The organism is Serratia sp. SM04, from assembly GCF_040280225.1.
Lineage (GTDB): Bacteria > Pseudomonadota > Gammaproteobacteria > Enterobacterales > Enterobacteriaceae > Serratia > Serratia sarumanii.
Genome location: NZ_JBEOQT010000007.1, coordinates 115,344 through 173,014, shown reverse-complemented (window position 1 = coordinate 173,014; position 57,671 = coordinate 115,344). Strand labels below are relative to the sequence as shown.

49 protein-coding genes (1 of these 49 only partly in view) are annotated in these 57,671 nt (G+C 61.0%); 25 read left to right on the top strand and 24 right to left on the bottom strand.

From position 1 onward, the window contains the following. From ABTW55_RS12360 to ABTW55_RS12330, 7 genes are all read left to right on the top strand, one after another. Positions 1-1,434, top strand: the 3' portion of a protein-coding gene (locus ABTW55_RS12360) for an intracellular growth attenuator family protein (RefSeq protein ID WP_033649328.1). The gene continues 702 nt to the left of window position 1, outside the view; the window shows 1,434 of its 2,136 coding nt (coding positions 703-2,136); its start codon lies beyond the left edge, outside the window; the stop codon is at positions 1,432-1,434. Between the two features lie 98 nt (positions 1,435-1,532). Then, a complete protein-coding gene (gene yrfG, locus ABTW55_RS12355) occupies positions 1,533-2,213 on the top strand; it encodes a GMP/IMP nucleotidase (RefSeq protein ID WP_033636308.1) in 681 nt (226 codons plus the stop codon). After that, positions 2,210-2,617: a ribosome-associated heat shock protein Hsp15 gene (gene hslR / locus ABTW55_RS12350; RefSeq protein WP_033636309.1), complete on the top strand. Its 408-nt coding sequence runs from the start codon at positions 2,210-2,212 to the stop codon at positions 2,615-2,617. The genes yrfG and hslR overlap by 4 nt, the downstream gene beginning before the upstream one ends. A 25-nt stretch (positions 2,618-2,642) precedes the next feature. Beyond that, on the top strand, positions 2,643-3,521 hold the full coding sequence (gene hslO / locus ABTW55_RS12345; protein WP_060423648.1) for an Hsp33 family molecular chaperone HslO: 879 nt from the start codon (positions 2,643-2,645) through the stop codon (positions 3,519-3,521). A gap of 195 nt (positions 3,522-3,716) precedes the next feature. Then, the gene (gene pckA / locus ABTW55_RS12340) at positions 3,717-5,336 is read left to right on the top strand and encodes a phosphoenolpyruvate carboxykinase (ATP) (RefSeq protein WP_015379308.1); all 1,620 of its coding nucleotides are present in this window, start codon (positions 3,717-3,719) and stop codon (positions 5,334-5,336) included. A 126-nt stretch (positions 5,337-5,462) separates the two neighbouring features. Continuing rightward, a complete protein-coding gene (locus ABTW55_RS12335) occupies positions 5,463-5,726 on the top strand; it encodes a plasmid stability protein (protein ID WP_004930730.1) in 264 nt (87 codons plus the stop codon). Then, complete coding sequence (locus ABTW55_RS12330; protein ID WP_033636311.1) at positions 5,723-6,202, top strand: type II toxin-antitoxin system VapC family toxin; 480 nt, start codon at positions 5,723-5,725, stop codon at positions 6,200-6,202. The genes ABTW55_RS12335 and ABTW55_RS12330 overlap by 4 nt, the downstream gene beginning before the upstream one ends. A 34-nt stretch (positions 6,203-6,236) precedes the next feature. On the opposite strand, the gene envZ is transcribed toward ABTW55_RS12330, so the two are convergent. From envZ to cbpA, 4 genes are all read right to left on the bottom strand, one after another. Continuing rightward, on the bottom strand, positions 6,237-7,607 hold the full coding sequence (gene envZ, locus ABTW55_RS12325; RefSeq protein ID WP_033636312.1) for a two-component system sensor histidine kinase EnvZ: 1,371 nt from the start codon (positions 7,605-7,607) through the stop codon (positions 6,237-6,239). Continuing rightward, positions 7,604-8,323, bottom strand: a complete 720-nt coding sequence (gene ompR / locus ABTW55_RS12320; RefSeq protein ID WP_004709363.1) for a two-component system response regulator OmpR — start codon at positions 8,321-8,323, stop codon at positions 7,604-7,606. The genes envZ and ompR overlap by 4 nt, the downstream gene beginning before the upstream one ends. Positions 8,324-8,580: 257 nt before the next feature. Further along, a complete protein-coding gene (locus tag ABTW55_RS12315) occupies positions 8,581-8,886 on the bottom strand; it encodes a chaperone modulator CbpM (protein WP_033636313.1) in 306 nt (101 codons plus the stop codon). 5 nt (positions 8,887-8,891) lie between these two features. Next, entirely contained in the window at positions 8,892-9,854 is a 963-nt protein-coding gene (gene cbpA / locus ABTW55_RS12310; protein WP_060423645.1) for a curved DNA-binding protein, read from the bottom strand. Between the two features lie 230 nt (positions 9,855-10,084). Between cbpA and greB the strand changes: the two genes are divergently transcribed. From greB to ABTW55_RS12285, 5 genes are all read left to right on the top strand, one after another. Next, on the top strand, positions 10,085-10,558 hold the full coding sequence (gene greB, locus ABTW55_RS12305; RefSeq protein ID WP_033636315.1) for a transcription elongation factor GreB: 474 nt from the start codon (positions 10,085-10,087) through the stop codon (positions 10,556-10,558). Between the two features lie 157 nt (positions 10,559-10,715). Continuing rightward, positions 10,716-13,049, top strand: a complete 2,334-nt coding sequence (locus ABTW55_RS12300; RefSeq protein ID WP_033649332.1) for a Tex family protein — start codon at positions 10,716-10,718, stop codon at positions 13,047-13,049. 609 nt (positions 13,050-13,658) lie between these two features. Next, positions 13,659-13,883 (top strand): ferrous iron transporter A, encoded by a 225-nt coding sequence (gene feoA / locus ABTW55_RS12295; protein ID WP_025304553.1) that lies wholly within the window; start codon positions 13,659-13,661, stop codon positions 13,881-13,883. A gap of 72 nt (positions 13,884-13,955) precedes the next feature. Further along, positions 13,956-16,271 (top strand): Fe(2+) transporter permease subunit FeoB, encoded by a 2,316-nt coding sequence (gene feoB, locus ABTW55_RS12290; RefSeq protein ID WP_033655250.1) that lies wholly within the window; start codon positions 13,956-13,958, stop codon positions 16,269-16,271. After that, positions 16,271-16,510: a FeoC-like transcriptional regulator gene (locus ABTW55_RS12285; protein ID WP_060423643.1), complete on the top strand. Its 240-nt coding sequence runs from the start codon at positions 16,271-16,273 to the stop codon at positions 16,508-16,510. The genes feoB and ABTW55_RS12285 overlap by 1 nt, the downstream gene beginning before the upstream one ends. 43 nt (positions 16,511-16,553) lie before the next feature. Here ABTW55_RS12285 and ABTW55_RS12280 read toward each other — a convergent pair whose 3' ends face one another. Next, entirely contained in the window at positions 16,554-16,838 is a 285-nt protein-coding gene (locus tag ABTW55_RS12280; RefSeq protein ID WP_004930765.1) for a YdgH/BhsA/McbA-like domain containing protein, read from the bottom strand. Positions 16,839-17,108: 270 nt separating this feature from the next. After that, positions 17,109-17,879, bottom strand: coding sequence for a pimeloyl-ACP methyl ester esterase BioH (bioH, locus tag ABTW55_RS12275; RefSeq protein ID WP_060423640.1), 771 nt, complete (start codon positions 17,877-17,879; stop codon positions 17,109-17,111). 40 nt (positions 17,880-17,919) lie between these two features. Between bioH and gntX the strand changes: the two genes are divergently transcribed. Both gntX and nfuA read left to right on the top strand, forming a co-directional pair. Next, the gene (gene gntX, locus ABTW55_RS12270) at positions 17,920-18,603 is read left to right on the top strand and encodes a DNA utilization protein GntX (RefSeq protein WP_060423637.1); all 684 of its coding nucleotides are present in this window, start codon (positions 17,920-17,922) and stop codon (positions 18,601-18,603) included. Positions 18,604-18,661: 58 nt separating this feature from the next. Continuing rightward, positions 18,662-19,237 (top strand): Fe-S biogenesis protein NfuA, encoded by a 576-nt coding sequence (nfuA, locus tag ABTW55_RS12265; RefSeq protein WP_060423634.1) that lies wholly within the window; start codon positions 18,662-18,664, stop codon positions 19,235-19,237. A gap of 69 nt (positions 19,238-19,306) precedes the next feature. On the opposite strand, the gene malQ is transcribed toward nfuA, so the two are convergent. Further along, entirely contained in the window at positions 19,307-21,397 is a 2,091-nt protein-coding gene (malQ, locus tag ABTW55_RS12260) for a 4-alpha-glucanotransferase (RefSeq protein ID WP_047570214.1), read from the bottom strand. 9 nt (positions 21,398-21,406) lie between these two features. Further along, entirely contained in the window at positions 21,407-23,812 is a 2,406-nt protein-coding gene (malP, locus tag ABTW55_RS12255) for a maltodextrin phosphorylase (RefSeq protein WP_060423631.1), read from the bottom strand. A 460-nt stretch (positions 23,813-24,272) separates the two neighbouring features. Between malP and malT the strand changes: the two genes are divergently transcribed. Then, positions 24,273-26,987: an HTH-type transcriptional regulator MalT gene (gene malT, locus ABTW55_RS12250; protein ID WP_060423627.1), complete on the top strand. Its 2,715-nt coding sequence runs from the start codon at positions 24,273-24,275 to the stop codon at positions 26,985-26,987. A 3-nt stretch (positions 26,988-26,990) separates the two neighbouring features. Here the strand turns inward: malT and ABTW55_RS12245 are convergent, their stop codons facing one another. The 6 genes from ABTW55_RS12245 to ulaA are packed head-to-tail and all read right to left on the bottom strand — an operon-like array spanning position 26,991 to position 31,417. Beyond that, positions 26,991-27,677 carry an L-ribulose-5-phosphate 4-epimerase gene (locus ABTW55_RS12245; RefSeq protein ID WP_033649394.1) on the bottom strand — a complete coding sequence of 229 codons (687 nt, stop codon included), beginning with the start codon at positions 27,675-27,677 and terminating at the stop codon, positions 26,991-26,993. Then, the gene (locus ABTW55_RS12240; protein ID WP_060423624.1) at positions 27,628-28,536 is read right to left on the bottom strand and encodes an L-ribulose-5-phosphate 3-epimerase; all 909 of its coding nucleotides are present in this window, start codon (positions 28,534-28,536) and stop codon (positions 27,628-27,630) included. The genes ABTW55_RS12245 and ABTW55_RS12240 overlap by 50 nt, the downstream gene beginning before the upstream one ends. 9 nt (positions 28,537-28,545) lie before the next feature. After that, the gene (locus ABTW55_RS12235; RefSeq protein ID WP_033649343.1) at positions 28,546-29,202 is read right to left on the bottom strand and encodes a 3-keto-L-gulonate-6-phosphate decarboxylase UlaD; all 657 of its coding nucleotides are present in this window, start codon (positions 29,200-29,202) and stop codon (positions 28,546-28,548) included. A gap of 16 nt (positions 29,203-29,218) precedes the next feature. Then, positions 29,219-29,686 carry a PTS ascorbate transporter subunit IIA gene (ulaC, locus tag ABTW55_RS12230; RefSeq protein WP_033649344.1) on the bottom strand — a complete coding sequence of 156 codons (468 nt, stop codon included), beginning with the start codon at positions 29,684-29,686 and terminating at the stop codon, positions 29,219-29,221. 10 nt (positions 29,687-29,696) lie between these two features. Further along, the gene (gene ulaB / locus ABTW55_RS12225) at positions 29,697-30,005 is read right to left on the bottom strand and encodes a PTS ascorbate transporter subunit IIB (protein WP_060423621.1); all 309 of its coding nucleotides are present in this window, start codon (positions 30,003-30,005) and stop codon (positions 29,697-29,699) included. Positions 30,006-30,019: 14 nt separating this feature from the next. Next, positions 30,020-31,417, bottom strand: coding sequence for a PTS ascorbate transporter subunit IIC (ulaA, locus tag ABTW55_RS12220; protein WP_033636328.1), 1,398 nt, complete (start codon positions 31,415-31,417; stop codon positions 30,020-30,022). Positions 31,418-31,771: 354 nt separating this feature from the next. Here ulaA and ulaG point away from each other — a divergent pair, with 354 nt between their 5' ends. From ulaG to glpD, 6 genes are all read left to right on the top strand, one after another. Further along, complete coding sequence (ulaG, locus tag ABTW55_RS12215) at positions 31,772-32,836, top strand: L-ascorbate 6-phosphate lactonase (protein WP_049195640.1); 1,065 nt, start codon at positions 31,772-31,774, stop codon at positions 32,834-32,836. A gap of 112 nt (positions 32,837-32,948) precedes the next feature. Continuing rightward, entirely contained in the window at positions 32,949-33,704 is a 756-nt protein-coding gene (ulaR, locus tag ABTW55_RS12210) for an HTH-type transcriptional regulator UlaR (protein WP_033636329.1), read from the top strand. Positions 33,705-33,788: 84 nt separating this feature from the next. Next, entirely contained in the window at positions 33,789-34,115 is a 327-nt protein-coding gene (gene glpE / locus ABTW55_RS12205) for a thiosulfate sulfurtransferase GlpE (RefSeq protein ID WP_019455180.1), read from the top strand. 171 nt (positions 34,116-34,286) lie between these two features. Next, positions 34,287-35,123, top strand: a complete 837-nt coding sequence (gene glpG / locus ABTW55_RS12200; protein ID WP_041037039.1) for a rhomboid family intramembrane serine protease GlpG — start codon at positions 34,287-34,289, stop codon at positions 35,121-35,123. A gap of 50 nt (positions 35,124-35,173) precedes the next feature. Then, positions 35,174-35,932, top strand: coding sequence for a DeoR/GlpR family transcriptional regulator (locus ABTW55_RS12195; protein ID WP_004930797.1), 759 nt, complete (start codon positions 35,174-35,176; stop codon positions 35,930-35,932). 244 nt (positions 35,933-36,176) lie between these two features. Next, positions 36,177-37,685, top strand: coding sequence for a glycerol-3-phosphate dehydrogenase (gene glpD, locus ABTW55_RS12190; protein WP_060423619.1), 1,509 nt, complete (start codon positions 36,177-36,179; stop codon positions 37,683-37,685). Positions 37,686-37,755: 70 nt separating this feature from the next. Here the strand turns inward: glpD and ABTW55_RS12185 are convergent, their stop codons facing one another. Beyond that, positions 37,756-38,673: a LysR family transcriptional regulator gene (locus ABTW55_RS12185; RefSeq protein WP_060423616.1), complete on the bottom strand. Its 918-nt coding sequence runs from the start codon at positions 38,671-38,673 to the stop codon at positions 37,756-37,758. 111 nt (positions 38,674-38,784) lie between these two features. Between ABTW55_RS12185 and ABTW55_RS12180 the strand changes: the two genes are divergently transcribed. The 3 genes from ABTW55_RS12180 (at position 38,785) to ABTW55_RS12170 (ending at position 42,295) form a co-directional block, all read left to right on the top strand. Then, the gene (locus tag ABTW55_RS12180; protein WP_047570203.1) at positions 38,785-39,597 is read left to right on the top strand and encodes a phytanoyl-CoA dioxygenase family protein; all 813 of its coding nucleotides are present in this window, start codon (positions 38,785-38,787) and stop codon (positions 39,595-39,597) included. 84 nt (positions 39,598-39,681) lie between these two features. Next, complete coding sequence (locus ABTW55_RS12175) at positions 39,682-40,869, top strand: M20 aminoacylase family protein (RefSeq protein WP_060423613.1); 1,188 nt, start codon at positions 39,682-39,684, stop codon at positions 40,867-40,869. Positions 40,870-40,954: 85 nt separating this feature from the next. Next, complete coding sequence (locus tag ABTW55_RS12170; RefSeq protein WP_047570201.1) at positions 40,955-42,295, top strand: MFS transporter; 1,341 nt, start codon at positions 40,955-40,957, stop codon at positions 42,293-42,295. Positions 42,296-42,365: 70 nt separating this feature from the next. Here the strand turns inward: ABTW55_RS12170 and glgP are convergent, their stop codons facing one another. From glgP to asd, 6 genes are all read right to left on the bottom strand, one after another. Beyond that, positions 42,366-44,813 carry a glycogen phosphorylase gene (gene glgP, locus ABTW55_RS12165; RefSeq protein WP_033636332.1) on the bottom strand — a complete coding sequence of 816 codons (2,448 nt, stop codon included), beginning with the start codon at positions 44,811-44,813 and terminating at the stop codon, positions 42,366-42,368. A gap of 141 nt (positions 44,814-44,954) precedes the next feature. Then, a complete protein-coding gene (gene glgA, locus ABTW55_RS12160; protein ID WP_033636333.1) occupies positions 44,955-46,385 on the bottom strand; it encodes a glycogen synthase GlgA in 1,431 nt (476 codons plus the stop codon). Between the two features lie 135 nt (positions 46,386-46,520). Further along, a complete protein-coding gene (gene glgC, locus ABTW55_RS12155; RefSeq protein WP_033636334.1) occupies positions 46,521-47,798 on the bottom strand; it encodes a glucose-1-phosphate adenylyltransferase in 1,278 nt (425 codons plus the stop codon). Between the two features lie 15 nt (positions 47,799-47,813). Beyond that, the gene (glgX, locus tag ABTW55_RS12150) at positions 47,814-49,796 is read right to left on the bottom strand and encodes a glycogen debranching protein GlgX (protein ID WP_049213047.1); all 1,983 of its coding nucleotides are present in this window, start codon (positions 49,794-49,796) and stop codon (positions 47,814-47,816) included. Continuing rightward, a complete protein-coding gene (gene glgB / locus ABTW55_RS12145) occupies positions 49,793-51,979 on the bottom strand; it encodes a 1,4-alpha-glucan branching protein GlgB (RefSeq protein WP_060423610.1) in 2,187 nt (728 codons plus the stop codon). Before glgB ends, glgX begins: the two co-directional genes overlap by 4 nt. A 442-nt stretch (positions 51,980-52,421) precedes the next feature. Then, complete coding sequence (asd, locus tag ABTW55_RS12140; protein ID WP_033636337.1) at positions 52,422-53,525, bottom strand: aspartate-semialdehyde dehydrogenase; 1,104 nt, start codon at positions 53,523-53,525, stop codon at positions 52,422-52,424. A 193-nt stretch (positions 53,526-53,718) separates the two neighbouring features. Here asd and ABTW55_RS12135 point away from each other — a divergent pair, with 193 nt between their 5' ends. After that, positions 53,719-54,312 carry a YhgN family NAAT transporter gene (locus ABTW55_RS12135; protein WP_033654449.1) on the top strand — a complete coding sequence of 198 codons (594 nt, stop codon included), beginning with the start codon at positions 53,719-53,721 and terminating at the stop codon, positions 54,310-54,312. A 30-nt stretch (positions 54,313-54,342) separates the two neighbouring features. On the opposite strand, the gene gntK is transcribed toward ABTW55_RS12135, so the two are convergent. From gntK to gntR, 3 genes are all read right to left on the bottom strand, one after another. Then, complete coding sequence (gene gntK, locus ABTW55_RS12130) at positions 54,343-54,870, bottom strand: gluconokinase (protein WP_033636338.1); 528 nt, start codon at positions 54,868-54,870, stop codon at positions 54,343-54,345. Between the two features lie 101 nt (positions 54,871-54,971). Further along, entirely contained in the window at positions 54,972-56,288 is a 1,317-nt protein-coding gene (gene gntT / locus ABTW55_RS12125; RefSeq protein WP_033636339.1) for a gluconate transporter, read from the bottom strand. 341 nt (positions 56,289-56,629) lie between these two features. Beyond that, the gene (gene gntR / locus ABTW55_RS12120; protein WP_004930833.1) at positions 56,630-57,625 is read right to left on the bottom strand and encodes a gluconate operon transcriptional repressor GntR; all 996 of its coding nucleotides are present in this window, start codon (positions 57,623-57,625) and stop codon (positions 56,630-56,632) included. Positions 57,626-57,671: the final 46 nt, after the last annotated feature.

The window sequence follows — 57,671 nt, the reverse complement described above, 5'->3', positions numbered from 1 at the left end:
TTCGTGGCGGTGCTGATGATCGCCTGGGGATGCTGGAATCTGTTCCGTCGCCCGGCCTCACGCGAGCTGAAGGAGATCCACTGTCTGCGCGGCACGCCGAAGCGCTGGGGCCTGTTCGGCGAATCCGGCCAGGGGCAGATCAGCAACATTTCGCTCGGCATCATCGATCTTATCTACCCGCCGCATTGGCAGCCTTACCTGACGCAGGACCTGGGCAAGACCACCGACGTGGACGTCTACCTCAATCGGCAGGTGGTGCGCCAGGGGCGCTTCCTCTCGCTGCATGACGAAGTGAAGAACTTCCCGCTGCAGCAGTGGGGCCGCAACGCGGTGCTGGTCGCCAGCTCGGCGCTGGTGCTGCTGTTGCTGCTGATCTATATCCCGCTCAACCTGCCGCTGACCCTCAGCATGGCCTGGCTGCAGGGCGCGCAAAAAGTGGAAGTGACCAGCGTACAGGCGCTGGAGGCCACGCCGCTGCGCATCGGCGACACGCTGAAAGTGCGCGGCAGCGGCATGTGCTATGTGCCGCCGCCGGCCAACGGTGGCGGCGCCGCCAATTTCGCGCCGTTCGACTGCTCCGGCATTTATTGGAACAACGCCGCCCCGCTGCCGCAGCCGGAATCGGAAGTCATAGACAAAGCGACGGCCCTGCTGGCTACGGTCAACAGCCAGCTGCATCCGAGCGGCGCCGATCAGAAGGTCAACCCGCAGTTGGCCAGCGCCATCGAGAAATCCGGCATGATCCTGTTGGATGACTTCTCTGATATCGTTCTGAAAACACAGGATTTGTGTCAGGCAGAAAATGACTGCGTGCGGTTGAAAAACGCCCTGGTCAACCTGGGTAACGCCAAAAACTGGAGCGGTTTGGTGAAACGCGCCAGATCCGGCGCGCTGCAAGGCGTCAACGTGCTGCTGCGCCCGGTGAGTGCCGAATCGCTGGACAGCCTGACCAAAGTGGCCACGTCGTCGTTCATCTTCAATGAAACGCGTCTGGCCGCCGCGGCGCTCAACAGCCCGCCGCCGGGCGGTTTCCTGATCCGCAGCGACGAAGGCCGCCAGCTGGTCAGCCACCCGCAATCTTCGGCGCCGCAGAGCGAATACAACGCCCTCGACCAGTGGAATGAGCTGCAGCGCCTTTCCACTCTGCTGCTGCATACCCCGTTCCAGGCGCAGGGGGTGATCACCAGCCTCAGCGTCGACGCCAACGGCACCCGCCACGTGGCGCTGCACAGCGAACCGGACATGATCACCCTGTGGCGCTACCTCGGTACCAGCCTGCTGTTGCTGGCGGTGGTCATCAGCCTGGGCTATAACGCCTGGCGGCTGGTGCAGCGTCGGCGCATCAATCAGCACCGCGTCGCCGATATCCAGCGTTACTACGACAGCTGCTTCAATCCGCAGCTCAATCCGATGTCGATGCGGCCGATGGCCTGAACCTGGCGTCGGGGCCTCCGCCCTGTCATCTGCTTATGCTACGCTAACGCTATTATTCTCATCTGCGGACCGCCCGTCGGTCCGCCCGTGGAGTTTTTATGGTTCCCGAGTTTGATTGGCCGCAGATCGATACCGTGCTGCTGGATATGGACGGCACCTTGCTGGATCTGGAGTTCGACAGCCACTTTTGGCTCAGCCTGGTGCCGCAGGCGCTGAGCGAAAGGCGCGCCATTCCGTTCGACGAAGCCCGCAATATCATTGAGCGGGAATATCAGGCGGTGCAGCACACCATGAACTGGTATTGCTTCGATTACTGGAGCGAGCGGTTGGATCTGGATATCTACCGCATGACCAGCGAAGTGGGCAGCCGCGCCCGGCTGCGCGAAGACACCGAGCCGTTTTTACAGGCGCTGCGCGACGCCGGCCTGCAAACCATTTTGCTGACCAATGCGCATCCGCACAGCCTGGCGGTGAAAATCGAGCATACCGGCCTCGATCGGCACCTTGATTTATTGTTTTCCACCCACACATTTGGTTATCCGAAAGAAGATCAGCGTCTGTGGCAGGCGGTGCAGCAGCACACCGGATTCAATCCGCAGCGCACGCTGTTCGTCGACGACGGCGAGCCGATCCTCGACGCGGCGCGCGCTTTCGGCATTCGTTACTGCCTGGGCGTGCAAAACCCGGACTCCAGCACGGCGGAAAAAAGCTTCCAGCGCCATCCGTCGATGCGCGACTATCGCCTGCTGATACCGGCGCTGGCCAAGGGGGAAGCATGAAGGAAAAAGCGACGCGCGACGACGCGGTCCGGCTGGACAAGTGGCTGTGGGCCGCACGCTTCTACAAGACCCGCGCGCTGGCGCGCGAAATGATCGACGGCGGCAAGGTGCATTACAACGGCCAGCGCGGCAAGCCGAGCAAGATTGTCGAACTCAACGCCGAGCTCAAGCTGCGGCAGGGTAACGAAGAACGAACCGTGATCGTGCTGGCGCTGAGCAGCCAACGCCGCGGCGCCGGCGAGGCGCAGCAAATGTATCAGGAAACCGAAGCCAGCATCGCCAACCGCGAAAAAATGGCGCTGGCGCGCAAGATGAACGCGTTGACCATGCCGCATCCGGACCGCCGTCCGGACAAAAAGGAGCGGCGCGACCTGATGAAATTTAAATTTGGTGAGCCGGAATAACCCCTCACCGCAATGAGAGAAGATTATGTCCAACCATGACCAATTGCACCGTTACCTGTTTGAAAACTACGCGGTGCGCGGCGAGCTGGTTACCGTCAGCGAAACCTATCAGCAGATCCTGAATAATCACGACTACCCGGCGCCGGTGCAAAAGCTGCTGGGCGAGCTGCTGGTCGCCACCAGTCTGCTGACCGCGACCCTGAAGTTCGACGGCGACATCACCGTGCAGCTGCAGGGCGACGGCCCGCTGAAGCTGGCGGTGATCAACGGCAACAACCGCCAGGAGATGCGCGGCGTTGCGCGCACCCAGGCGCCTATCACCGACGACAGCACCCTGCATCAGATGATCGGCAACGGTGTCATGGTCATCACCATTTCCCCGACGGAAGGCGAGCGCTATCAGGGCGTGGTCGGCCTGGAAGGTGAAACCCTGGCCGAGTGCCTGGAAGCCTACTTCCGCCAGTCCGAACAGCTGCCAACCCGCCTGTTCATCCGCACCGGCGAAGCGGAAGGCCACGCCGCAGCGGCCGGTATGCTGCTGCAGGTGCTGCCGGCGCAGGACGGCAACCTCGATGATTTCGATCATCTGGTGCAACTGACCAACACGGTAAAAAGCGAAGAGCTGTTCGGCCTGCCGGCCAACGAAGTGCTGTACCGCCTGTATCACCAGGAAGAAGTCACCCTGTACGAGCCGCAGGACGTGCAGTTCCGTTGCACCTGTTCACGCCAGCGTTGCGCCGACGCACTGCTGACCCTGCCGACCGACGAAGTGGCGGACATGCTAGAGCAGGACGGCAATATCGACATGCACTGCGACTACTGTGGCAGCCACTATGTCTTTGACCCGGTTGATGTTGCCGCCTTGTATGCGGGTAATACCGGCGAAAGCGATAGGTTGCACTAAGTTATACCCCCTTCGGCGGGCGCGCCCGGCGCCCGCCAACGCCCGCCGTTTGCACGTTTGCTTTTTTCCGTGTGCTATCTCTCAGATCGTAACGAAATACCGCCTAAAACGTTAAATATTTGATACCCATCGCTGTTACGCACCGTTAGATCCCTACAATTGCCGCCAGAAATTCTGTGACCAAGGAGTAGTAACATGCGCGTTAAAGGTATAACCCCTCAGGATCTGGCCGCTTACGGCATTCACGACGTTAGCGAAATCGTTCACAACCCGAGCTATGAACTGCTGTTTAAGGAAGAAACAGACCCATCTCTGGAAGGTTTTGAGCGTGGGGTAGTCACCAAGCTGGGTGCCGTCTCCGTCGATACCGGCATCTTCACCGGCCGCTCGCCGAAAGACAAATACATCGTCCGCGACGACATCACCCGCGATACCGTGTGGTGGGCCGATCAGGGCAAAGGCAAAAACGACAACAAACCCCTCAGCCCGGAAGTGTGGGCCGATCTGAAACACCTGGTCACCGAACAGCTTTCCGGCAAGCGCCTGTTCGTGGTGGATACCTTCTGCGGCGCCAACGCCGACTCGCGCCTGAAAGTGCGCTTCATCACCGAGGTGGCCTGGCAGGCGCACTTCGTGAAAAACATGTTCATCCGCCCGAGCGACGAAGAGCTGGCTGACTTCGAGCCGGACTTCGTGGTGATGAACGGCGCCAAATGCACCAACCCGAACTGGCAGCAGCAAGGCTTGAACTCGGAGAACTTCGTCGCCTTCAACCTGACCGAGCGCATGCAGCTGATCGGCGGCACCTGGTACGGCGGCGAAATGAAGAAAGGCATGTTCTCGATGATGAACTACCTGCTGCCGCTGAAAGGCATCGCCTCGATGCACTGCTCGGCCAACGTGGGCGAGAAAGGCGACGTGGCGGTGTTCTTCGGCCTGTCCGGCACCGGCAAAACCACCCTCTCCACCGACCCTAAGCGTCAGCTGATCGGCGATGACGAGCACGGCTGGGACGACGACGGCGTGTTCAACTTCGAAGGCGGCTGCTACGCCAAGACCATCAAGCTGTCTGAAGAAGCCGAGCCGGACATCTACCACGCCATCAAACGCGACGCGCTGCTGGAAAACGTCACCGTGCTGGCCGACGGCAGCATCGACTTCAACGACGGTTCGAAAACCGAGAACACCCGCGTTTCTTACCCGATCTACCATATCCAGAACATCGTCAAGCCGGTGTCCAAGGCGGGTCACGCCACCAAGGTGATCTTCCTGACCGCCGACGCTTTCGGCGTGCTGCCGCCAGTATCGCGCCTGACCGCCAACCAGACTCAGTACCACTTCCTGTCCGGCTTCACCGCCAAACTGGCCGGCACCGAGCGCGGCGTCACCGAACCGACGCCAACCTTCTCCGCCTGCTTCGGCGCCGCGTTCCTGTCGCTGCACCCGACGCAGTACGCCGAAGTGCTGGTGAAACGCATGCAGGCCGCCGGCGCCCAGGCTTACCTGGTCAACACCGGCTGGAACGGTACCGGCAAGCGCATCTCGATCAAAGATACGCGCGGCATCATCGACGCCATCCTGAGCGGTGAAATCGACAAGGCGGAAACCGTCACCCTGCCGATCTTCGATCTGGCGATGCCGACCGCGCTGCCGGGCGTGAACCCGGAGATCCTCGATCCGCGCAATACCTACGCCAGCCTCGAGCAGTGGCAGGAAAAAGCGCAGGATCTGGCCGAGCGCTTCATCACCAACTTCGACAAATACACCGACACGCCTGCGGGCGCCGCGCTGGTCAGCGCCGGCCCTAAGCTGTAATTCGGTAGCGTTACCTCTTCAGCTAAGGCGCGGATCCCGCGCCTTTTTTTATTTTCAGCGATTGCTTTTTAACCAGCAAGGCGAGAAAATAAGTCAATGCAATCATTGATAGCAAAGGAGGTTTCAATGGCTACTATCACCGTCAGAAATCTGGACGACGAAATCAAAGAGCTGCTGCGTATTTCAGCGGCGAAAAACGGCCATTCCATGGAAGAGGAAGCGCGCATGATCCTGAAACAGGCGCTGGTGAAAAAGCCGCCGCGCTATGGATTGGGTACCTGGATGCATCAGCACTTCGCCGAATTTGGCGGCGTCGAGCTGGAGATCCCACCGCGTGACGCCGTGCCACCACGCATCGTCACCTTTGATGATGAAGATGACAACGCATGATCATTCTCGACACCAACGTCATTTCAGAAACGCTGCGCCCCAGCCCGTACTACAACGTCATTAACTGGCTAAATGAAAAGGACAATGACGATCTCTATCTGAGCGCCATTGTCCTGGCCGAACTGTTCAGCGGCGTCGCCTGCATGCCTGACGGCAAGCGCCAGCGGGATCTCAAGCTCAAATTGGCGGACGCTCTTGAATTGAAGTTCGAGGGGCAGATATTGCCGTTTGATGGGCTGTGCGCGATGCAATACGCGGAATTGACGGCAAGGAATCGGCTTCTGGGTAAAGCGATGAGCGTGCCGGATGCCCAAATCGCCGCCACCTGCCTGCATTACGGCGCCGCCCTGGCTACCCGCAATACCAAAGACTTCCTCCACTGCGGCATCGAGTTAATCGATCCGTGGCAGGCGCCGACCGGCCGTCGGTTGCATGAGGATGCGGCGGAATATTACGTGATGAGCAGGAAGTCCTGACGGGGCCGCAACGACGCGGCCCGCGCCAAGCGCGTCAGGCGTTTTCCCTGGCGGTTTGATGGCCGTTGGCCGACTCTTTTTTCTCCATCGGCAACGGAATATACGCGCGGATCAAGAGCCCGCCGCGTTCGCTGGTGCCGATTTCCAACTCACCGTCGTGCGCATCGATAATACGCTGCACGATCGCCAGCCCCAGACCGGTGCCGCTGGTGCTGCGCGCGCTGTCACCGCGGACGAACGGCTGCAACAGGTGCTTCAACTCTTCCGGCTTGATGCCCGGGCCGTCGTCTTCCACCTGGAACCAGCCGCGCTGCAGCTCGCGGCCGCTGCTGACCTTGATCCAGCCGTTGCCGTAACGCGCCGCGTTCACCACCATGTTCACCGCCGCCCTCTTAATCGACAGCGGGTGCACGTTCATCATCAGTTCACCCGGCGACAGCGCGGTTTCAATCACCCGCTCATAGCCGCTTTCCGCCGCGACCACCTCGCCCAAAATGGCGTTCAGATCGCTGCTTTCGGTCGGCATCTCCTGCCCGGTGCGCAGATAATCGATGAACTGCTCGATGATGGCGTTGCACTCTTCGATGTCTTTATTGATCGACTCGGCCAGATAGCCGTCTTCGGCGCTCATCATCTCCGTCGCCAGCCGGATACGCGTCAACGGCGTGCGCAGATCGTGGCTAACCCCGGCCATCAGCAAGGTGCGGTCATCCGCCAGCTGCTTGACGCCCGACGCCATCTGATTGAATGCGCGAGTCACCGACCGCACTTCGGAAGCGCCATACTCGCGCAGCGGCGGCGGAATAATCCCCTTGCCCACCTGCAGCGCCGCATGTTCCAGCTCCACCAGCGGGCGGTTTTGAATGCGGATAAACAGCCAGGCGCCGCCGATCGCCAGCAACATGATCGCCAGCGTATAGCGGAACAGCGGAGAGAAGTCGCCCTGGTGGATTTCCGTCAGCGGCACGCGCACCCAGATATCGGGCTGCAGCCAGGTTTTCAGCCACACCACCGGGGAGTTCTTGTTCACCTCCACCCGCACATCGGTCGGCCCGCCGAGCTGCTGCGCCATCTGCTGGCTGAGGAACTGGTAGTGCTGCGCCCAGCGCAGGCCGCTCTCCTCCGCCGCCGAGTTGGTGTAGAGAGAGATGCCCAGTTCGCGGTAGATCTCGCGGCGGAACGCCGGCGGCACTTCCAGCAGCGTGCCGTCCTCCAGCTGCAGCCGATCGGTCATCAGCATACGCACTTCGTAGGCCAATACCTTGTTGAACTGCTGCAGGCTGGGCAGGATGGCGAAGTTCAGCACCACCAGATAGGTCGTCACCAGGCTGACGAACAGCAGGGTGACGATCAACAACAGGGTTCGGGCAAACGAGCTACGCGGTGAAAAGCGCAATCGCCTCATGCCTTGCTGCCGTCCGGGACGAACACGTAGCCGAGACCCCAAACGGTCTGGATATAACGCGGATGCGCCGGATCTTCTTCCACCATGCGGCGCAGGCGAGAGATCTGCACGTCGATGGAACGCTCCATGGCGCTGTATTCGCGGCCACGCGCCAGGTTCATCAGCTTATCGCGCGACAGCGGTTCACGCGGGTGGCTGACCAGCGCCTTCAGTACCGCGAACTCGCCGCTGGTCAACGGCATCGGTTCGTCTTCGCGGAACATCTCGCGGGTGCCGAGGTTCAGTTTGAATTTGCCGAACGCGATCACCGCTTCTTCCTGCGAAGGCGCGCCCGGCAGTTCGTTAGCCTGGCGGCGCAGCACTGCACGAATGCGAGCCAACAGCTCACGCGGGTTAAACGGTTTAGGAATGTAGTCGTCGGCGCCGATTTCCAGCCCGACGATGCGATCGACCTCTTCACCTTTGGCGGTGACCATAATGATCGGCATCGGGTTGCTCTGGCTGCGCAGGCGGCGGCAGATGGACAGGCCGTCTTCGCCCGGCAACATCAGATCGAGCACCATCAAATGGAAGGATTCACGGGTCAGCAAGCGATCCATTTGCTCAGCGTTGGCAACGCTGCGAACCTGGAAGCCCTGCTCGGTTAAATAACGTTCCAAAAGTGCGCGCAGGCGCATGTCATCATCGACAACCAGGATCTTATGATTCTCTTGCATGGTATTACTCCCAAAGGCTTTATTGCCTGACTCGAATATTGTTAGAAAACCTTGCCATTTGAGACAGCGTTTAATGGTATGTATTCTAGACGAAATTGTTACAAAGCTTATTCTTTTCCCCATTTATCAACAATTTTCAGTGAATGTCGACGGGGGTTCGTCAAAATATCGCCCTTTATCAGCGCAATGTGGGGCCGCGGCCCAATTTTACGCAATTTCGCCACCGGCAAACCGCACGGTGGCGTTTTGACGGCGAGTCAGGAAGTCTGCAGGAAACGCGCCAGCTGCCGGCGCAGCTGCCGGTTCTCTTGCTGCAGCGCCTCAACCCGATCGAGCAACGTCAGCGCCATGGCGATCCCCGGCCAATCCAGATCCAGCTCGGCCCGCAGCCTGCGCGCACGCTGCAGATGGCTCAGCGCCGGGTAGTCGAACTCCCAGCTCGGCTGCGCCGGCTCCAGCGGCACGATCACGCCCAGGCCAACGATCTCGACCAGCTCATCCTCTGAAATCTCCACCCGTTGGCACAGTTCCACCACGGTGAAAGTGATCTCTTTCTTCATCATGTGCTTTACTCCCATTCCGCGCGCGGGTTGAACGCCGCCTGTTCAGCCAGTTCTCGCCACAGGGCGCTGGCCTTCTCGTTCGGCTTCGGCGGCATCACCACCTTGAGAATGACATACAGGTCACCGGGCTCTTTCTTGCCCGCCAGCCCCTTGCCCTTGACCCGCAGCCGTTTGCCGCTCTGGCTGCCGGCCGGCACGGTCAACGCGATTTTGCCGGTCAGCGTCGACACCTCAATGCTGGCGCCGAGCGCCGCTTCCCACGGGGCGAGCGGCGCCACGATGCTCAGGTTGTGGCCGTCAATCTCGAACAGCGGGTGCGGCGCGAGGCGGATGACCAGATACAGGTCGCCGTTCTGGCCGCCGCCCACGCCGGCCACGCCCTGCCCCTTGAGGCGAATGCGCTCGCCGTCGCCCACCCCGGCCGGGATTTTCACGTTCAGCGTTTTGCTGGCTTCGCTCACCTGCCGCCCCAGCTCGTCGTACACCGGCAGCTTGTAGGAGATCTCGCGGCTTTGGCCATGCAGCGTTTCCTCGAGGAACAGCGGCACCTCCATCTCGAGATCCTGGCCGCGGAAGCCATGCCCGCCGTGCGAGTGCGAAGCGGAGCGATGCCCGCCCGCCGCACGCCCGCCGAACATGTTTTCGAAGAAATCGGAGAAGTCTTGCGCGTCGGCACCGCCGCCGTGCCATGAAGCGCTCTGCTGATAGCCGCCGCGATCGCCGCGCGCCTGGCGGCCAAAGTTCGGATCGTTGCGGTGCAGCCGGATCTGATCGTACTCGGCGCGGCGCTCTTCGTCCTTCAGCACCTCATAGGCTTCGGCCAGCTCCTTGAATTTGCTCTCGGCGTCTTCTTCGGTGCTCACGTCAGGGTGATATTTACGCGCCAGCCGGCGGTAGGCCGTTTTGATGGTTTTCAGATCGGCGTTGGGCTCAACGCCCATCGTTGCGTAGTAATCTTTAAATTCCATGCGGTAATACCTTCAATGTGTTGGGTTGTGCGCCAAAATTCCTTGTCTCTCTCGCCAGATATCCTCCTTTCGTCACATTCCTTTTCCGCTATCGCTAAGCATACTCCCGATTGTTAAAAGCTGCGCAAACTGAATAACAACCGTGCGGCAACGCGCAGGCCCGCGCGCCATTTCTAAAGCCCCCCGCATTCACGTACACTGTGGCGGTGGCCCCATAAAGATAAATCACCATGAGAACTCAACTGATAACCCGTGAAGGGTATGACAAGCTCAAGCAAGAGCTGGATTACCTCTGGCGCGAAGAACGCCCCGAGGTGACCAAGAAAGTGACCTGGGCCGCCAGCCTGGGCGACAGAAGCGAAAACGCCGACTACCAGTACAACAAGAAGCGGCTGCGCGAGATCGACCGCCGCGTCCGCTATCTGACCAAATGCCTGGAGCAATTGAAGATCGTCGATTACTCCCCGCAGCAGGAAGGCAAGGTGTTCTTCGGCGCCTGGGTGGAGGTGGAGAACGACGACGGCGAGACCAAACGCTTTCGCATCGTCGGTTACGACGAGATCTTCGGCCGCAAGGATTACATCTCCATCGACGCGCCGATGGCGCGCGCCCTGCTGAAAAAAGAGGTCGGCGACGTCGCCACCGTCAATACGCCGCTGGGCGAGGCGCAGTGGTACGTTAATGAGATAGACTACCCGAAGTAAGCTTTCAGCTTTTTCCGAACCGCCGCCAACGCCGCCGCCTGCGCAGTTCTCCACGTGGCGGCCGCGCGGCGGCGGCCCGCTCCACTGGCATTTTCCCCGATCAATCCGTATAACTGTCCCCTGTTTATTCACCGTTCTCAATACAGATACCAGACCTATGAATGACCCACTGAGCCGCATTATTGCAACAGAACTGCAGGCCCGGCCGGAGCAAGTCGACTCCGCCATCCGTCTGCTGGATGAAGGTAATACCGTGCCCTTTATTGCACGCTATCGTAAGGAAGTCACCGGGGGCCTGGACGACACCCAACTGCGCCAGCTGGAAACCCGCCTGGGTTATCTGCGTGAACTGGAAGATCGTCGTCAGACCATCCTGAAGTCGATCGATGAACAGGGCAAACTGACCGAACAACTGGCGGGGGCGATCAACGCCACGCTGAGCAAGACCGAACTCGAAGACCTCTACCTGCCGTACAAACCGAAGCGCCGCACCCGCGGCCAGATCGCCATCGAGGCCGGTCTGGAACCGCTGGCGGACGCGCTGTGGCAGGATCCGCAACAGCAGCCGGAACAGCTGGCTGAACGCTACGTCGACGCCGACAAGGGCGTGGCGGACGTCAAAGCCGCCCTCGACGGCGCGCGCTATATCCTGATGGAGCGCTTCGCCGAAGATGCCTCGCTGCTGGCCAAGGTGCGCGACTACCTGTGGAAAAACGCCCATCTGGTGTCCAAAGTGGTCGAGGGCAAGGAAGAAGAAGGCGCCAAGTTCCGCGACTATTTCGATCACCACGAACCGATTTCCCAGGTGCCTTCGCACCGCGCGCTGGCGATGTTCCGCGGCCGCAACGAAGGCGTGCTGCAGCTGGCGCTGAACGCCGATCCGCAGTTTGAGGAAGCGCCGCGCGAAAGCCAGGCGGAGCTGATCATCATCAATCACCTCAACCTGCGCCTGAACAACGCCCCGGCCGACGCCTGGCGCAAGGCGGTGGTCAACTGGACCTGGCGCATCAAGGTGCTGCTGCACCTGGAAACCGAGCTGATGGGCACGGTGCGCGAGCGCGCGGAAGATGAAGCGATCAACGTTTTCGCCCGCAACATGCATGATCTGCTGATGGCCGCGCCGGCCGGCATGCGCGCCACCATGGGCCTCGATCCGGGCCTGCGCACCGGGGTGAAAGTCGCCGTGGTCGACGCGACCGGCAAGCTGGTCGCCACCGACACCGTCTACCCGCACACCGGGCAAGCGGCCAAAGCCGCCGCCATCGTCGCGGCGCTGTGCATCAAACACAACGTGGAGCTGGTGGCCATCGGCAACGGCACCGCTTCGCGTGAAACCGAGCGTTTCTATCTCGACCTGCAAAAGCAGTTCGGCGAGGTCCGGGCGCAGAAAGTGATCGTCAGCGAAGCGGGCGCGTCGGTGTATTCCGCGTCCGAACTGGCGGCGCAGGAGTTCCCGGATCTCGACGTGTCGCTGCGCGGCGCGGTGTCCATCGCCCGTCGTCTGCAGGATCCGCTGGCGGAGCTGGTGAAAATCGACCCGAAATCCATCGGCGTCGGCCAGTATCAGCACGACGTCAGCCAGAGCCAGCTGGCGAAGAAGCTGGACTCGGTGGTGGAAGACTGCGTGAACGCCGTCGGCGTCGATCTGAACACCGCGTCGGTGCCGTTGCTGACCCGCGTGGCCGGCCTGACGCGCATGATGGCGCAGAACATCGTCAACTGGCGCGACGAGAACGGCCGCTTCAGCAACCGTGAACAGCTGCTGAAAGTCAGCCGCCTGGGGCCGAAGGCCTTCGAACAGTGCGCCGGCTTCCTGCGCATCAACCACGGCGACAACCCGCTGGATGCTTCCACCGTTCACCCGGAAGCCTACCCGGTGGTGCAGCGCATCCTGGCCGCCACCGAGCAGGCGCTGCAGGACCTGATGGGCAACGCCTCGGCGGTGCGCAGCCTGAAAGCGGTCGATTTCACCGACGACAAGTTCGGCGTGCCGACGGTCACCGACATCCTGAAAGAGCTGGAGAAGCCGGGCCGCGATCCACGTCCGGAGTTCAAAACCGCCACCTTCGCCGAAGGCGTGGAAACCCTCAACGATCTGCAGGTGGGCATGATCCTGGAAGGGTCGGTCACCAACGTCACCAACTTCGGCGCCTTCGTGGATATCGGCGTGCATCAGGATGGCCTGGTGCACATCTCCTCGCTGGCGGACAAGTTCGTTGAAGATCCGCACACCGTGGTGAAGGCCGGCGACATCGTCAAAGTGAAGGTGATGGAAGTCGATCTGCAGCGTAAACGCATCGCGCTGAGCATGCGCCTGGATGAGCAGCCGGGCGAAGGTTCACCGCGCCGCGGCGGCAACGCGCCTGCACAGACGCGCGACCACGCCAACCGTTCGGCGGGCGGCAACAAGGCCAAACCGCGCAACGCGGCGCCGGCTGGCAACAGCGCCATGGGCGACGCGCTGGCGGCGGCATTCGGCAAGAAACGCTAAGTCAGATCCAACAGGGGGCGGAGCCTGCTCCGCCCCTTTCTGATGAATAAAACTTGCGGCATTTCTTGACCCGCCTCAATAAACCGTCATCTTTTTATTTCCCGCGCCTGCGTGACCACCCTCCCATTATTCAGGCAACAACAATCCCTTCTGCAGCCATTTATTAACAACTTCGTTAACACGCATTTTTCATCTCGCGAATTGTGAGAGAAACACAAATGGTTACCGCTCGCATTACGGCGGAATAATGTTATCGAATTGCCTTTCGGTGGAAATAAATAAAGGGAAAAAACCATCTATATTTGCAAACAAGAAAACTCGGCTACAAATACGTAACTGATTTAACTCGCCATTCTCATTTGTTCCCCAGCGCAACCGGTGGTAAAACGTCGTTAATCAAGACAACGCCATCAAAAACTGTCGACGCCATAATAATTGGTTACAATACCCTTACTTTTTGTATTGAACGCGATAATGATAATTACTATTATTTGCGCTCACTTTATTGCATGACCTTATGGATGAATACCGCCGACGGCGTGGCATTTTCGCCGGCAACGTCCAATTATCATCAGCCCGATGCTCATCGGCACCCGGAAGGTTAATCACATGCAGCTCCAACCTAAACGCACGTATAAGATTGTCGGCTTTTCCGGTGAAATTGCGCCGGCCTACCGCCAGAAACTGTTATCGCTCGGCATGCTGCCCGGCTCTTCGTTCGACGTAGTGCGCGTCGCACCGCTGGGCGATCCGATAGAAATTAAAACTCGCCGCGTCAGCCTGGTGCTGCGCAGGAAGGATCTGGCGCTGCTGCAGCTCGACGGCCAGCCCTGAGCCGCCGCGCTCTCCGTTTGCCGACGCGCCTTTGCGCCGGCGCTGTTCTCCTTGAAGACGACACGCTGAACTATGAAAAAACTCACCATCGGCTTAATCGGTAACCCGAACTCCGGCAAAACCACGCTGTTCAACCAGCTGACCGGCGCACGCCAACGGGTCGGCAACTGGGCGGGCGTGACGGTCGAACGCAAAGAAGGCCATTTCACCACCCCGCAGTCCGACGTACGGCTGGTCGATTTGCCCGGCACCTACTCCCTGACCACCATTTCAGAGCAAACCTCGCTCGACGAGCAGATCGCCTGCCACTACATTTTGAGCGGCGACGCCGATCTGCTGATCAACGTGGTCGACGCCTCCAACCTGGAGCGCAACCTCTACCTGACGCTGCAGCTGCTGGAGCTGGGCATTCCCTGCATCGTGGCGCTGAACATGCTCGACATCGCCAAAAGTCAGCATATCGATATCGACGTCGCCGCGCTGTCGGCGCGCCTCGGCTGCCCGGTAGTGCCGATGATCTCCACCCGCGCCGACGGCATCGGCGTGCTGAAACAGATGATCGACAATCATCACATCAACGAACAGCAGGCGCTGGTGAACTACCCACCGCTGTTGCTGAAAGCGGTCGCCACGCTGAGCGACGCCATGCCGCAAACGCTGCCGGCGGTGCAGCGCCGCTGGCTGGCATTGCAAATGCTGGAAGGCGACATCTACAGTCACCGGCTGGCCGGCCCCGCCGTCGCGCTGTTGCCTGCGGCTGCCCAGGCGTTGCAACAGCAGCAGCAGGAAGACCCGGCGCTGGTGATCGCCGACGCGCGCTACCAGTCCATCGCCGCCCTGTGCGATGAGGTCAGCAACTCGCAGCAGGCGATGCCCAACCGCCTGACCGAACTGCTGGATAAAGTGATCCTCAACCGCTGGCTGGGCGTGCCGATCTTCCTGCTGGTGATGTACCTGATGTTCCTGCTGGCGATCAACATCGGCGGCGCGCTGCAGCCGATCTTCGATATCGGCTCGGCGGCGATCTTCATTCAGGGCATTCAGTGGCTCGGCTACACCCTGCACTTCCCCGACTGGCTGACCGTTTTCCTGGCGCAGGGCGTCGGCGGCGGCATCAATACCGTGCTGCCGCTGGTGCCGCAGATCGGCATGATGTACCTGTTTCTGTCGTTCCTGGAGGATTCCGGCTACATGGCGCGCGCGGCGTTCGTGATGGATCGCCTGATGCAGGCGCTCGGGCTGCCGGGCAAATCCTTCGTGCCGCTGATCGTCGGCTTCGGCTGCAATGTGCCGTCCATCATGGGCGCCCGGACGCTGGATGCCCAGCGCGAGCGCCTGATCACCATCATGATGGCGCCGTTCATGTCCTGCGGCGCCCGTCTGGCGATCTTCGCGGTGTTCGCCGCCGCCTTCTTCGGCCAGGACGGCGCCGGGGTGGTGTTCTCGCTGTACATGCTCGGCATTGCGGTGGCGATCCTCACCGGCCTGGTGCTCAAATACACCCTCATGCGCGGCGAAGCCTCGCCGTTCGTGATGGAGCTGCCGGTCTACCATGTGCCGCACCTGAAAAGCCTGCTGCTGCAAACCTGGCAGCGGCTGAAAGGCTTCGTGCTGCGCGCCGGCAAGGTGATCGTGGTGGCCAGCATATTCATCGGCGGCCTGAACAGCTTCTCGTTCAGCGGCAAGACGGTCGACAACATCAACGACTCCGCGCTGGCCTCGGTCTCCAGGGTGCTGACGCCGCTGCTGCAGCCGATGGGCGTCCACAGCGATAACTGGCAGGCCACCGTCGGGCTGGTGACCGGCGCGATGGCGAAGGAAGTGGTGGTCGGCACGCTGAATACGCTGTACACCGCCGAGCGCATCAACAAAGAGGCGTTCGACGCCGCCAACTTCAACCTGCTCGATGAACTGGGCGGCGCGCTGCACGAAACCTGGGACGGCCTGAAAAATACCTTCAGCCTGAGCGTGCTCTCCAACCCGATCGAAGCCAGCAAGGGCGACGGCGAGATGGGCGTCGGCTCAATGGGCGTGATGAGCAGCAAATTCGGCTCCGGCATCTCCGCCTACAGCTACCTGATCTTCGTGCTGCTGTATGTGCCTTGCGTCTCGGTGATGGGCGCCATCGCCCGTGAATCGAGCCGCGGCTGGATGACCTTCTCTATTCTGTGGGGGCTGAACGTGGCCTACTCGCTGGCGACGCTGTTCTATCAGGCGGCCACCTTCAATCAACACCCGCAGTACAGCCTGACGGCGATCCTGGCGGTGGTGCTGGTGAATCTGCTGGTGCTGTTCGGCCTGCGCCGGGCGCGCAGCCGCGTCACGGTGCGCCTGGGCAACGCCACGCCGGCGGCCTGTTGCCAGAGCGCCAAAGGGAGCTGTCACTGATGGCCGGGCTGCTGCAGGTGCGCGATGCGCTGGCGCTGCGCGGCAGCGCCCAGGCGCAGCAGCTCAGCCACTCGCTGGCGACGCCGCTGCCGCTGGTGCAGGCGATGCTGGATCGATTGACGGCGATGGGAAAAGTGGAACGCATCGAACAGGATGACGGCGCCTGTCTGAGCGGCAGTTGCAAAAGCTGCCCGCATGGGGAGGGGTGCAGCACGGTGTTCTACCGGCTGAAGGCCTGACGATCAGGGGCGCCATGACGGGCGCCCCTTTGCCGTTCAAGGCTTATTGCTTGTCTTTGTAAACTTCGGCGATGGCGCTGAATTTACCGTGTTCGCGGCCTGCCAGGATCACGTAGTATTGACCGCCCTTTTCGTCAGCCAGTTTGGACAGCTCTTCCTTGGCATCCATCGGTGACGTGGTTTCCGCCGTCGTGGTGACGGTGCCGATCTTCTCGTATTTACCCGGGTTCTTATCCAGATCTTCCTTGGTCAGCAGGGTTGCCGCCATGGAGCCGAAAGACACCGAACCCAGCACTGCCGCTGCAATAATCATCTTCAATGATTTCATGACACTAACCTCTCAATGGATAATTTATCTGTTATGAAAGCCGTCAAGAATCCATGCGTAGTACCGCAGGCTGCCGCGACATCCTCAGGCCTCGTTGCTTTCCCTGACGGGGCCTGTTTCCCAGAGACGAAACGCCAAAATGAAAAGCGCCGCACGCGGTCTTTTCATTTTGCAGCCAACGCATTGACTCACTAAGTATCGAACAGCTTTGTCTTTTATCCACCCGGCGGCGTTTTTTTTAGCGCCCTATCGTGCGATTTCCCACCGGATTCAATGTGCTGCAATAAACGCTTCGATCATCGTCACAAATTCATCGGGATGAGAGATAAACGGCGCATGGGCGGCTTTGGCCACGATCTGCGACGCAGAATGCGGCCAGGCGGCATCGAGCAGCTCGGCGACCTTGCGCGGCACCAGCCCGTCCAGATAGCCGTAGATCCGCAGCAGCGGCAGATTCAACGCCGCCAGCGGCACGCGCAGATCGGCGGTGCGCAGGATCTCCAGCCCGCCGTTCAACACCTCGACGCTCGGGGTCGGTTGGCTGAGCACCACCGCTTTCAGCTGGCGCGCATCCTGACGCGCGCTCTCGGTGCCCAGCGTCTGCAACGCCAGAAAACGCTCGACGGTGCGCTGGAAATCCAGACTCAGCTGATGCTGGAAACCGCTCAGCACGTCCGGGCGGATCCCCGGCCACTCATCGCGGGCGGCAAAGCACGGCGAGGAGGCTACGGTGATCAGCCCCTTGACCCGCTCGGGCTGCATCAGCGCCGCCTGGCTGGCCACCAGTCCGCCGAGCGACCAGCCTAGCCACCAGGCCTGCGGCGGGGCGGCCGCCAGCACGATTTCCGTCATCTGCACCAGCGACAACGCGCCGAACCCCTGGCTGCGGCCATAACCCGGCAGATCGACCAGGTGCAGGCGAAAATGCGGCGCCAGTCGCGCCTGAATGCAACTCCACACTTCGGCGTTCAAGCCCCAGCCGTGCAGCAGCACAAGATCGCGTTCGCCCTCACCTATTGTTTGCCAGTACAGCGCTGTCATTGGTTATTGTCCTTTCATGCTTATCCGTCTCGGAGGCTCTATGCTATCAATCCGCAGCCGCTGTTGGCTATGCCGACAGCCGTTGAGCCTGATGCGTCATGGCATTTGCAGCTGCTGCCTGCGCCATCTGCCGGCCCACCCGCCGTGTTGCCCGCGCTGCGGATTGCCCGCCGGGGAGACGCAAACCCCCTGCGGCCGCTGCCTGCAACGGCCGCCGCCCTGGCAGCGGCTGGTGTTCGTCGGCGACTACGTTGCGCCCCTCAGCCAACTGGTAAAGAGGTTCAAGTTTCACCGCGCGCCCGAGCTGGCGCCGACGCTGGCGCGCCTGATGCTGTTGCGGTGGCAGCAGACGCGCAGAGAGCAGAATCTGAACAGACCCGACCTGATTTTAGCGGTACCCTTGCATACATCACGCTGTTGGCGCCGTGGTTATAACCAGAGCGATCTGCTGGCCCGGCCGCTGGCGCGCTGGCTGGGCTGCGCCTATCGGCCCGCCGCTTTGCGCCGGGTGCGCAAGACAGCCCTGCAACAGCGGCTGAGCGCCGGAGCGCGCAGGCGCAATTTGCAGCGCGCTTTCACCTGCACGGTGCCGGTCGCCGGCCGGCATATCGCCCTGGTGGATGACGTGGTGACCACCGGCAGCACCGTCGCGGAAATCGCGGCGCTGTTGCGGCGGCAAGGCGCCGCCTCGGTGCAGATATGGTGCGTTTGCCGCACGTTGTAGTGCCACGGCAATGGGCGTATTATAACCGACTATAGAAGTCAACTATTGAGCTAATGCTATGATCCGTATAACAGATGCTGCACAGGAACACTTTGCCAAACTGCTGGCAAATCAAGAAGAAGGCACCCAAATCCGCGTATTCGTGATCAACCCGGGCACGCCGACGGCCGAATGCGGTGTCTCTTATTGCCCGCCGGACGCGATAGAAGCGACGGATACCGAACTGAAGTTCGACAAACTGTCCGCCTATGTCGATGAGCTGAGCGCGCCGTATCTGGAAGACGCCGAAATCGACTTCGTGACCGACCAGCTGGGTTCTCAGCTGACGCTGAAAGCGCCAAACGCCAAGATGCGCAAGGTCGATGACGACGCGCCGCTGATGGAGCGCGTGGAATACGTGCTGCAGTCGCAGATCAACCCACAGCTGGCAGGCCACGGCGGCCGCGTGACGCTGATGGAGATCACCGACGACAACATGGCGATCCTGCAGTTCGGCGGCGGCTGTAACGGCTGTTCGATGGTCGACGTCACGCTGAAAGAAGGCATCGAGAAAGAGCTGCTGCAGAAATTCCCGGAGCTGAAAGGCGTGCGCGATTTGACCGAGCACCAGCGCGGCGAGCACTCCTATTACTGATCCCCGGCGCTCGCGCCGCGGTGGATAACACAATGCCGGAAGGGGAAACCCGTTCCGGCATTGTCGTTTTCAGCCCACCGACACCTTGCGCCGCCGTTTGTCCAAATCCTTCAGCAACCGGTTTATCCGCGGATCGGCGAACATCTCCTCCAGCGTTTCGGTCAGCTTGCGCCGCCAGTTAGGGTATTGATCGCTGGTGCCGGGAATATTGACCGGATCGGCCATGTCCAGCCAGTCTTCCGGCTGCAGGCCGAGCAGGGCGCTGGCGCTGTCGGCGACATAGCGCTGCAGGCCGCGGTTAAGCAGCGGGCTCATGCCGAGCAGCGCCGCCTTCTTGCCCACCTTCTGCGGCACGCAGCCATAGCGATGCAACCCGTCCAGCAGCCCCTGCTTGGCGCGTTCCCGATCGGCGAACAGCGCCCGCAGGATCTCCGCATCCGGGTAAAGGCCCAGCCGGTTGCCGAGCGTCAGATCGTCGCTTTGCCAGTAGCCGCGCAGCGTCGGCAGATCGTGGGTGGTGATGGTCGCCATCGCCTGCACCGGATAGGCCTGCGGCGCGCGGAAATGGTGTTCGCCGTCGCTTTCGAAATACAGCACTTTGTAGGAATAGACGCCGCTGTCGCGCAGCTTGCCGACGATCTCCACCGGCACGGTGCCGAGATCCTCGCCGATCACCATGCAGCGGTGGCGCTGGCTTTCCAGCGCCAGCACCGCCAGCAGATCGTCCACCGGGTATTTGACGTAGGCGCCGCGATCGGCGGTTTCGCCATACGGGATCCACCACAGCCGCAGCAGCGCCATGACGTGATCGATGCGCAGCGCGCCACAGCTGGTCATGTTGGCGCGCAAAAGATCGATGAACGGCTGATAACCGCGCGCCGCCATCACGTGCGGATCCATCGGCGGCAACCCCCAGTTTTGCCCCAGCGGCCCCAGGATGTCCGGCGGCGCGCCGACCGACGCTTTCAGGCAATACAGTTCGCGGTCACACCAGGTTTCCGCCCCGCCTTCCGCCACCCCGACCGCCAGATCGCGATACAGGCCAATCGGCATCTGCTGCTGCCGGCTCTGTTCGAAACACTGCGCGAACTGCGTGGCCGCCAGCCACTGCAGCCACAGGTAAAAGCGGACCGCGTCCTGATGCTCATCGCAGAACTGCCGCACCGCTTCGCTCTGCCCACGCCGATAGCGCTCGGGCCAGGCCGGCCAGCCCCACTGGCTGGCGTCTTTGGCCGCCAGGTGGGCATGCAGCGCATCGAACGCCGCCTGCTGATACAGGCTTTCGCCGCCCTCAGTCACGAACCGTTCGAACGCCTGACGCTGCGCGTCGTTCGGCTTGCGCGCCTGAAACAGCGGGAACGCCAGCTTCAGCCCCGCCAGCTTCAGCTGCATCACGGCGGTGTAATCCACCCACTCCGCGGCGCGCGCCTTGGCCAGCTGCTTCTGCGTCGCCGGCTTCTGCCACCAGCGCTGAGCCGCGTCGCTGCGCTGGAAATCCTCCACCGCGTTGACGTCGATATACGCCAGATTCAGCCAGCGGCGCGACGAGGGGCTGTAGGGGCTGGCGCTCTCCGGGTTGGCCGGATACAGCGCATGGATCGGATTGAGGCCAACGAAAGCGCCGCCGCGTTCCCCCACCTGCTCCACCATCAGGCGCAGATCGCCGAAATCGCCGATGCCCCAGTTGCGATCGGAACGCAGCGTATACAGCTGAACGCAGGCGCCCCACAGCTTCTTGCCGGTCAGCAAGGCGTTCGGCTCGAAGCAGCGCCTCGGCGCGACGATCACTCGGCATGACCACTGCCTCGCGCCCTGGCTCAGCGTCAATTGGTGGTAGCCCGCCGGCAGATCGCCCGGCAGCGTCAGGGTCTTGCGCGCGCCGACGCGCCCCTGCAGGCATTCGCCGTCTTCACGCTGCAGCGCCCACAGGTACTCGCCTTCGCCCGCCGGGGTCAACGCCAACGGTGCGCCCTGATAGAACACCTTGACCGCCGGTAACGGCGACGCCGCCCCTTCCTGCGCGGCTTCGGCCCGATTCATGGCCGCCAGCAGCTTGCGCTTGGTCTCCGGTTCAATCGCCTGCCGCTTGCCGTGGGCATTGATGAAATCGGCGGCGATCCCCGCCTGTGCCGCCGCCTGATCGATACGCTTGCGATCCATTCGTTCTCCTTAACGTTTGGCTTGCCAGATGCGCTGCTGGTAATCGCGGATCGAACGATCCGAGCTGAACATGCCGACGCGCGCGGTGTTAAGGATAGTCCGCCGCGTCCATTCGTCCCGATCGCGGTACAGTTCATCGACCCGGCTTTGCGCCTGGCAATACGAGGCGAAGTCCGCCAACACCAGATAGGGATCGCCGCCCTCCAGCAGGCTGTGCAGCATCATGTCGAACGCGTGCTTGTCGCCGTGGCTGAACGCGCCGCTCGCCAGCTCGTCCAAAATCGCCTTCAGGTGCTTGTCTTTCTTGCGGTAGCTGAGCGGATCGTAGCCCTTCGCCAGTATCGCCTTCACCTGCTCCACGGTATTGCCGAAGATAAAGATATTGTCTTCGCCCACCTGCTCGGCGATTTCGACATTGGCGCCGTCCAGCGTGCCGACCGTCAGCGCGCCGTTCAGCGCCAGCTTCATATTGCCGGTGCCGGAGGCCTCTTTGCCAGCGGTGGAGATCTGCTCGGAGATATCCGCCGCCGGGATCATCAGTTCGGCCACCGACACGCGGTAGTCGGGAATGAACGCCACTTTCAGGCGATCTTTCACCAGCGGATCGTTATTGATCTTCTCGGCCGCCTGGTTGATCGCGTAGATGATGTTCTTCGCCAGGTAGTAGCCCGGCGCCGCCTTGGCGCCGAACAGGAAGACGCGCGGCACGATGTCCAGATTCGGGTTGTCGCGCAGCTGGCGATACAGCGACAGGATGTGCAGCAGGTTCAGGTGCTGGCGTTTGTACTCGTGCAGACGCTTGATCTGCACGTCGAAAATCGCGTCCGGGTCGAGCGTCAATCCCATCACACCGTGCACGTAATGGGCCAGCGCCACCTTGTTGTCGCGTTTGATCTGCTGATAACGCTGGCGGAACGCCGCGTCGTCGGCGAATTTTTCCAGCCCGCGCAACGCGTCGAGATCGTTCGCCCATTCCACCTTCAGCGTCTCGTCGATCAGGCCCGACAGCGCCGGGTTGCACTGTTTCAGCCAGCGGCGCGGCGTGATGCCGTTGGTGACGTTATGGAATTTGTTCGGCCACAGCTGGTGATATTCCGGGAACAGATCCTTCACCACCAGATCCGAGTGCAGCTGCGCCACGCCGTTGACCGCAAAGCCGCTGACCACGCACAGGTTGGCCATGCGCACCTGCTTGTTGTGGTGCACCGCCAGTTTGGCCCACACCGCCTCGTCGCCCGGCCAGTGCTTATCCACCCGCTTTTTGAACCTGGCGTTGATCTGTTTGATGATGGAGAAATGGCGCGGCAGCAGGCTGCGCACCAGTTTTTCATCCCAGCACTCCAGCGCTTCCGGCATCAGGGTGTGGTTGGTATAGGCGAAAGTGTTGCTGGTGATCGCCCAGGCCGCCTCCCACTCCAGCTGGTGCTCGTCCAGCAGAATGCGCAGCATTTCCGGAATGGCGATGGTCGGGTGGGTGTCGTTCAGTTGGATCACTTCGTACTTCGGCAGCTCTTCAATCTTGCGGCCGGCCTGATGGTGCTTGCGCAAAATGTCCGCCACCGAGCAGGCGCACTGGAAATACTGCTGCATCAGGCGCAGGCGCTTGCCGGCCTGATGGTTGTCGTTCGGGTAGAGCACCTTGGTCAGCTTGTCGGCTTCTACGCCCTGCTTCTCCGCCTGCAGGAATTTGCCGTCGTTGAAATCGCTCAGGTTGAACGGATGCTGATGGGTCGCCTGCCACAGGCGCAGCGGCTGCGCCACGCCGTTGCGATACCCCAGCACCGGCAGATCCCAGGCTTCGCCGCGCAGGGTGAAGGCCGGGCGCCACAGTTCGCGGCCGTCGGCCTGCTTTTCCAGCTTGCCGCCGATGCCCACGTCCACCGCCAGCGCGGCGTTGTGGCGGAACCACGGGTAGCTCTCGCGCTGCCAGTTATCCGGCGCCTCTTGCTGCTGCCCACCCTGGAACGACTGGCGGAACAGCCCGTACTGGTAGTTCAGCCCATACCCGGTGGCCGGTTGCTCCACCGTCGCCATCGAGTCAAGGAAACAGGCCGCCAGCCGCCCCAGCCCGCCGTTGCCCAGCGCCGGATCGGTTTCCTGCTCCAGCAGATCCGCCAGCTTGACGTTCTGCTCCGCCAGCGCCTGCTCGACGGTGTCGTACCAGCCTAGGTTGATCAGGTTGTTCGCCGTCAGCCGGCCGATCAGAAACTCCATCGAGATGTAGTTCACGTGGCGCAGCGGTTTGGCGCTTTTGCGCGGCGCCGGCTGTGCGGCCAGCTGCTCGGCCAGCGCCGCACTGACGGCTTCCCACCATTGATGTTGCGTCATCTGCTGTGCGGAACTGAGGCCGAACCGTTGCCACTGACGGGCAAGCGCCGCCAGAAAAGCATCCTTCTTGAGCGTAGGCTGTGACATAAGGAAAACTCTCTATCCAGTAAGTGGGTCAAATTGCCGCTATCGTGCCGGTGAGAAAGCCTGACGGCATCATCCCGCCTGGGGATTAGCTGGGGAGGAGGATTGGGGCGTAGCTGGAATTGTGATCTCAGGCACTGTTTGACTCCCTTGCAACGATGCAAAAAAGCCCGCCAACGCGTGCGGCGAGCACTGAGAACGTTAGCCATGACGTTAGCACAAGTATTCGCACTGCTGAAGTTTTGTGCATGGCCGGAAATGCGATCTGCAACCGCATCGCCGCGCGCCGACGCCAAACGTAAAAAAGTGTGATCGATAGCAACTTAACTCCAAGCCGATGTGGAAGCTTGTTGCAATACGTTTAGGGTTGGCAGAAGTTAGGGGGAGCTATTAATTACGAACCATAAAATAATTAGCGCCACTCCAAACCCGGCGGGAACCGCGATTTATACCCTGGAATACTATGCTGATCCCATCAAAACTGAGCCGCCCGGTACGGCTGCAAAATACCGTGATCCGCGATCGCCTGCTGGCCAAACTGGCCAGCGCGGGCAACTATCGCCTGACACTGGTCAATTGCCCGGCGGGATACGGAAAAACCACGCTGATCGCCCAATGGGCGGCCGGCAAGGCCGATCTGGGCTGGTATTCGCTGGACGAGAGCGACAACCAACCGGAGCGCTTCGCCAGCTACCTGATCGCCGCGCTGCAGCAGGCCAGCGGCGGCCGCTGCGTCAAGAGCGAGGCGCTGAGCCAGAAACACCAGTACGCCAGCCTGTCGGCGCTGTTCGCCCAGCTGTTTATCGAGCTGGCCGACTGGCACCAGCCGCTGTACCTGGTGATCGACGACTACCATCTGATCACCAACGACGCCATTCACGAAGCCATGCGCTTCTTCCTGCGCCATCAGCCGGAAAACCTGACGCTGATCCTGCTCTCGCGCACCCTGCCGCCGCTCGGCATCGCCAATCTGCGGGTGCGCGATCAGCTGCTGGAAATGGGCACGCAGCAGCTGGCGTTTACCCATCAGGAAGCCAAACAATTCTTCGACTGCCGCCTGGCGGCGCCGATGGAACAGCAGGACAGCAGCCGCCTGTGCGACGAAGTCGAAGGCTGGGCCACCGCGCTGCAGCTGATCGCGCTGTCGGCCCGCCAGTCCGCCTCATCAGCTCAGCTGTCGGCCAAGCGGCTGGCGGGGCTGAACGCCAGCCACCTGTCCGACTACCTGGTGGACGAAGTGCTGGATCACGTCGATGCCGATGCGCGCGCCTTCCTGCTGCGCTGTTCGGTGCTGCGCTCGATGAACGACGCGCTGATCGTGCGGCTGACCGGCGAAGACAACGGCCAGCAGCGGCTGGAGGAGCTGGAGCGCCAGGGGCTGTTTATCCACCGCATGGACGACACCGGCGAATGGTTCAACTTCCACCCGCTGTTCGCCTCTTTCCTGCGCCAGCGTTGCCAGTGGGAACTGGCGCTGGAGCTGCCGGGGTTGCACCGCGCCGCCGCCGAAGGCTGGCTGGCGCTGGGATATCCGGCAGAGGCCATTCACCATGCGCTGGCGGCCAGCGACGTCAGCATGCTGCGCGATATCCTGCTGCAACACGCCTGGTCGCTGTTCCACCACAGCGAACTGGCCTTGCTGGAAGAGTGCCTCAACGCGCTGCCCTATGAGCGCCTGATCCAGAACCCCAAGCTGGCGCTGCTGCAGGCCTGGCTGGCGCAGAGCCAGCACCGCTACGGCGAGGTCAACACCCTGCTGGAACGCGCCGAGCGCACCATGCGCGAACAGAAAATCGAGATAGACCAAACGCTGCACGCCGAGTTCGACGCCTTGCGCGCCCAGGTGGCGATCAACGCCGGTAAACCGGAAGAGGCCGAGCGGCTGGCGACCGAAGCGTTGAAATTCCTGCCGCTGTCCAGCTATTACAGCCGCATCGTCGCCACCTCGGTGACCGGCGAAGTGCACCACTGCAAGGGCGAACTGGCGCGCGCGCTGCCGATGATGCAGCAAACCGAGCAGATGGCGCGTCGTCATCAGGCCAACCATTACGCGCTCTGGGCGCTGCTGCAGCAGAGCGAAATCCTCATCGCCCAGGGCTTCCTGCAGGCCGCTTACGAAACCCAGGACAAGGCGTTCGAACTGATCCGCGAGCAACACCTGGAACAGCTGCCGATGCACGAGTTCCTGCTGCGCATTCGCGCGCAGATCCTGTGGTCGTGGTCGCGGCTGGACGAGGCGGAAGACGCGGCGCGCACCGGGCTGAAAATCCTGGCGAACTACCAGCCGCAACAGCAGCTGCAGTGCATCGCCATGCTGGCCAAATGCTCGCTGGCGCGCGGCGATCTGGACAACGCCAATACCCATCTGCAGCGCTGCGAAACCCTGCTGCACGGCGCCCACTACCATCGCGACTGGCTGACCAACACCGACAAGTCGCGGGTGATCCACTGGCAGATGACCGGCGACACCGCCGCCGCCGCCCAATGGCTGCGCCACACCGAAAAACCCGGCATGGCGGACAACCACTTCACGCAGGGCCAGTGGCGCAACATCGCGCGGGTGCAGATCCTGCTCGGCCAGTATGAAGAGGCCGGCGTGGTGTTGGATGAGCTGAACGAAAACGCCCGCCGCCTGCGGCTGGTGAGCGATCTCAACCGCAACCTGCTGCTCAGCAACCAGCTCTACTGGCTGCAAGAGCGCAAGGGCGAAGCGCAGCAGGCGCTGATCGAAGCGCTGTCGCTGGCCAACCGCACCGGCTTTATCAGCCACTTCGTCATCGAGGGCGAAGCGATGGCGCAGCAGCTGCGCCAGCTGATCCAGCTCAACACGCTGCCGGAGCTGGAACAGCATCGCGCCCAGCGCATCCTGCGCGACATCAACCAGCATCATCGGCACAAGTTCGCGCATTTTGACGAGAACTTCGTCGATAAGCTGCTGACCCATCCGCAGGTGCCGGAGCTGATCCGCACCAGCCCGCTCACCCAGCGCGAATGGCAGGTGCTGGGGCTGATCTATTCCGGCTACAGCAACGACCAGATCGCCGGCGAGTTGGACGTGGCGGCCACCACCATCAAGACGCACATCCGCAACCTGTATCAGAAACTGGGCGTGGCCCATCGCCAGGAAGCGGTGCAGCAAGCGCAGCAGCTGTTGAAGATGATGGGGTACGGCGCCTGAGAGTCAGCGCTGGCCGTAATAGGCGCCGGCGCCATGTTTGCGGCTGAAATGCTTTTCCAGCAGATAGTCATCGATCCGTTTCAGGCCGGGGTTAATATCCCGGCTGATCCACGCCATTTTCGCCACCTCCTCCAACACCACGGCGTTATGCACCGCCTCATCCGGCGTCCTTCCCCAACTGAACGGGCCATGCTGATACGCCAGGATGCCGGGAATGTGCAGCGGTTCACGCCCTTTCAGGGTTTCGATAATCACCCGACCGGTGTTCAGCTCATATTCCCGCGCCACCTCTTCCGCCGTCAGCCCGCGTGTACAAGGAATGTCGCCGGAAAAATAGTCGGCGTGGGTGGTGCCGAGCGCCGGTATCGCTTCACCCGCCTGCGCCCAGGCGGTGGCATGGGTAGAGTGCGTATGCACCACACCGCCGAGTTGGGGGAACGCCCGATACAGCGCCAAATGCGTCGGCGTATCGGACGAAGGCCGCAGTTGCCCCTCGACAACCTCACCTCGCGCATTCACCACCACCATATCCTCAGCCCGCATCGTTTCATAAGGTACGCCGCTGGGTTTGATCACCACCAGCCCACTGGCCCGATCGATGCCGCTGACATTGCCCCAGGTATAGGTCACCAGCCCGTGCTCAGGCAACGCCATATTGGCTCGGTACACCTGACTTTTCAGTTGATCCAGCATGCTCCCCCCTTATTTCCAACCCGGCCTCGACCATGCGTTCAATCACCCAGGCTCGCGCCTCCCGCACCGCCCGCAGCGGATCGTCCGCTTTCTCGCTCCACATCTCGAGCAGATAGGGGCCGCGATAGCCGCTCTGCAACAGCGTTTCGAAACAGCGCACGAAATCGACCACGCCCTCGCCGAACGGCACATTCTTAAACTCCCCCGGCCGCGTATCCTTAACGTGTACCGCCACGATATATCCGCGCCCGGCCATGAGCTCCATCGGCACATCGTTGTCCCAGGCAGACAAGTTGCCGATGTCCGGGTACAGCTGAAACCACGGGTTATTCAGGTAGTGGGCATAGCCCAGCGCCTTGCTGATCGAGTTCATCAGCGGATAGTCCATGATTTCCATCGCCAGCATGACCTGCGCACGGCTGGCCATCTCCACCGCCTGCGCCAATCCGGCGCGGAACCGGGCGCGGGTCTGCGCAGTTGACTGCTGGTAATAAACGTCATACCCGGCCAGTTGGATCACCCGGATGCCGGTATCCTGCGCCAGCCGAATAGCTTTTCGCACGATCTCCAGTCCCCGTTCGCGCGTGGTGTCGTCTGCACTGCCCAACGGAAAACGCCGGTGGGCGCTGAGGCATAAAGAAGGGACGCGCACACCGCTCGCCGCAACGGCGCTAACCAAGGCGAGCCGCTGTTCAGCGCTCCAGTCCAGCCGCGCCAGGCGGCCGTCGCTTTCATCGATCGACATTTCAACGAAATCGAATCCCAACTCACCCGCCAGTTGCAGGCGCGTCAGCCAGTCCTCGCCCGGCGGCAACGCTTTCTCATAGATGCCCAACGGCACGGATTTGTGCAACATAACCGCTCCTCAGCCCCACAGCTGGGCAATGACGGATTTAAATTCCCGCGCCGCCGCGACCGGATCGGCGGCATCGCGAATGCTGCGTCCGGCGATAAAGACGTGGATGGGAATGCCCTGGAACAGTGGCAAGTCTTCCAACGCCAAACCGCCGGTGACCGTCACCTTAAAACCCATCTCGCTCAGGCGGCGCACCGCGCGGATATCGTCTTCGCTCCATGCGACCCCTGCGGCCTGCGCATCGCGGCTGCGGTGGTACACCACCTGACCCATTCCCGCTTCACGCCACGCCTGCGCCTGTTCCCAGGTCCAGAACCCCGTCAGTTCGATCTGCACGTCGCCACCGAACTCATGCGCCACCTGCAGGGCGCCCTTGACCGTATTGATGTCGGCACAGCAGATCACCGTGATCCAATCGGCATGCGCCTCGAAGCACATTCGCGCCAAAATCTGACCCGCATCGGCGATTTTTGCGTCCGCCAACACGATGCGATCCGGATACAGCGCTTTCAGATCGCGCACGGCGCGCACGCCTTCCGCCACGCACAAAATAGTGCCGACTTCGATGATGTCGACTTCGGCCGCGATCAGGCGAGTCGTGTCGTAAGCCGCGGCCATGGACAGGTTATCCAGCGCCACCTGCAACATCGGTAACTGCGTGTTCATTGTTTGTCTCCTTCAATCAATTCGCCGCCGTAGACGTTTTGTCGATCAACGCCAATACCTCGCTCGCGTGGCGACAGGCCCGCAAGCGATCGAAGTTCGCCTCATCTTCAAACAGATTCACCACTTGCATGATCCCCACCTCCTGATGCGTTTTGGCGTCCACCGCCGCCAGGGTGATCAAGATGTCTATCGGATCGTTGTCTTCATCGCCGAAACACACCGGCGTTTTCAAGGTGACCAAGGCGAAGCCGGTTTTCAGCACCCCTTCCTCCGGCCGGCCGTGCGGCATCGCCAGGCCCGGCGCCAGCACGAAGTAAGGGCCGTGCCGGTCGACGCCGGCCAAAATGGCGTCGAAATAGCGCGGTTCCACCACCCCGGCAGCCACCAGCAAATCGACGCCCAACCGCACCGCCTGCCGCCAGTCAGCAGCCTCCGCCTGCAGTTGGATGGCGTTGTTTTGCGCCAACGAATCGCTCAGCTTCATCACTCGCTCCTTACTGCTTCAAATCTTGCGGAAAATACGTGCCGATAACTTCCATCAGCTTCGGGCCGAAGTCCGCCGCCGAGAGCATATTGCGCACCCCAACCACATATTTGTTGCCGCTCACGACGATTTCGTCGGCGACATGGGTGGAAGCAATGATGATGTCGGCCCCGTTCAACTCGGATTTGTATTCCCCCACCGCACAGCTGTTGACCGAATGATTCACACCTTGCTGCGTTAAAAATTGGTCGACTTTCATTTTCATGATCATGGAACTGCCTTGCCCGCAACCGCATACCGCCAGGATTCGTACCGTCATAATCTGCACTCCTATTAACGTGACGCTGGTTCAACCGATTGTTTTTCAGCATCTTCTTCCGCACGCAGGGTGCGTCCGGCGAAGAACATGTACAGCAGGGCGATAACGATCACCACACCCATAAACCACAGGCCCAGACTCAGCCCCTGCATCAGCGGCGGCGCCAGAATCGACCAGTCCGCCATGCCCATCCAGGCACTTAGCCCAGTCAGTTTGATGGCCCACACGCAGCCGAAGATCTCTATCATTCCCATCACCAGACAGATCTTCATCGCCGCACGCCAGCCACCGAAGTGGTTAGCGAATACGCCGATGGTGGCGTTAGAAAAGAACATGGGAATGAAACCGGGAATAATCATGATGGAAGAGCCGAGCGCTAACAGTATGCCGACGGCGATCAGTTGGCCGATGGTGCCCCACATAAAACCCCACACCACGGCGTTGGGCGCGAAGCTATAAATGGCGGCACAGTCGATGGCCAGTACCGCGCCGGGGATCAGACGTTGGGAAATGCCGTTAAAGGCCTCGGTCAATTCGGCGACGAACATGCGCACGCCCTGCACGATGATGAAAATCGCCACCGCGAACATCAGCCCGGTTTGCAGGATATAAATGCTCCAGTGGGTTTTACCGGCCATCGCCTGCAGAGTGTCCAAGCCGAACGAGCACAAAATGATGCCGAAAAACAGCGTCATCACGATGGCGGTGGACACGATGTTGTCATGGAAAATGTTCAGCCACCCGGGCAGCTTCAGATCTTCCACGCTGTCCTCTTTTTTACCGAGATACGGTGCGGCCTTGTATGCCAGCCACGACGCGAACTGCTGTTGATGCCCGATCGAGAAGCCGCTGTTTTCCGTTACCGCCTGCGTCGGTTTGAACATCATGTTGGAGGTGATGCCCCAGTACAGTGAAGCCAAGAGCGCGCTGCACAATACCGTCGTCCACATGCCGTAACCCAGAATGTAGAAAAATACCGCGATCAGCCCGACCTGCTGAAACATGATGTGGCCGGTGAGCATGATGGTACGAATCCCGGTAATACGCCGCAGCAGTACGTAGAGAATGTTCAGCGCCAATGCCAGCAATACCGCGTAGCCGACCCAGCTGTAGGCGTCCCCCATACGTTCGATGGTGGCCATCATCGAAGCATAGGTGTCCGAAATCGCCCCGTTGATGCCGTATACCTCGGACAACTTCGCCACAACCGGTTTGAACGTGCCGGTCAGGATGCCGGAGCCGGCCTGCAATAACATGAAACCGATAATAGTCTTGATGGTGCCTTTGATGATGACCGCCGCGCTTTTGCGCAGCAACGTGTAACCCAGCAGTGTAACCAGCCCCAGCAGCAGCGGCGCATTGGTCATCACCTGGTTAAAAAAGACGGTGAAGATGGTGTAAAGGGTTTCCATACGGCTCTCCCGGAAAGGTTGGCGTGCAGGTAACGCTTTCACCATATCAATCACCAACAATCACAAAAAGATCATAAATGATTATTTGTGAACAACCTCGCAAGATAAAAATCAATTCCACTAACATTCAATGAATTAGGCAACACTCATTTTATTACCCATTGAATTTAATAGCAGTAACCAGGAGAAGCATAAGCGCCATGGGCAGTGTCGCACGCGAATAAGGCGGCGTTAACGGGAGTTAAGATCGTTGTCAGCTGAAAAAAACGATGCTAGATTCAATCAAAACAAGTCACATAAAATCTAAATGTGATTACTTATGATTTTATCATCACCGACAATGAGGAAAAACCCATGAGTAAAGTCAACGACATCACCCGCGAGTCCTGGATATTGAACACCTTTCCCGAATGGGGCACTTGGCTGAACGAAGAGATAGAGCAGGAGAAAGTCGCGCCCGGCACCTTCGCCATGTGGTGGCTGGGCTGCACCGGCATCTGGCTCAAGTCTGAAGAAGGCGCCAACCTGTGCGTCGATTTTTGGTGTGGCACCGGCAAGCAGAGCCACGGCAACCCGCTGATGAAAACCGGCCACCAAATGCAGCGCATGGCCGGGGTGCGGAAACTGCAGCCGAACCTGCGCACCACCCCATTCGTACTCGACCCGTTCGCCATCACCCAGCTCGACGCCGTGCTGGCCACGCACGATCACAACGACCATATCGATGTGAACGTCGCGGCGGCCGTGTTGCAGAACTGTCCCGAATCCGTCCCGTTTATCGGGCCGAAAAGCTGCGTGGATATCTGGATCGGCTGGGGCGTGCCGCCGGCGCGCTGCATCACCGTCAAACCTGGCGACGTGATAAAAATCAAAGACGTCGAAATTCATGCGTTGGATGCTTTCGATCGCACGGCGCTGATCACATTACCGGTGGAACAAAAGGCCGCGGGCGTACTGCCGGACGGCATGGATCTGCGTGCGGTCAACTACCTGTTCAAAACGCCGGGCGGCAACCTTTATCACAGCGGCGATTCTCACTACTCCAACTATTACGCCAAGCACGGCAACGATCACCACATTGATGTCGCCCTCGGCTCCTACGGCGAGAACCCACGCGGCATTACCGACAAGATGACCAGCGCCGACATCTTGCGCATGGCGGAATCGTTGAACGCCAAGGTCGTGATCCCCTTCCACCACGATATTTGGTCGAATTTCCAGGCAGACCCGCAGGAGATCCGCGTGTTGTGGGACATGAAAAAGGATCGGCTCAAGTACGGTTTCAAACCCTTTATCTGGCAGGTTGGCGGCAAGTTCATCTGGCCGCAGGACAAAGACAATTTGGAATATCACTATCCGCGCGGGTTCGATGATTGTTTCACCCAGGAACCCGACCTGCCCTTCAAGTCTTTCTTGTAATCAACCGGTGTTGCATACTGATGCGCGCTTTTGAACGGCAATGATTCAAATCGTCAAACGGCGCGCATATAATCGAAGGCAACGACGTTCTTCTCACCCTGATGGAGCCCGCATGACAGAGTCCCAACGCCACAATGCCATTCTCGATCTCTTGCATCGCAAGGGGCAAATCTCCGTGGCGGACGTGATCGCGGCGTTTGACATCTCTCCGGCCACCGCGCGCCGGGACATCAACAAACTGAATGAAATTGGCAAATTGCGCAAAGTGCGCAACGGCGCCGAAGCCACGCAAACCCCGCGCCCGGCCTGGACGCCGCTCAACATCCATCAAACCCAGCATCTCGATGAAAAAATGCGCATCGCGGCAGCGGCGGCGCAACTCTGTCAGCCGGGCGAAAGCGTGGTGATCAACTGCGGTTCCACCGCATTTCTGCTGGGGCGTGAAATTTGCGGCAAGCCGGTTCAGGTGATCACCAACTACCTGCCGCTGGCCAACTACCTGATCGAACAGGACCATGACAGCGTGGTGATCATGGGTGGCCAGTACAACAAGACTCAGTCGATTACCCTGGCGCCTCAGGACGGCGACGCGACGCTGTACGCCGGGCACTGGATGTTCACCAGCGGTATCGGCCTTACCGCCGAGGGTTTGTATAAAACGGATATGCTGACCGCCATGGCGGAGCAAAAGATGCTCAACTACGTCGGTAAACTGGTGGTGCTGGTCGACAGCAGCAAAGTCGGCCAACGCGCCGGCATGCTGTTCAGCCGCACCGAGCAAATCGCCATGGTGATCACCGGCCGCGCTGCCAATCCGGCGATCGTTGAGCAACTGCGTCAACAGGGCGTTGAAGTGCTGCTGGTGTGACAAAACCACACCCTTGTTCTGGTCTTAAACGCCGCAGAGTTGGTTACAATAGCGGCGTCCCCCAATTACGAGGCAGTCAGCAGTATGGAACAGTTCGAAGCGATCAACGTTGAGCAAGCGTACGCCCGCTGGAAAGAGGGCAGCGCCGCCCTGGTCGACATCCGCGATCCGCAAAGTTTTGAAGCCGGGCATACGCCGGGCGCCTTTCACCTCACCAACGCCACCCTGTCGGCCTTTATGCAGCAAAACGACTTCGAGCGGCCGGTAATGGTGATGTGCTACCACGGCAACAGCAGCCGCAGCGCGGCGCAGTATCTGCTGCACCAGGGGTTCGACGCGGTCTACAGCATCGACGGCGGCTTCGAGGCCTGGGCCCGCCAGTATCCGCAAGACGTGGAAACCTCTGCCTGATCCCCGCCGCCCGCCGTGCGTCGGCGGGCTTCCCCTTCGATTTTGTGCGCGTTTTCGCGGGTTTTTCGCAGATCCGTTTGCCAGCGCTCAGGATTTCGACGTTATAATCGGCCGTCAGGGTCGCCGGCGGGCAAGCCGCGGCCAAAATCATTCACTTACGACGGAAGAGCAATGGTTAGAGTAATCGCCGTATCCAACCCGCGCCTGGCGCTGGCCTTTGTCGACTATATGGCGACCCAGGGCATCCGGCTTGAGCTGCGCAACAGCGGCGAGGCGGCGGAAATCTGGCTGGCCGACGACGTTCACCTCGAGCAGGTGCAACACGAGCTGCAGCAGTTTCTGACCGATCCGCTCAACCGCCGTTATCAGGCCGCCAGTTGGCAGACCGGCCATACCGACGCCGGCCTGCACTATCAGAGCGAATCCTATCTGCACACCCTGCGCAGCAAGGCCGGGCCGCTGACGCTCGGCGTGATGGTGCTGTGCATCGCGGTCTATATTCTGATGCAGGCGCTGGGCGACGACACCGTGATGTACTGGCTCTCCTGGCCGCAAAACAGCAGCCAATACACGCAGCTGTGGCGCTGGGTCAGCCATGCGTTCCTGCACTTCTCCCTGCTGCATATTCTGTTTAACCTGATGTGGTGGTGGTATCTCGGCGGCCAGATGGAAAAACGCCTCGGTGCCGGCAAGCTGTTCGTGCTGGCGGTGGTGTCGGCCTTCTTCAGCGGCTGGGCGCAATCGCTGTTCAGCGGCGCGCTGTTCGGCGGGCTGTCGGGAGTGGTTTATGCGCTGATGGGCTATGTCTGGCTGTCGGGCGAACGGGCGCCGGAGCGCGGCCTGATGCTGCCGCGCGGCCTGATGGCGTTCTCGGTGCTGTGGCTGGTGGCCGGATATTTCGATATTTTAGGAATGTCGATCGCCAACGCGGCACACGTAGCCGGTTTAGTGTTAGGGTTATTGATGGCATTTTGGGATACGCGCCATCGCGCACACAACGAACAATAACAGCCGGGAGCTGTGCCCAGCGGGCATAGCGGGCGTTTTAGGGGATTATCGTGAAGCAAACACAGCGTCATGACGCAATTATCGAGCTGGTGCGCCTGCAGGGTTACGTCAGCACGGAAGAGCTGGTCGAACATTTTGACGTCAGCCCGCAAACGATTCGCCGCGATTTGAATGACCTGGCCGACCAGAACAAGATCCAGCGTCACCACGGCGGCGCGGCGCTGCCTTCCAGCTCGGTCAACGCTGCCTATAACGATCGCAAGGTGATGTGGTCGGAAGAGAAGGCCCGCATCGCGCAGCGCGTCGCCAGCCAGATCCCGGACGGCGCCACGCTGTTCATCGATATCGGCACCACGCCGGAAGCGGTGGCCCATGCGCTGATGAACCACAAGAACCTGCGCGTGGTCACCAACAACCTCAACGTCGCCACTCTGCTGACCGCCAAGGAAGACTTCCGTCTGATCCTGGCCGGCGGCGAAGTGCGCACCCGCGACGGCGGCATCATGGGCGAAGCCACCCTGGACTTTATCTCCCAATTCCGCCTCGATTACGGCATTCTCGGCATCAGCGGCATCGATATGGACGGTTCGCTGCTCGAATTCGACTATCACGAAGTGCGCACCAAACGCGCGATTATCGAAAATTCCCGCTGCGTGATGCTGGTCACCGACCACTCCAAATTCGGCCGCAACGCCATGGTCAACCTGGGCAACATGAACCTGATCGACTACCTGTTTACCGACCAGCTGCCGCCGCCGAGCGTGATGAAAATCATCGAGCAGTACGACGTGCAGCTGGAGCTGTGCTGATCCGCCGTTAACCCGCGGGGCGCGCCGCCGCCCCGTTTCCCCCCGACGCCCCCTTTTCGACAGCCGTTTGCCCGCCCGCGCCATATCCTTATCATTTATATGCCTATCATCACCAAACTGTTACCTTTATCACGCCTAAATGTTTTTGTTTGGTTAAGTCTTGGCTTGCTTGTTGGTTTTTGATTACAATCATGAGCGAAAACGAACATGAAAGAGCTATTTCGAACATCTGGAGGAAGATGACGTGGAAACCAAAGACTTGATCGTTATCGGTGGCGGCATCAACGGTGCCGGCATCGCGGCGGATGCTGCCGGGCGCGGGCTGTCGGTACTGCTACTGGAAGCGCAAGACTTGGCCTGTGCTACGTCTTCCGCCAGTTCCAAACTGATCCACGGTGGCCTGCGCTACCTGGAACACTACGAATTCCGTTTGGTGAGCGAAGCGCTGGCCGAACGTGAAGTGCTGCTGAAGCTGGCGCCGCACATCGCGTTCCCAATGCGTTTCCGCCTGCCGCACCAGCCGCACCTGCGCCCGGCCTGGATGATCCGTATCGGCCTGTTCCTGTACGATCACCTGGGCAAACGCACCAGCCTGCCGGGCAGCAAGGGCTTGCGCTTTGGACCAGAGTCGGTGCTGAAGCCTGAATTGAAGCGCGGTTTCGAATATTCCGACTGCTGGGTCGACGATGCTCGCCTGGTGGTGCTGAACGCGCAGGAAGTGGAAAAACGCGGCGGCGAAGTGCGCACCCGCACCAAAGTGACCCGCGCATGGCGTGAAAACGGCATGTGGATGGTGGAAGCGGTCGATATCGACAGCGGCAAAACCTTCACCTGGCGCGCCAAAGGCCTGGTGAACGCCACCGGCCCGTGGGTGAAAAACTTCTTCGACGACGGCCTGAAGCTGAAATCGCCTTACGGCATCCGCCTGATCAAAGGCAGCCACATCGTGGTGCCGCGCGTACACGATCAGCCGCAGTCTTACATTCTGCAGAACGAAGACCACCGCATCGTGTTCGTGATCCCGTGGAATGACGAGTTCTCCATCATCGGCACCACCGACGTGGAGTACAAAGGCGATCCGAAGGACGTGAAGATCGACGAGAACGAAATCGCTTATCTGCTGAAAGTGTACAACGATCACTTCAAGAAGCAGCTGGGCCGCGACGACATCGTCTGGACTTACTCCGGCGTGCGTCCGCTGTGCGACGACGAATCCGATTCGCCGCAGGCGATCACCCGCGATTACACGCTGGACGTGCACGACGAACAAGGCAAGGCGCCGCTGCTGTCGGTCTTCGGCGGCAAGCTGACCACCTACCGCAAGCTGGCCGAGCACGCGATGGAAAAACTGGCCCACTACTACCCAGGCTGCGGCCCGGCGTGGACCAAGAACGCCACGCTGCCGGGCGGTGACATCGGCGGCGATCGCGACGGCTACGCAGCCAAACTGCGCCGCGCCCACGGCTGGTTGCCGGAAGCGCTGGCGCGCCGCTATGCCCGCACCTACGGTAGCCAGAGCGAGCTGATCCTGGCCGGCGCCAACGGCCTCGCCGATCTGGGCGAAGATTTCGGCCACGGTCTGTATGAAGCCGAACTGCGCTACCTGACCGAGAAAGAGTGGGTCGTAGAGCTGGCCGACGCCATCTGGCGCCGCACCAAGCTGGGCATGTGGCTGGACGAAGCGCAGCAGGCGCGAGTGCAAGCCTGGCTGGCAGAACACGCGAAAACGAAAACGCTGTCTCTGGCTTCCTGAGCCGCAGCGTAACAAAGAAAGGGCCGGTTATCCGGCCTTTTTCTATTTGCCGTCCACATCGGCAACGTCGCTAAAGACGCCAGCCGAACCCCGCGCTTTCACCAAACCACCGCATTGCCCGTTCCCGCAGCGCATTGACCAGGGGCGAGTTGCTGCTGGCACGCGGCTCAGCCAGAACAATACGCTGTGGCGGTAACGGTTCTGCAATGGGAAGGATGGCCAATGGCTGTCCATCGTAGCTGTGGTCGCCAAAAGGTCGGGTGTAAGCCACGGCGACACCGAAACCGTTGGCCACCAGACCACGCTGCAATTCGAGGGAGTAGGCTTTACTGAGGCGCTGTGGCTGCAGACCGTAGAAGTGAAACAATTCCAGGAAATGTTGTGAGCTGTAGGCTTGATTCGTCAACACCAAAGGGTAGTTACAGAGCTGCCGCAAGCTGACCTCGCCTTGATCAGCCAATGGATGGTCGGCCGGCAACAGTGCATGAGCGGACAGTTCACATAATACGGTGCTGCGTATCCGCTCCGGCAGGCCAAGATCATAGCTGAGCGCCGCGTCCAACGTGCCGTTGCTCAACTGCTTGCTGATTTGGTCGAAACCATATTCACGAATCGAGACACCAATCGCCGGATGACTTTCTTTCAGCCCGCGCAACAGCTGCGGCAGGCAGTAAGGCGCCAAATCCTCAAAACACCCCAGCGTCAGCTCACCGGCCAAGGTTCTGCGCTCGTCGGCCAGGCGTTCCAGCTCGTGCACGCCGGCAACTATCTGCTGGGCCTTGTCCATCGCGTGTCGCCCAAATGGCGTGAGCGTCACCCCATGTCCCCGCTGGCGCACAAACAGCGCTTTCCCCATAAGCTCTTCCAATTCATTGAGCGCAGCGGAAACCGCCGGCTGCGAGACATTCAAATGCTCGGCAGCCTGTGTGATATTGCCGTGGCGAGTCACCGCCAGGGCGCAGCGAATATGGCGCAGCGTAATCTTCATAAAAAAACCTGAGGAGCCAGATCGGAACATATTATTTTATTTTTGGAGGGCTCTGACGAATAGTCCAATGGTGGTCGCCGAGATCATGGCGGCCGTCACAAAGGAGCCACTATGAACCAGTCAGTCACCTCTTTGGTCTCAAAGGACGATATCGCTGCTTTCCAACGCGATGGCGCTATTTGCCTGCGTGGTGCGTTCAAAGATTGGATCGAACCTATCGCCGAGGGCATAGCGCGCAATCAGCGTGAGCCGGGGCCATACGCCACTAACGTCGTCGCTACCGGTGAACCGGGCGGTTTCTTCGATGACTACTGCAACTGGGAACGCATTCCCGAATTTGCCGCCGTCGTTCGCGAATCGCCTGCAGCCGGCATCGCGGCGGCGGTCATGCAATCTCCCAGCGCGCAATTCTTTCACGACCATGTGCTGGTCAAGGAACCCGGCACGCAGAAACCGACCCCCTGGCATCAGGACATCCCCTATTATTTTCTCGATGGCGAACAGACCGTCAGTCTGTGGATCCCGGTTGACCCCGTGCGTGAGGCAACCCTGCGCCTGATTGCCGGTTCCCACCAATGGCCGCAATGGGTATTGCCGCTGCGTTGGAAGGACGACGGTAACTTTTACGAGGATGTCAGCCGTTATCGGCCGGTGCCCAACCCGGATATCGAACCCGATATGTCGGTTTTAGAGTGGGAAATGGAGCCTGGCGATGCAGTGCTGTTCGACTTCCGCACCGTACACGGCGCGCGGGGTAACCTGAGCACATCCCGGCGGCGCGTGCTGTCACTGCGCTGGTTAGGCGAAGATGTGCGCTATGCCGAACGCCCGGGGAAAACATCACCGCCCTATCCCTACCATGGTATGCAACCTGGCCAGCGCCTGCGTCCGGATTGGTTCCCTCAGATCTGGCCTGAAACCTAAGCGCGTCCCACCTGCACAATAAAAAAGAGCCTGACAGCGTCTCAGCCGACGATCAGGCCAAACATCGCTGCTGAGGAGAGAGTTATGTCGTTTCACACCATCCTGCCCGAAGTACACGAGCTGATGCCGCCCATGGTGGCGTTGCGCCAGCACCTGCACGCCCATCCTGAATTGAGCGAAGAAGAGTTCGACACCAGTCGTTTGGTCGCGGACAAGCTGCGCGATTGGGGTTATGACGTCCATCACGGCCTGGCGGGAACCGGCGTCGTCGCGTCGCTGCGCAAAGGACAAAGCCTGCGTATTATTGGCCTGCGAGCCGATATGGACGCGTTACCGATCGTCGAAACCAGCGGCCTGCCTTACGCCAGCCGCCACAGTGGCAAAATGCATGCCTGCGGCCACGACGGTCATACCGCGATGCTCTTGGCAGCTGGCCAATGTCTGGCTCAAAGCATCGATTTCGACGGCACCGTGCGTCTTATCTTTCAACCCGCCGAGGAAGGATTCCTGGGAGCGAAGAGAATGGTCGAAGATGGCCTGTTCCAACGCTTCCCCTGCGATGCGGTATTCGCCCTGCACAATTGGCCCGGATTGCCGGTAGGCTGCTTCGGCTTCCTGCCTGGGGCCTTTATGGCCTCGGCCGATACGGTGACGATCCGCATCAACGGCCGGGGCGGCCACGGCGCCATGCCTCACGAAACGGCCGATCCGGTCGTCGCCGCCGCCTCTCTGGTCATGGCATTGCAAACCGTCGTCGCGCGCAATCTGCCGCCGTTGGACATGGGTGTCGTCGGAATAGGGTCAATTCATGGCGGCGGCAGTTCTACGGTAGTGCCAACCTGCGTAGAACTGGCGATCACCGTCAGAGCGCTGAAGGAAGCCACGCGCCGCCTGTTGTTGCAACGCATTGAAGCCCTGGCGCATGCCCAAGCAGCAGCCTTTGGCACAACGGCCGAAGTCACCGTCGATGCCAATGCCTATCCGGTGCTCTACAACCACCCTGAAGAAACCGATCTGGCTCGCTCGGTGGCGCTCTCATGGCTCGGGGAGGATGGCGTGGTTCCCGACATGCAGCCGATGACCTGCAGCGAGGATTTCTCTTTCATGCTGAAGGCCTGCCCCGGCAGCTATCTGATCATGGGCAACGGCCAAGGGACGGAAGGCGGTTGTCCGTTGCACAACCCCGGCTATGACTTCAATGACGCGGCGCTGCCCTATGGGGCCAGTTATTGGGTGAAGCTGGTGAGCACGTACCTCAAACCCGCCGACTGATTCATCGCCTGCACCGTTCATTCAGGCCGGGCACATTCTGCCCGGCAGCTCACCCTGAGCCTCCCTTGTCTGCAAGGAGAACGTCATGACCGCCACTTCCACCCTCTCCGCACCGAGTGCGGGGGCGAACCTGTACGCTTCACGCCGGCGTGTCATCACCGGTACCACAATTGGCAACGCCCTGGAGTTTTTCGACTTCACGGTATTCAGTTTTCTGATGTTGTTTATCGGCCCGCTGTTTTTCCCCGCCGCTTCAGCCTATGGACAGTTGTTGTTGACCACGGGCACGTTCGGCGTCGGTTTCCTTATGCGGCCGATTGGCGCGCTTCTAATCGGCTCTTATTCCGACCGCTTCGGGCGACGCTCGGCGATGGCGCTGACCCTGTTTCTCATGGGATTGGGTTGCGCCATGATGGCTCTGGCGCCAACGTATAAACAAATCGGCATGATGGCGCCTTTAATCATTGTGCTGGCGCGTTTGATACAGGGCTTTGCCGCCGGCGGTGAAGTGGGTGCGGCCACCACCTTACTGGTAGAGCATGCGCCGCCTGCGCAAAGAGGGTTTTACGCCAGTTGGCAGTTCGGCAGCCAATCGCTAGGCATTTTTCTTGGCGCCGTCATGGTCGCCGCGCTGGTGGCCGGCCTGGATCAACAGGCGATGAGCGATTGGGGATGGCGGGTGCCGTTTTTCATCGGCATGCTCACCGCACCGGTAGGATGGTATATACGGCGTCATCTGGAAGATACCCTCATCATTGGCTTGCCCACCCAACAGGCCAAACAGCATGCCGCCTGCCGCAGCCCGCTGCGCGAACTGTTCGGACAACACAAACTGACGTTGGTTAAAAGCGTACTGCTGATGCTGGGCGCGATGGTCTCGACCCAAATCATCGCTTTTTATATGCCGGCCTATGCCGCCCGGGTGCTGGGTCTGCCCACCACCTCCAGCCTGCTGGCCAGCGTCGTCGTGGGCATCACCTGTTTTCTGCTCTCGCCACCGGTCGGCTGGCTGGCGGATCGCTATGGGCGCAAACGGGTGATCTTTTACTCGCGGCTGCTGACGCTGGTGGCGATTGTCCCCAGCTTCCAGTGGCTGAACGCCGCGCCCAGCCTTTTCAACCTACTGCTGATCATCGGCCTGTTATCCATGTTGTTAACCCTGCAAACGGTGCCAGGCATTACCATGCTGCCGGAGATGTTTCCCAAATCGATCCGTACCACCGGCATGGCGGCAGCTTACGGCATTGGCGTTTCGGTATTTGGTGGATTCGCGCAGTTCTTCGTGACCTGGTTACTGCAGGTGACCGGGCAGCCCCTCGCACCAGCCTGGTACATGATGGCGACGGTCGCCCTGTCCACGCTGGCGCTGCTGTGGATACGCGATCGTACCGGCGAAGATATCGATCGCATCACGAGTGAGAATTAGCGCCAAAATAAAAACGCGCCCGATAGAATTTATCGGGCGCGTTTGCCAAACGGGTGACATCAATAAAGCATCACAGCTTCACCGGCTGAATGTGCCAGATTTCATCCGCATATTCCTGAATGGTGCGATCGGAGGAGAAGTAGCCCATGTTGGCGATATTCAGCACCGCGCGCCGCGTCCACTCGTCCTGATTGAGATACACCTCGTCCACCTTGTCCTGCGTGTCCACGTAGCTGCGGTAATCCGCCAACAGCTGATAGTGATCGCCGAGGTTGACCAGCGAGTCGAACAAATTGCCATAGCGTTTCGGCTCTTCCGGGCTGAACACGCCGGTGGCGATCTGCGTCAGCGCCTGATGCAGCTCCGGGTCTTGCTCATAGTACTGGCGCGGGTTGTAACCGTTGCGGCGCAGTTCCTCCACCTGCTCGGCGGTATTGCCGAAGATAAAGATATTCTCCTCCCCCACGTGCTCGCGCATCTCGACGTTGGCGCCGTCCAGCGTACCGATGGTCAGCGCGCCGTTCAGCGCGAACTTCATGTTGCTGGTGCCCGAGGCCTCGGTGCCCGCCAGCGAGATCTGTTCGGACAGATCCGCCGCCGGGATAATGATCTGCGCCAGGCTGACGCCGTAGTTCGGAATGAACACCACCTTCAGCTGGGTATGCACGCGCGGATCGTTGTTGATCACTTTGGCCACGTCGTTGATCAAGCGGATGATCTGTTTGGCGGCATAGTAGGCCGACGCCGCCTTGCCGGCGAAGATCACCACCCGCGGCACGCGCTCGATCTCCGGATCGTCCAGCAGACGGTTATACAGCGTGATGACGTGCAGCACGTTGAGCAGCTGCCGTTTGTACTCGTGGATGCGCTTGATCTGCACGTCGAACAGCGCATCCGGGTTGACCACCACGTTGAGCGTTTTGGCGATGTACAGCGCCAGCCGCTCCTTGTTCTGCCGCTTGGCGCGCTGCACCGCCTGCAGGAAACTCGGGTAATCGACGTTGGCTTTGATCTCGCTCAGCTGGCTGAGATCGGTGCGCCAGGTTTGGCCGATGCAGTCGTCCAACACCGCCGCCAGCGGCGGGTTGGCCAGCGCCAGCCAACGGCGCGGCGTCACCCCGTTGGTTTTGTTGCAGAAACGATTGGGGAACAGCCGGGCGAAGTCGGCGAACAGCGACTGCACCATCAGTTCGGAATGCAGGGCGGAAACGCCGTTGACCTTGTGGCTGGCCACCACCGCCAGCCACGCCATGCGCACCCGGCGGCCATTGGTTTCGTCGATGATCGAGACCCGCGCCAGCAGGTCGTTGTCGCCCGGCGCCACTTCCTGCACCATCTTGAGGAAGTGATCGTTGATTTCGAAAATCAGCTGCAGATGGCGCGGCAAGATGCGGCCAATCATGTCCAGCGGCCAGGTCTCCAGCGCCTCGCTCATCAGCGTGTGGTTGGTGTAAGAAAATACCTGCTCCACCACTTCCCAGGCGTCGAGCCACTTGAATTTGTGCTCGTCGATCAGCCGGTGCATCAGCTCGGGAATCGACAAGACCGGGTGAGTGTCGTTGAGGTGAATGGCGATCTTGTCCGCCAGGTTGTCGAAGGTTTTGTGCATCAGCCAATGGCGATTGAGGATGTCCTGCACCGTCGCCGACACCAGGAAATACTCCTGCCGCAGCCGCAGCTCGCGCCCGGAGGAGGTCGAGTCGTCCGGATACAGCACGCGCGACACGTTCTCCGAGTGGTTTTTATCCTCCACCGCGGCGAAATAATCGCCCTGGTTGAACTTGCCGAGGTTGATCTCGTTACTGGCCTGCGCGCCCCACAGCCGCAGGGTGTTGGTGGCGTCGGTGTCGAAACCGGGGATCACCTGATCGTAGGCGATGGCCACGACCTCTTCGGTCTCCAGCCAGCGCGCCTTGGCGCCCTCCTGCTGCACGCGGCCGCCGAAGCGCACCTTGTAGCGGGTGTTGTGGCGCGGAAACTCCCACGGATTGCCGTACTCCAGCCAGTAGTCCGGCGACTCCATCTGTTGGCCGTTGACGATGTTCTGCTTGAACATGCCGTACTCGTAGCGAATGCCGTAGCCGCGCCCCGGCAGCGCCAGCGTCGCCAGCGAATCGAGGAAGCAGGCCGCCAGGCGGCCCAGACCGCCGTTGCCGAGGCCAGGGTCGTTCTCTTCTTCCAGCAGTTCACCCAGGCTCAACCCCATTTCGTTCAGCGCGTTGTCGATATCCTGATAGATGCCCATCGACAGCAGCGCGTTCGACAGGGTGCGGCCGATCAGAAACTCCATCGACAGGTAATACACCTGCCGCACGTCTTGAGACAGCTGGGCGCGGTTGGAACGCAGCCAGCGTTCAACCATGCGATCGCGCACCGCGAACAGCACCGCGTTCAGCCAGTCGTGCCGGTTGGCGATGGCCGGATCCTTGCCGACGATAAACATCAGCTTATAGGCGATGGAGTGTTTCAGCGCTTCCACACTGACCGTAGGTGAGGTGTAACTAAACGGTGAAGTCATGGCTTTTTAATCCCTTGTAGGGAGCCCAGCCATTCGCCGCGGAATAGCGGGCTCCGCTGAACATGGACGCGGCACGCCGCGCCCCGACAATCAACCCAAACGGCTGCCCGCCGCGCGTCAACCCGAGACGCGAAACGCGGGCTACAAACGTTGATAAAGCGATAAATACTCTTTCGCCGCCACCGGCCAGCCGAAGTCCACGCTCATGGCGTGGCGCTGAACGTGGCGCCAGTGTTTCGGCCGGCTCCACAACACCATGGCGCGGCGGATGGCGTTGCCCAGCGCGACGGCGTCGCAATCGTCGAACACGAAGCCGCTGGCGGTGCCGTCGGCCAGGTTCTCCAGCGCGCAGTCCACCACCGTGTCCGCCAGCCCGCCGGTGCGGCGCACCAGCGGCAGCGTGCCGTATTTCAGGCCGTAGAGCTGCGTCAGGCCGCAGGGCTCGAAGCGGCTCGGCACCAGAATCACGTCGGCGCCGCCGATGATGCGGTGGGAGAAGGATTCGTGATAGCCGATCTGCACCCCAACCTGCTCGGGATAATCGGCGGCGGCGGCCAGAAACGCCTGTTGCAGCACCGCATCGCCGGCGCCCAGCAGCGCCAGCTGCCCGCCCTGCGCCAGCAGCTCAGGCAGTGCCTGCAGCACCAGATCCAGGCCTTTTTGGCTGGTCAATCGGCTCACCACCGCGAACACCGGCAGCGATTCATCCACCTTCAGCCCCATGGCCTTTTGCAGATGCAGCTTATTTTTGACCTTGCTTTTCAGATCGTCGGCGTCGTAGCGGGCGCTCAGCCGCGGGTCGCGGGCCGGATCCCAAATGTTGTCGTCCACCCCGTTGAGGATGCCGCTCAGCCTGCCCTGCCGCTGCCGCTCCTGCAGCAGCCCCTCCATGCCGTAGCCGAACTCCGGCCGGGTGATCTCGCGCGCATAGGTCGGGCTGACGGCGGTCACGTGGTCGGCATAAAACAGCCCGGCCTTGAGGAACGACATCTGGCCGTAGAACTCCAGGCCATAAACATCGTAAAACGACGCCGGCAGCCACAGCTCGGTCACGTGATGGGCAGAGAACAGCCCTTGATAGGCCAGGTTGTGCACCGTAAACACCGAGCGCGCCGGGTGGCCGTTGGCGGCCAGATAGGCGCAGCTCAGGCCGGCGTGCCAGTCGTGGGCATGTACCAGCTGCGGGCGCCAGTAGCGATCCAGCCCCTTGGCCAGCTCGCAGGCCATCCAGCCCAGCAGCGCAAAGCGGCGGTGGTTGTCGGGATAGGCGTACATGGACTGATCGTGGTACGGGCTGCCCGGCCGGTCATACAGCCAGGGCGCATCGATGAGATAGATGCCCACGCCATGGTAGGTGCCGTAACGCAGGCCGACCCGGCCGGCGAACGAGTCGATTTCCGCCACCAGCGAGGTGTCGGGGATGCCGTTGCGTACGTCAGGGAAAGCGGGCAATAGCACCCGAACATCGGCGCCTTCGGCGATTTGCGCCGCCGGCAGCGCGCCAACCACGTCTGCGAGTCCGCCCGTTTTCAGCAGGGGGAACATTTCAGAACATACGTGTAAGACCTGCATTATCACTCCTGAAAGTCGGCCGAAGGCCTCTGGATAAGAAATAAAGCAGGCTTGCCGCTGTTATGCGTGCCGCGTTGCGCAAGCCATCGAACCGTTCATCAGGCGGCAGGCTATCGTTCTGCCGCCCACGTTAACTCACAATTTTGACAACATTTCGCGCGTCACCAGCACGATGCCGCCTTCCGAGCGATAAAAACGCTTGCTGTCCTCATCGGCGTTTTCCCCGATCACCATGCCTTCCGGAATGTGGCAGGCGCGGTCGATGATGCAGCGCCGCAGGCGGCAGGAACGGCCGACGTTCACGTCCGGCAACAATACGGTAGAGTCGATGGTGCAGAACGAGTTCACTCGCACGCGCGGGAACAGCACCGAATGCACCACCACCGAGCCCGAGACGATACAGCCGCCGGACACCAGCGAGTTCATGGTCATGCCGTGGCTGCCGGAGCGATCCTGCACGAACTTGGCCGGCGGCAGCGGCTCCATGTGGGTGCGGATCGGCCAGGCGCGGTCGTACATGTCCAGCTCCGGCGTCACCGACGCCAGATCGAGGTTGGCGCGCCAGTAGGCGTCCAGCGTGCCCACATCGCGCCAGTACGGCGGCAGATCGGGGTTGGAGGTCACGCAGGACAAGGTAAACGGATGCGCCCACGCCGCCTGCTGCGCGGTGATTTTCGGGATCAGATCCTTGCCGAAATCGTGGCTGGAGCCGGGGGTCGACATATCCTCTTCCAGCAGTTGGAAAAGGTAGGCGGCATTAAAAATATAGATGCCCATGCTGGCCAGCGACATATCCGGGTTGCCCGGCATCGCCGGCGGGTTGGCGGGTTTCTCCAGAAACTCGATGATGCGGTCGCTTTCATCCACTTTCATTACGCCGAATTCGCCGGCTTCGCTGCGCGGCACCGGCAGGCAGGCCACGGTGCACTGGGCGCCCTTCTCGACGTGGTCTATCAGCATGCGCGAGTAATCCATCTTGTAGATATGGTCGCCCGCCAGGATCACCACGTATTCGGCCTCATAGCGGCGAATGATGTCCAGGTTCTGATACACCGCGTCGGCGGTGCCTTTGTACCAATGCTCGGTGCTGAGGCGCTGCTGGGCCGGCAGCAGATCGACGAACTCGTTCATCTCCTCGTTGAGAAACGACCAGCCGCGCTGAATGTGCTGCACCAGCGTGTGCGACTGGTATTGGGTGATCACGCCGATGCGGCGAATGCCGGAGTTCAGGCAGTTCGACAGGGCGAAATCGATGATGCGGAACTTGCCGCCAAAGTGGACGGCGGGCTTGGCGCGGGTGGAGGTCAAATCTTTCAGGCGCGAGCCGCGGCCGCCGGCCAGGATCAGCGCTACGGATTTAATCGGCAGCTGGCGCGCCAACATCAGGGGGTCTTTATTTTCAAACCTAACCATAGCGGACTCCTTTTATTATTTCCGTACCAGAACGCAAAGCGAGCGCGCGGCCTGGTGCCAGGCGGGTAACACCGCCCGTGAGTCTTCCTGAGTGAACGGGGCGACAACCTGCCAATCGCCTTCCGGCAACCTCATCTCCACCGTTTGCGGCGTGGGGTTGACCAGCAGCAGCCAGCGCTGCGACAGCAGGATCTGCATGAGCAGATCGCCCTGCTCCCACTGCTGCGCGTCGAGCGGCTGGCCTTGCGCGTTCAGCCACTGCACGCTGCCGTCGTCCTGCTGCCACCAGCGATCCTGTTGCAACGCGGGGATCTGGCGGCGCAGCGCGATCAGCGCCGCGACGTAATCGGTCAACGCGTCATCCGCCGTGGCCCAATCGAGCCAGGTGGTGGCGTTGTCCTGACAATAGGCGTTGTTGTTCCCCTGCTGGCTGTGTCCCTGTTCATCGCCGGCCAGCAGCATCGGCGTTCCCTGGGACAGCAACAGCGTGGCGAGCATCGCCCGCTGGCTGGCCCTGCGGCGTTGCACAATGGCGTCGTCGGCGACCAGGCCTTCCACACCGTGGTTGTTGCTGAAATTGCGATCGCTGCCGTCACGGTTGCCTTCGCCGTTCGGCTGGTTGTGTTTCTCGTTGAAGCTGACCACGTCCTGCAGGGTAAAACCGTCATGGGCGGTCAGCATGTTGACGGTGGCGTAAGGCGCCCGCCCACGCTGGTTGTACAGATCGCTGGAGGCGGCGAAACGCCGGGCGAACTGGCCGAGCGACACGCCGCTCTGCAGCCAGAAACGGCGCATGTCGTCGCGGTAATGGTCGTTCCATTCGGCGAAGCGGCCGGGGAAGGCCCCCACCTGATAGCCGCCGGGGCCAACGTCCCAGGGTTCGGCGATCAGCTTGCAGCGCGACAGCACATCGTCCGCCAGCATCGCCTGGAACAGCGGCGCATCGCGATCGAACCCCGGCGTGCGGCCGAGCACGCTGCCCAGATCGAAGCGGAAGCCGTCGACGTGGCACTCCCGCACCCAAAAACGCAGGCAATCCATCACCCAGGCCACGCCCTGCGGCTGATCGAGCCGCAGGGTATTGCCGCAGCCGGTGTCGTTAACGTAGTCCCCTTCCGGCGTCAGCCAGTAGTAGCTCTGGTTGTCGATGCCGCTCAGCGACAGCATCGGCCCGTCCCTGTCCAGCTCGGCGCTGTGGTTGAACACCACGTCGAGGATCACCTCGATGCCGGCTTGGTGCAGCGCCTTGACCGCATCGCGAAATTCGTTCAACGGCGTGCCCTCGGTGCTCAGGCTGGCGTAGCGGTTGTCCGGCGCATAGGGCGCCAGCACGTTATAGCCCCAGTAGTTGATCAGCCCCAGCCGCTGCAGGCGCGGTTCGGAGGTATGTTGCTGCACCGGCAACAGTTCCAGCGCGGTGATGCCGAGGCGTTTGAAGTGGGCGATCATCACCGGGTGCCCCAGCGCGGCGAAACTGCCGCGCAGCGCCGGCGGGATCTTCGGATGCAGCAGCGTCAGGCCGCGCACGTGCGCTTCGTAAATCACCGTCTGCCCCCAGGGCGTGGCGGGCGGGCGATCGTCCTGCCAGTCGTACTGTTCGTCCACCACCACGCATTTCGGCATCAGCTCGGCGCTGTCGTGCGGATCAGGCTGTTCGTAACCGCCGTGCAGGTGCGGGTGATCCGCCACCGGCCCCTCCACCGCGCGCGCGGCCGGATCGAGCGCCAGCTTGTTGGGGTTGAAACGCTGCCCGTTCGCCGGGTCGAACGGGCCGTAGACCCGGTAACCGTAACGTTGCCCCGGCCTGCCGCTCGGCAAATAGCCATGCCAGATATCGCCGCTGCGCGCCGGCAGCGGCAGGCGCACTTCGCGTTGCTGGCCGTCGAACAGGCACAGCTCCACCCGCTCGGCGTGCGCCGAGTACAGGGTAAAGTTGATGCCTTCGCCGTCGTAATGCGCGCCCAGCGGCGCGGCGAGGCCGGCCGTCAGCTCCGTCATGGCGCCTCCCGCAGCAGATAAATGGTCGCCAGCGGCGGCAGCGTCACGCAGATGGAAAAGTCGCGGCCGTGGCTACCGATCGCTTCGGAAGAGACCCGCCCCTGATTGCCGGCGTTGCTGCCGTGATAGTGGTGCGAATCGGTATTGAGGATCTCGCGATAGTCGCCGGCGCGTGAGAGGCCGATGCGGTAGCGGTAGCGCGGCACCGGGGTAAAGTTGCTGATGGCGATCAGCTCATTGCCCTGCGAATCGTAGCGCGCGAACGCGAACACCGAGTTGTCGTGATCGTCGACCACCAGCCACTCGAAGCCGTCCGGGCGGTAGTCGCGCTCATACAGCGGCGCCTGCTGCCGGTAGCAGTGGTTCAGATCGCGCACCAGCCGCTGCACGCCGTTGTGCCAGTTATCCAGCCCCTCCAGCAAATGCCAATCGAGGCTGGTATCGAAATTCCACTCGCGCCCCTGCGCGAACTCGCAGCCCATAAACAGCAGCTTTTTGCCCGGATGCGCCCACATAAACCCGTAATAGGCGCGCAGGTTGGCGAACTTTTGCCAGGCGTCGCCCGGCATGCGGTCGAGGATCGATTTTTTGCCGTGCACCACTTCATCGTGCGAGATAGGCAACACGAAGTTCTCGGTGTAGGCATACAGCATGCCGAAGGTCATCTGGTTGTGGTGATACTTGCGGTGCACCGGATCGCACTTCATGTAATTGAGCGTGTCGTGCATCCAGCCGAGGTTCCACTTGTAGTGGAATCCCAGGCCGTTGGCGTCCGGCGGCAGGGTGACGCCGGGATAGTCGGTGGACTCCTCCGCCAACGTCACCGCGCCCGGCTGCGCCTGGCCGATAGTCTGGTTGGTATAACGCAGGAAGGCGATCGCCTCCAGGTTCTCGTTGCCGCCGTAGTAATTCGGCACCCACTCGCCGTCGGCGCGGCTGTAGTCGCGATAGATCATCGACGCCACCGCATCGACCCGCAGCGCGTCGATACCGAAGCGCTCCAGCCAATACAGCGCGTTGCCCGCCAGGTAGTTGCGCACCTCGTGGCGGCCGTAGTTGTAGATCAGCGTATTCCAGTCCTGGTGGTAGCCTTCGCGCGGATCGGCGTATTCGTACAGCGCGGTGCCGTCAAAATTCGCCAGGCCGTAGGCGTCGCTCGGGAAATGCCCCGGCACCCAATCGAGGATCACGTTGATGCCCGCCTCATGCGCCGCCGCCACGAACGCCCGGAAATCGGCCGGCGTGCCGAAGCGCCGGGTCGGCGCATACAGCCCCAGCGGCTGGTAGCCCCAGCTGCCGTCGAACGGGTGCTCGTTGATCGGCAGCAGCTCGATATGGGTGAATCCCATGTCCTTCACATAGTCGATAAGCTGCACCGCCAGCTCGCCGTAGCTGAGCCAGAAATGGTTGTCGGTGTGGCGGCGCCATGAGCCGAGATGCACCTCGTAGATGGCGATCGGCTGGTCAAAATCGTTGGCGCGGCGGCGCGCCTGCGTCGACGGCACCACCTCCGGCAGCGGCGCCACCAGCGAGGCGGTGTCCGGGCGCATCTGCGCCTCGAAGGCGTAAGGATCGGCTTTCAGCTGGGTATTGCCGTAGCAATCGACGATTTCATATTTGTACAGCTGGCCGGCCCGCACGCCGGGCAGGAACAGCTCCCAGATGCCGTTTTCACGCCGCAGACGCATCGGATGGCGGCGGCCGTCCCAGAAGTTGAACTCCCCCACCACCGAGACGCGCTGGGCGTTGGGCGCCCAAACGGCAAAGCTGACGCCGTCGACGTCATCCAACGTGGCGAGGTGAGCCCCCAGGCGTTCATAGGGGCGCAGGTGCGTGCCCTCGGCCAATAGCCAGCTGTCGATGTCCTGCAGCAGCGGGCCGAACCGATAGGGATCGTCGACGGTCTGTTGGTGATCGCGCCAGCTGACCTGCAGCTGATAGCGGAAAGGATTTTTGCGCCGCGGCACCACGGCACTGAAGAAGCCGCGCGGATCGTCGCAGTTCAACTGCACCAGACGCCGGCCGGTTTGCTGTTCCACCAGCCAGACTGCGCCAGCGTCCGGCAGCAGCGCGCGCACCTGCAGACCGTTATCGGTCGCATGCATGCCAAGCAGAGCAAAGGGGTCGGCGTAATGGCCGGAGATGATCTGATCAATCACGTCACGATCGGGAAGTACAGGCATAGTCTTCTTCCTTAGATTAACAGCATGATCTAAGCACGGCTTGTTGGTTATTCCTTGGCCGTTTTGGTCATCATGCAATGCATTCGGTATCCAAAGCGTGATTGCGGTCGGTTATTGACCAATCTTTACTCTGCCGACCTGAATTTCGCTCTTTATGCTTATTTTTTGAAATATTTCAGTCATGGTGAAAAATTGTTCGCCCATGCGTTAAGCATAGCCAATGTCTGTTAAAAACTGCTCAGCATTGCTCAGGAAAATTCTTCATTAAGAAAACTGCCAGCCTGGCGGCGCCGGCATGCGGCGGCCGACGAGGAGATATGCGGGGTACAGCTCATTGAAGCAGGGCTTGCGATGACGTTGCCCGACGCGGACGCGGCGAACAAAAAAGTGGAAAATAAGGCTTTAGGGGGCTGAAAGCAGCCAGCCCCCAGGAAGTGCGGGTTTACAGCAGAATACGCAGCATGCGGCGCAGCGGCTCGGCCGCGCCCCACAGCAGCTGGTCGCCCACGGTGAACGCCGACAGGTACTCCGGCCCCATATTCAGCTTGCGCAGACGGCCGACCGGCGTATTCAGCGTGCCGGTCACCGCCGCCGGCGTCAGTTCGCGCATGGTCAGCTCACGGTCGTTCGGGATCACGCGCACCCAGTCGTTGTGCGTCGCCAGCATCTGCTCGATTTCCGGCAGCGACACGTCTTTTTTCAGCTTCAGGGTGAACGCCTGGCTGTGGCAGCGTAGCGCGCCGACGCGCACGCACAGACCATCGACCGGGATCACGCTGCCGGTGTTCAGAATCTTGTTGGTTTCCGCCTGGCCTTTCCACTCTTCGCGGCTCTGGCCGTTGTCGAGCTGCTTGTCGATCCACGGGATCAGGCTGCCGGCCAGCGGCACGCCGAAGTTATCGGTCGGCAGTTTGCCGCTGCGGGTGGCCTCGGTCACCTTACGCTCGATATCCAGAATGGCGGAAGCCGGATCCTGCAGCTCTTTCGCCACGTCGGCATGCAGCATGCCCATCTGGGTCAGCAGTTCGCGCATGTGGCGCGCGCCGCCGCCGGAGGCCGCCTGATAGGTGGCGACCGACGCCCACTCCACCAGATCGTTGGCGAACAGGCCGCCGAGCGACATCAGCATCAGGCTGACGGTGCAGTTGCCACCGACGAAGGTTTTGATGCCGTTGTCCAGGCCCTGCTGAATCACCGCGTGGTTGACCGGATCCAGGATGATGATGGCGTCGTCCTGCATGCGCAGCGAAGAGGCCGCGTCGATCCAGTACCCCTGCCAACCGCTGGCGCGCAGCTTAGGATACACTTCGTTGGTATAATCGCCGCCCTGACAGGTAATAATGATATCGAGCGCGCTCAGCGCGTCGATATCATACGCATCCTGCAGCGTGCCCTGCTGGCCGCCGAAGGCCGGCGCGGCGGAACCGTGCTGCGAGGTGGAGAAAAAGACCGGGCGAATGGCGTCGAAATCGCGCTCTTCCGTCATGCGTTGCATGAGAACCGAGCCGACCATTCCGCGCCAACCGATGAAACCAACGTTTTTCATAATATCTGTGTCCCGCCCGGATAAGGGCTTATGTAGGTGATAACGAGTTGTGTGCAATATCTCCTCACCTTACAAAATGTCGGCGCGGGCGCAAAGTGAATTTATTCGATGGCTGGGGATTTCTCAGCAATCCTTCTTATAGGCAAGGACGCGGCCGGAAAGGCCGAGGCGTTTTCCCGATCACGAGGTCACCATGACAGAGATGATTTCCGCTACGGTATTGCTGTTTTTAATTATGGATCCGCTGGGCAACCTGCCGATTTTCATGTCGGTGCTCAAGCATCTGGAACCGCGCCGCCGCCGGGTAGTGCTGATCCGCGAGCTGCTGATCGCCCTGCTGCTGATGCTGATCTTCCTGTTCGCCGGCGAGAAAATTCTGGCGTTCCTCAACCTGCGCACCGAAACCGTCTCCATTTCCGGCGGCATCATCCTGTTTCTGATCGCCATCAAGATGATTTTCCCCACGCAGGAGGGGAACAGCTCCGGGCTGTCCGCCGGCGAAGAACCCTTCCTGGTGCCGCTGGCGATCCCGCTGGTGGCCGGGCCGTCGATTCTGGCGGCGCTGATGCTGCTGTCGCACCAGTATCCGCACCAGCTGCCCCATCTGGTGGCGGCGCTGTTGATCGCCTGGGGCCTCTCTGCGGCCATTTTGCTGATGTCGAACCTGTTCCTGCGCCTGCTGGGCAGCAAAGGCGTCAGCGCGCTGGAACGGTTGATGGGGCTGATTCTGGTGATGCTGTCGACCCAGATGTTCCTGGACGGCATACGGGCTTACATGAAGCTGTAGGCGCCTGGCGGCGCCGACGACGGCCCGCGCTCAGCGGGCGGTGATGCGGTTGATGCAGGCGAGCGTGTCGGCGACCACGCCGTCCAGCGGCTGGTTGATGTCGATCGCCTGCACATCCGGCTCCTGCTCGCCCGGCTCTTCCAGCGTGGCGAACTGCGAAACCAGCATCTGCGGTTTGAAGAAGTGGCCCTTGCGCTGTTTCAGGCGCTCCTCAATCACCGTCTTGTCCCCTTTCAGGTAGAGGAAATGCAGGTTGCGATTGCCTTCGCGCAGGCGGTCGCGATAGCTTTTTTTCAGCGCCGAACACACCAGCAGCGACACCGGATTGGTGCGTTGCATGGCGAAGATGGCGTCGTTCAAGGCCGCCAGCCACGGGGCGCGATCGTTGTCGTCCAGCGCGTGCCCGGCGGCCATTTTGTTGATGTTGGCGCGCGGGTGCAGGTAATCGCCGTCCAGCATGGCGGCATCGGCCTCGTGGGCGACGGCGCTGGCCACGGCGGATTTGCCGCTGCCGGATACGCCCATCAGGATAAATACGTGATTCTGCGGATTACTCATTGTGTCATGCCCTTATGGGAACTGGCGCGAGCGCGCCAAATGCGTCCCGACTGATAAAGATACTCTGGAACGCCGACGCCCCGCAGGGCGCCGGATAAAGATTATACGACCGTCGCCAGCAGCAGGCAGCCCACCAGGCCGCACACCGAGATGATGGTTTCCAGCACCGACCAGGATTTGATGGTTTCCATGATGCTCAGGTTGAAGTACTCCTTGAACAGCCAGAAGCCCGGATCGTTAACGTGCGAGAAGATAACGCTGCCGGAACCGACCGCAATCACCATCAGCTCAGGGCTGACGCCGGTGGTGGCGATCAGCGGGGCGACGATGCCGCCGGCGGTGATCGCCGCTACGGTGGCGGAACCCAGCGCCAGACGCAGCGCGGCGGCGATTGACCAGGCCATCAGAATCGGCGAAACGTTGCTGCCTTCCATCAGGCCGGCGATGTACTGCTCGACGCCGCTGTCCACCAGCACCTGCTTGAAGGCGCCGCCGCCGCCGATGATCAACAGCATCATGGCGATGATTTTAATCGAATCGGTGATGGTGCCCATCACTTCATCCATGGTGCGGCCGCGGTTCAGGCCGAAGGTGAAGATAGCGATCAGCACGGCGATCAGGGTCGCCATCACCGGGTCGCCGAAGAACTCGGCGAAACGCAGCAGGCTGTGGCCCTTCGGCAACACCATTTCAGCGACCGCGCGCAGTGCCATCAGGATCACCGGCACCAGCGACGTGGCGACGCTGACGCCAAAGCTCGGCATCTCCGCTTCGGTAAAGGTTTTCGGGTTGTACAGGCCTTCCGGCACCGGCTTGTCGATGCCTTTCAGGAAGCGGGCATAAACCGGGCCGGCCAGGATCACCGTCGGGATCGCCAGCAGCGTGCCGTACAGCAGGGTTTTACCCATATCGGCATGGAAGATGGTGGCGATGGCGGTCGGGCCCGGGTGCGGCGGCAGGAAGCCGTGGGTCACCGACAGCGCGGCGGCCATCGGCACGCCGACGTACAGCAGCGGGATGCGCGCGGAGGCGGCGATGGTGAACACCAGCGGCAGCAGCAGCACGAAGCCCACTTCGTAGAACAGCGCGAAGCCGACGGTGAAGCCGGTCAGCACCACCGCCCATTGAATGTGTTTTCTGCCGAACTTGTCGATCAGCGTGGTGGCGATGCGCTGCGCGCCGCCACAGTCCGCCAGCAGCTTGCCGAGCATGGCGCCGAAGCCCATGATCAGCGCCAGGCTGCCCAACGTGCCGCCCACGCCGGCCTTGATGGAGCCGATGACTTTATCGACCGGCATGCCCTGTGCGATCCCGACCGCCAGGGCAACCAGCACCAGAGAGATAAAGCCGTTCAGCTTGAAGCGGATCATCAGCAGCAGCAGCAGCGCTACGCCGCCTGCAACAATCACTAATGGCATAATTTTTCTCCAACCTTTTATCGCGACTCTCTTTACGATAGGCGTAAAGCGTGCGGTTGTTTTATTTTTAGGCTCTTTCCCGGTGTTATAAGAAGAGCTGTAGGTGTTGTTGAGTCAGAGGTTCAGTCTTGCAGCAAGATGACCGCACACTCGTTGTTACCGGTATCATGATACCGGTAACAACGAGTGTGCCGGAACCGGGTAAGCGGCTAAAATTCGCGTTCTGGGACAGAGATCAAACTTATACCGGCAACGAGCGGCGGGCTTACAGGCGGGATAACCCGCGCGCCTCAGGGCGCGCTGCAAAAAGAAAGGGTGTTAAAACAGAACGTTAAAATGGCTCAGATACTGCCGCCGGGGATCACGGTGAAACCGACGTCCACCATGCGCGGGCACACCGTTTCGCCGCGCAGCCGAGCCAGCAAGCGCTCGGCGCCGATCTGCCCCATGCGTTCGCGCGGCGTCAGCACGCTGGCCAACTTCGGCACCATCACCTGGCCGATATCATGGCCGTGGAAACCGGCGATCGCCATGTCCTGCGGGATCGACAGCCCCTGCCGCTGGCACTCGAAGGCCGCGCCGATCGCCAGGTCATCGTTGGTGCAGAAGATACTGTCGATCTGCGGGTAGTCGCGCTGCGCCTGGCGCAGCAGCTCGCCGCCGGCGGAATAGGAGGAAGAGCGTGCGGTCATGATGCTGTACGGCTCCAGGCCGGATTCGCGCATCGCCTGCTCATACCCCTGCTGTTTGATGATGGTACGTTCATCCTGTCGGGCGCCGAAATAGACCACGTGACGGTGGCCGTGCGCGATGATCTGCTGGGTCATCTGGCGCGCCGCCTCGAAGTTGTTGAAGCCCACCGCCAGATCGATGCACGGCGAGACGCAGTCCATCAGCTCCACCACCGGAATGCCCGCCACCTCGATCATTTTCAGGGTGCGTGGCGTGTGATGGCGCTCAGACAGGATCAGGCCGTCGATATTGTAAGAAAGCAGCGAGGTCAGACGCTCTTCTTCACGCTCCGGCAGGTAGCCATAGTGCGCCAGCATGGTCTGGTAGTTGTGCGCGTCGGTGACGCTTTCGATGCCGCGCAGCACTTCGGCGAACACCTGGTTGGTCAGCGACGGCAACAGCACGCCAATCGCCCGGCTGGTGGCGTTGGAGAGGATGTCCGGCGCGCGGTTGGGGATGTAACCCAGCTCATCCAGCGCGACGGCGATTTTTTGCTGCAGGGCGGCAGAAACCTGGTCGGGATTGCGCAGATAACGGCTCACCGTCATCTTGGTCACGCCCACCTTGTCCGCCACATCCTGGAGTACCGGCCGTTTTTTCTTCATTATCAATGAACTGACTAACCGTGAATGGGCAGTCATTTTAGCAAAA

Excerpts from the sequence above, each read along its gene's own strand:
- yrfG (WP_033636308.1), top strand. The coding sequence starts at position 1,533 with ATGGTTCCCGAGTTTGATTGGCCGCAGATCGATACCGTGCTGCTGGAT.
- hslR (WP_033636309.1), top strand. The coding sequence starts at position 2,210 with ATGAAGGAAAAAGCGACGCGCGACGACGCGGTCCGGCTGGACAAGTGG.
- hslO (WP_060423648.1), top strand. The coding sequence starts at position 2,643 with ATGTCCAACCATGACCAATTGCACCGTTACCTGTTTGAAAACTACGCG.
- pckA (WP_015379308.1), top strand. The coding sequence starts at position 3,717 with ATGCGCGTTAAAGGTATAACCCCTCAGGATCTGGCCGCTTACGGCATT.
- ABTW55_RS12335 (WP_004930730.1), top strand. The coding sequence starts at position 5,463 with ATGGCTACTATCACCGTCAGAAATCTGGACGACGAAATCAAAGAGCTG.
- ABTW55_RS12330 (WP_033636311.1), top strand. The coding sequence starts at position 5,723 with ATGATCATTCTCGACACCAACGTCATTTCAGAAACGCTGCGCCCCAGC.
- envZ (WP_033636312.1), bottom strand. The coding sequence starts at position 7,607 with ATGAGGCGATTGCGCTTTTCACCGCGTAGCTCGTTTGCCCGAACCCTG.
- ompR (WP_004709363.1), bottom strand. The coding sequence starts at position 8,323 with ATGCAAGAGAATCATAAGATCCTGGTTGTCGATGATGACATGCGCCTG.
- ABTW55_RS12315 (WP_033636313.1), bottom strand. The coding sequence starts at position 8,886 with ATGATGAAGAAAGAGATCACTTTCACCGTGGTGGAACTGTGCCAACGG.
- cbpA (WP_060423645.1), bottom strand. The coding sequence starts at position 9,854 with ATGGAATTTAAAGATTACTACGCAACGATGGGCGTTGAGCCCAACGCC.
- greB (WP_033636315.1), top strand. The coding sequence starts at position 10,085 with ATGAGAACTCAACTGATAACCCGTGAAGGGTATGACAAGCTCAAGCAA.
- ABTW55_RS12300 (WP_033649332.1), top strand. The coding sequence starts at position 10,716 with ATGAATGACCCACTGAGCCGCATTATTGCAACAGAACTGCAGGCCCGG.
- feoA (WP_025304553.1), top strand. The coding sequence starts at position 13,659 with ATGCAGCTCCAACCTAAACGCACGTATAAGATTGTCGGCTTTTCCGGT.
- feoB (WP_033655250.1), top strand. The coding sequence starts at position 13,956 with ATGAAAAAACTCACCATCGGCTTAATCGGTAACCCGAACTCCGGCAAA.
- ABTW55_RS12285 (WP_060423643.1), top strand. The coding sequence starts at position 16,271 with ATGGCCGGGCTGCTGCAGGTGCGCGATGCGCTGGCGCTGCGCGGCAGC.
- ABTW55_RS12280 (WP_004930765.1), bottom strand. The coding sequence starts at position 16,838 with ATGAAATCATTGAAGATGATTATTGCAGCGGCAGTGCTGGGTTCGGTG.
- bioH (WP_060423640.1), bottom strand. The coding sequence starts at position 17,879 with ATGACAGCGCTGTACTGGCAAACAATAGGTGAGGGCGAACGCGATCTT.
- gntX (WP_060423637.1), top strand. The coding sequence starts at position 17,920 with ATGCTATCAATCCGCAGCCGCTGTTGGCTATGCCGACAGCCGTTGAGC.
- nfuA (WP_060423634.1), top strand. The coding sequence starts at position 18,662 with ATGATCCGTATAACAGATGCTGCACAGGAACACTTTGCCAAACTGCTG.
- malQ (WP_047570214.1), bottom strand. The coding sequence starts at position 21,397 with ATGGATCGCAAGCGTATCGATCAGGCGGCGGCACAGGCGGGGATCGCC.
- malP (WP_060423631.1), bottom strand. The coding sequence starts at position 23,812 with ATGTCACAGCCTACGCTCAAGAAGGATGCTTTTCTGGCGGCGCTTGCC.
- malT (WP_060423627.1), top strand. The coding sequence starts at position 24,273 with ATGCTGATCCCATCAAAACTGAGCCGCCCGGTACGGCTGCAAAATACC.
- ABTW55_RS12240 (WP_060423624.1), bottom strand. The coding sequence starts at position 28,536 with ATGTTGCACAAATCCGTGCCGTTGGGCATCTATGAGAAAGCGTTGCCG.
- ABTW55_RS12235 (WP_033649343.1), bottom strand. The coding sequence starts at position 29,202 with ATGAACACGCAGTTACCGATGTTGCAGGTGGCGCTGGATAACCTGTCC.
- ulaC (WP_033649344.1), bottom strand. The coding sequence starts at position 29,686 with ATGAAGCTGAGCGATTCGTTGGCGCAAAACAACGCCATCCAACTGCAG.
- ulaB (WP_060423621.1), bottom strand. The coding sequence starts at position 30,005 with ATGACGGTACGAATCCTGGCGGTATGCGGTTGCGGGCAAGGCAGTTCC.
- ulaA (WP_033636328.1), bottom strand. The coding sequence starts at position 31,417 with ATGGAAACCCTTTACACCATCTTCACCGTCTTTTTTAACCAGGTGATG.
- ulaG (WP_049195640.1), top strand. The coding sequence starts at position 31,772 with ATGAGTAAAGTCAACGACATCACCCGCGAGTCCTGGATATTGAACACC.
- ulaR (WP_033636329.1), top strand. The coding sequence starts at position 32,949 with ATGACAGAGTCCCAACGCCACAATGCCATTCTCGATCTCTTGCATCGC.
- glpE (WP_019455180.1), top strand. The coding sequence starts at position 33,789 with ATGGAACAGTTCGAAGCGATCAACGTTGAGCAAGCGTACGCCCGCTGG.
- glpG (WP_041037039.1), top strand. The coding sequence starts at position 34,287 with ATGGTTAGAGTAATCGCCGTATCCAACCCGCGCCTGGCGCTGGCCTTT.
- ABTW55_RS12185 (WP_060423616.1), bottom strand. The coding sequence starts at position 38,673 with ATGAAGATTACGCTGCGCCATATTCGCTGCGCCCTGGCGGTGACTCGC.
- ABTW55_RS12180 (WP_047570203.1), top strand. The coding sequence starts at position 38,785 with ATGAACCAGTCAGTCACCTCTTTGGTCTCAAAGGACGATATCGCTGCT.
- ABTW55_RS12175 (WP_060423613.1), top strand. The coding sequence starts at position 39,682 with ATGTCGTTTCACACCATCCTGCCCGAAGTACACGAGCTGATGCCGCCC.
- ABTW55_RS12170 (WP_047570201.1), top strand. The coding sequence starts at position 40,955 with ATGACCGCCACTTCCACCCTCTCCGCACCGAGTGCGGGGGCGAACCTG.
- glgP (WP_033636332.1), bottom strand. The coding sequence starts at position 44,813 with ATGACTTCACCGTTTAGTTACACCTCACCTACGGTCAGTGTGGAAGCG.
- glgA (WP_033636333.1), bottom strand. The coding sequence starts at position 46,385 with ATGCAGGTCTTACACGTATGTTCTGAAATGTTCCCCCTGCTGAAAACG.
- glgC (WP_033636334.1), bottom strand. The coding sequence starts at position 47,798 with ATGGTTAGGTTTGAAAATAAAGACCCCCTGATGTTGGCGCGCCAGCTG.
- glgX (WP_049213047.1), bottom strand. The coding sequence starts at position 49,796 with ATGACGGAGCTGACGGCCGGCCTCGCCGCGCCGCTGGGCGCGCATTAC.
- glgB (WP_060423610.1), bottom strand. The coding sequence starts at position 51,979 with ATGCCTGTACTTCCCGATCGTGACGTGATTGATCAGATCATCTCCGGC.
- asd (WP_033636337.1), bottom strand. The coding sequence starts at position 53,525 with ATGAAAAACGTTGGTTTCATCGGTTGGCGCGGAATGGTCGGCTCGGTT.
- ABTW55_RS12135 (WP_033654449.1), top strand. The coding sequence starts at position 53,719 with ATGACAGAGATGATTTCCGCTACGGTATTGCTGTTTTTAATTATGGAT.
- gntK (WP_033636338.1), bottom strand. The coding sequence starts at position 54,870 with ATGAGTAATCCGCAGAATCACGTATTTATCCTGATGGGCGTATCCGGC.
- gntT (WP_033636339.1), bottom strand. The coding sequence starts at position 56,288 with ATGCCATTAGTGATTGTTGCAGGCGGCGTAGCGCTGCTGCTGCTGCTG.
- gntR (WP_004930833.1), bottom strand. The coding sequence starts at position 57,625 with ATGAAGAAAAAACGGCCGGTACTCCAGGATGTGGCGGACAAGGTGGGC.